A 45,668-nucleotide genomic window follows, 5' to 3' on the forward strand; every position below is an offset into this window, starting at 1 on the left:
ATTTGCACAACAGCTGTTTTATGCGGCCGTTTTTCTGTTGGAGGCATAATTTTATTGATGGTTGCTGTTGTTGGATTCGGAGATACAGGAAGTAATCTTTCTCCAATCAACGCATTAGCAAAAGATGACTTACCGGCACTGAATGCTCCGAATAAAGCTACGGTAAACGTTTGATTTGATAGCTTTTTACGTTTTTCTTGAAGCCTATTAATAAAGCGGTCTAATTTTCCAAATGAACGGAGCTGTTCGAGAACAGCTGATACATCTTGAAGAACCTTTTCTGTTCCTGTTTCATGCACAGCTTCCTCAGGCTGTGAAACTAACTGCTGCTCACTCGCAGCTTCATGCTTTTCTTCAGCTTTCATGATGCCCGTTTCATATTCTTCTTGTAACATATATGACAACTCGTTTGTATCTTCTAGCGTTAGGTCGTCATCAGTTTGCTGTAAAGATTGAAGCAACGCTTTTGTACGTGCCAGTTTTGCTTTCATTTCCTGAAGAGATGTATACGCTTCTTCAAATGCCTCACATTCCTGCAAGTGTTGAGAAATATTCTCACGCTTTACTTCATCTTGCTCCATTTTGCTCTGTTCGATTTGCGCATAGAGCTCGTATAACAATCGCGTGGCTTTTTTCTTAATGTGATCAGCTACATCTTTTGCGTACGTTAAAACATAATCACCATTAATCGTAGCTCCTGCTTTTACCGTTTCAATTAAGTCATGAGGTTCTAACGGAATTTCAAACTGCTGAACCTGGCGTATAAGATCCGGGTCAGTAAGATTTTGATTTTTCACCAGATCTTGCACATATTGCTGCAAGTGCCACTGCAGCTGAGAGGCTGTTCGTTCTTTCATATCGTCAAAAAATAACGTCAGCCGCTCTTTTTTTACTTCCTCGGTCTTTTTCTTAGCAAATAAAAGACCGACTTTGAAATCAGGCTTTGTCGTTTCTAAAAACAGCCTAGCTTTTTCTCTCATTTCATATGGTGTTAAATTGGCGTTGCTTAGTATCTTGCCTGTTTCTTGTTGGTACGTTTCTGCTAACTGCTTTTCAGCACGCTTTATTTCCGCTTCTTTTTCGAGAAGCTGCTCTTTTTGCTGCTTATTTATTTCATGGTTCTCAAGCGTCAGCTTATGGCGCAGCTCGTCATGAATCGTTAACTTTTCTTCTTCTTGGTCTTCAATAAAGGCAAGGTGATCGTCAATTAACATTTGCATCGCATATTGAATATGCTGATGTCGGTTTTCTTTTTCCGTCATCATAGCAAGTAATAGAGATTTTACGTACGAAAGGTCATTATGACGGTTGGCTGGCTCTTTTAACGACGTATAGAAGATTCCTTCTGGTCTAACATTCCACTTTAAAAATGACGTTTCTACAGATTCTTTAAATGCTTGAAATGTTAGCTGATCTTCTTGATGTTTATCGATTTGATTTACAATTAAATAAAGCGTTTTATTAGCTTCTTGCAGCTGTTTTGCAAATTGAAGATTTAATTCTGCCTGCACATGATTATAATCCATCACGTAGAAAATAACGTCCGCTAAGTGAAGAGCTGACTCGGTCGATACACGATGCGCATCATCTGTTGAATCAATCCCCGGTGTGTCCATCACCACAACATTTTTAGGAATAGCGTTTGTCTCGATTGATAAATGAATGGACTCTACTTCATCTCCGTCGACAGCAAACTGCTTAATTTGTTCATACTGATAAGGCGCTTCATAACGCACCGGCGGCTGTTTGCGGTAATAAACGGTTGCATGCTCATCCCCCGCCTTTACTGATACTAAGTTTGCGCTTGTCGGAATAGGACTTGCAGGCAAAATTGCTTGCCCCATTAATTCGTTAATCATACTCGATTTCCCCGCCGAAAAATGTCCGCAAAATGCTACAACAAATTCACCGTTCACCCACTTTTTTAACAGCTGTATTGCTTTTGCTGCCTGCTGTTCATCTCCAGCTGCTTGAAATTGCTTATGTAAATGAAAAAGAGATGCTTCCAATTGGAGATTTTCTTGATGTTTCACACTCACTTTACCCATTATTACTCTACCCCTTTTGCCTCATTCAAGACTGTATTTAAATGTTCTCTATCCATCTTTGTTTCTGCTTATTCTTTCTCTATTTTACTTGATTCACCTACGTTTTCCCATAAAAAACTGAATTTTTAGTTACAAAAACAATAAAAAAAGCTGTCAATAATTTGACAGCTTTGCATTGTATTTATTTACCGTGTATATATTACGCCTTTTGGGCTTTTTCAATATTTTTCATTACATACGTTGTGACGCCAACATATGTAGCAAGTGCTCCGATCACAAAAAGACTAACCATTACGTCCACCACCGTTTCTACTTGATGAAATTGATAATCTTTATCATTTGATTTCATCTTATCATGAAAGATAATCATTTTCAATTAGTTTTGAGATTTTTTTGCAGGAAAGAAACGTCCCGTATTTTGCATGACCTCGCCATAATTTGTTTCATTCGTTAGCGCTTGCTCTTCTAAAGGAATTCTAACGGCTAATATACACAAATTGAAAACAGAAAAAATAGCTAACGTCCAGTATGCCTGAAACATAAGCGGAACTAACACCAATTCTGCCGCTACAACTGTATAATTTGGGTGCTTCATAAACCGATAAGGACCTCTTAGCACAACCTTCGCGTTAGGCAAGACGATAATTTTTGTATTCCAATACTTTCCTAATGAAGAAATAGCCCATACTCTTGCAAGTTGCACAAGCACAAAAAAGCTAAACAACAAAAAAGAAAAGTGATACATTCCACCGTTTAACACATACACTTCCGTAAAAAGAGCAGCAAAAAAAGCGGCGTGCATGCTTACCATCCATTTGTAGTGACTTTGACCAGCTTCGTATGCTCCCTGCTTCTTCATCCAAGCTTCATTTCTTTTGGCAATCACCAATTCACATAGACGCTGTAAGATAATAAATACAAAAAAACTATAAAAAAACAATCGCTTTACCTCCACTCTAATAGAAGCATTTCAGAACTAAATCCAGGACCAAGAGCTGTTAATAAACCGTATTCTTTACTCGGAATTTCTTTCTTCATAAAGCGGTCTAGCACATATAAAACGGTTGCCGAAGACATGTTTCCATGGTTTTTAAGTACATCTAGTGAATCAGCAATCATATTTTCGTTTAGCGATAGCGTTGATACATATGCTTCAAGCACTTTTTTCCCTCCAGGATGAGCAACAAAATGTTTTAAATCCCGACTGGTCAAATTCTGAGTTTGTAAAAAAGACTCAACTTCTCCGCCTAACCACGAATCGATAATAGTGGGAATATCTTTTGAAAAGACAACAAATAACCCATCATTTTTAATCTCCCATCCCATTACGTCTTCGGAATTTGGCATAAGCGTCGATTGTGTATGTAAAATGTAAGGAAAGCTTTTTGAACGGGCAAAAGTGATATCTGCTTCGTCACCTGCGACTAAAGCAGCTGCTACTCCATCAGCAAATAAAGATGTACCGATTAAGTTGCTTTTTGAACGATCATTCCGCTGAAAAGTCAAACTGCACAGCTCAACGGATAATACAAGAACTTTAGCGCGCGGAAAGGCTTTGCAATATTCGTAAGCCCTTGAAAGTCCAGATGCTCCTCCGGCACACCCTAATCCCCATATAGGGATTCTTTTTGTATGGTCTGAAAACGCAAGCTTATTCATAATTCGCGCTTCAATGCTAGGCGTAGCTACACCGCTTGTTGAAACGTAAAAAATAGCATCAATTTCTCCACACGGCAAAGGGGTACTTACATAGTCTTTATTTGTTAAGCATTCTTCAATGGCTTTTGTACCTAATTCAACAGCACATTCTATAAAAGCATCATTTTTTTCTTCGAATGTATGATCTTCTTGAAACCAAGATAAGTCTTTGGCAAAATTACGTTTTTCAATTTGACCATTTTGAAAAACGGTCAGCAGACGATTAATATCTTTAAACGACTCGGAAAAAAGTTCTTTTGCAAATAGCAGCGTGTCTTGCTGAGTTAATTCATAGGGGGGAACTCCAAATCCAACTGAGATAATTTTTGGCATACACTTCACCTCTTTGATTGCGTTACATTTAACATTTGTAATAGCTGGGGATTTATTCAATTCTTTTTTAGTGGAATGGAGGTGAAACATAAAAAAACTTTCCTGTAACTCAGGAAAGTCTACGTTTTGAAGAAGTGTATGTTTGTTGTGCACTTTTATTATAGCGCAAATAATCTGAATGTACAGATACAATTTATGGATTGACGAAAATAAGTGCTTATTTTTTATGAAAAGAAAATGGACATATAGATTTCATCTACATATTCATTGTTGAAATAAGCTTGTTCTTTCATAACACCTTCTTGTTCAAATCCTACCTTTTTATACAATTCGTATGCCACTTTATTAGAAGCAAACACAGTTAAAGAAAGTTTATGAAGATTATTTTCTTTGCACCAGTTTAGCGTATAATTCATAAATTGTTTTCCTATTCCCATTCCCTGTGCTTTTGAAATAAGCCATGTACGGAAGAGCCCCGTGTGGCGCTTCATTTTAATTTCGCCTCTCAGAACACGTGCGATTCCAAGCACTTCACCTTCGACTTCAGCTACAACGTACATGTGATTGTTCTTTTCTACTGATGCAATAAAATCTTGCTCTTCTTGGACTGTGCGCGGCTCATCTTTTTGAATAAATTCCCCGGCCTCAATAATTTCTCTTACCGCTGTTGTAATATGCTCTGCATCACTTGCCTTTGCAGGGCGTATAGTGACTTCACGTCCGTCTTTTGCTTTAAATTTCACTATGTTTTTCTCTGCTGTAATCATCTATATCAACTCCTATATTTTTCACCATTCAGTACTACTATTTTGGTTCTAGCTTGCGTAATTTATCAGTGGTAAAGTTCTGCTTTTCATTTCATCTAACAAGCAATCATGTGCATTTGTTGTATTACCCACGCTTTAAACAAAGCTAAACCATTTTTGAAATATTTATTCTTGCACAGACATCCTAGAAATGCAATTAATTGCGTTAAAGAACTATTATTTCAAATTTTCTTTACAAAAGTGCATAAAAAAGGGGCTGGGACACAACGAAATCACTCCGACCTAAAGACGAACAAATGGGATTAATGAGCTAGAAGCAACGAAACGCATGAAAGCTACGTCCATCTTAACAATAAAAAAATACGAACTAACAACCAATAATTTTGATTATTAGTTGCTAGTTCGTATTTCACTTCGACTAAACTATTTTTGTCCTACTTTTTATTAAAGTCCCATTGAGATATATTTTACTTCTAAATAATCTTCAATGCCGTAATGACTTCCTTCACGTCCAAGACCACTTTCTTTAAAGCCGCCGAATGGAGCTTGAGCTGCAGATGGAGAGCCATCATTTACTCCTACAATGCCGTATTCTAATTCTTCAGATACAAACGTTGCTTCTTTGATGTTTTCTGTAAATACGTAAGCTGCTAAACCATAAGGGCTATTGTTTGCTCGTTCTACGGCTTCTTCTACTGTTTTGAATGTTGCTACAGGTGCCAATGGTCCAAACGTTTCTTCAAACATGCAATTCATGTCATCAGTTACATTTGTGATAATTGTCGGCTCCATAAAGAAACCGTTTTTAGTTGTTATAGCTTGTCCGCCAACTACAACTTTAGCTCCTTTACTTTTTGCATCCGCAATTTGTGCTTTTACTTTCTCAACCGCTTTGTCGTTAATTAGCGGTCCAACTTGTGTACCTTCTTCTAATCCGTTTCCTACTGTTAATTCCGCCGCTTTTGCTGCAAATTTTTTAACGAAAGCATCTGCAATGGATTCTTGTACGTATACACGGTTTGTGCAGATGCACGTTTGACCTGCGTTGACAAACTTAGAAGCAATTACGCCGTTTACAGCAGCGTCTAAATCTGCATTTTCTGTTACGATAAACGGTGCATGACCGCCTAATTCAAGCGATAATTTTTTCACAGTATCAGCAGCACCGCGCATTAGATGTTTACCAACCGCTGTTGAACCAGTAAATGTTAATTTTCGGATGCGTCCGTCTTTTTGCCATGTGTCGCCAATAGCTGCTGCATCTCCAGTAACAACATTGATCACACCTTTTGGAACGCCCGCTTCTTCTGCGAGTTCTACTAAACGAAATGCTGTAAATGGTGTTTCTTCAGATGGTTTTAAAACAATTGTACATCCTGCTGCAAGAGCTGGGGCCACTTTACGCGTAATCATGGCTGCAGGGAAGTTCCATGGCGTAATAGCTGCTACAACGCCAACAGGCTGTTTTTTAACCGTAATACGTTTATGCGTATGATGAGCTGGAATCGTTTCACCATATACACGCTTTCCTTCTTCAGCAAACCAAGCAATATAATCATTGCCATACTGCACTTCACCTTTTGCTTCTACAAATGGTTTGCCTTGTTCCGTTGTCATAATTTCTGCTAGTTGATCTTTATGATTTTCAATAAGTTGATGCCATCTCATTAAAATAGCACTGCGCTCTTGAGCGGTTCTTTTCGACCATGTTTTAAAAGCTGTCGCTGCTGCATCAGCGGCAAGTGCTGCTTCCTTTGAGCCTGCCTTGGGAATTTGTCCTATAACTTCTTTTGTTGCTGGATTAATCACATCAATTTTCTCTTCTGTTGTTGTCCATTCACCGTTAATATATAGTTTGTTCGGATACATCATTCATCCTCCTAGTTGTGTGAATTTCTTTGCGCTGTGTTAACTACACTATATACACTAGCATCTTCGTTGATTTATGAGAACTTCCCTTCTATACTATGGGTATAACAAAAGGTTATAGGTGATAAATATGAAAACAGAATGGCTTGAGTCTTTTATTGAAACAGCCAAAACAAAAAGCTTAAGCAAAGCAAGCGAACAGCTGCATATGACGCAGCCCGCGCTCAGTAAGCAAATGAGAAAACTAGAAGAAGATTTAGGAGTAACATTATTTATTCGCTCCGCTACAGGAGTAGAATTAACCTCAGCAGGTGAAATTCTTTTACAAGAAGGTGAATCCATACTATCAAGCGTTTATGCTCTTCAAAAAAAATTAGTGTCTACGCAAGAAGCTTGTGATTTAACTATCGGAACGTGGCAAAGTATGGCTGCTTTTTACTTACCTTATCAACTGGCTTCTGCTAAAGACCACAATCGCCATATTGATATAAAAACCTCGCATCACTATTATGATTTGTTAGAGCAGTTAGAAAGCAATCAAATTGATGGAGCTTTATTTGATGATCGAGAGATTCAACATACTTACTGGTCAAAATTATTATTCAAAGAAGACTTTTATTTATTTGTGAATGATCAGCACCCGTTAGCCGAAAAAGAAAGCGTATCATTTGAAGATTTCAAAGAAGAACCCATTGTAGTTCTCCCTCCAGGGTGCGATGTTCGGACACTAGTAGAAAAAGCGTACAATCGTCATAACTTAAAAATGTCCATTGCCAATGAAATTGAATTTGCTCAAAGTATTATGGGATTTATTTCAGCTAATTTAGGTATTTCAATTCTCCCTGAAATTTTTATGCGCCATTTACAAAGCTCAAACATTAAAGCATTGCCTATTACAGACTTCAAATTCAAAAGAGAAATTTCATTAGTGGCAAAAAATCCTGACGTGGGGAAAATGCTTTATACACTGTTTTTCAAAACACGATCTTAATAGGAAAGACGACCAAATTAGGCCTAAGTTCCCCATAACAATGAAAAGATCCGAACGATTAATCGTTCGGATCTTCTTCAACTAACATACTTTTGTGCCAGCCTCTTTTTATTTCGATATTGCTTCATTTGTTAACTTTGTTTCTGCAACTTGCGCACGTGGTGATTTCATCATATTAAAGACAATATTTAAAAAGATTGCTGTAAAACTCCCCATCACAATACCGCTTCCAGTGAGAACTTGAAGACTCTCTGGTAAGTTTTTGAAGAGTTCAGGTACAACCGTCACCCCTAGACCCATACCAACCGAACATGCAATTACAAGAAGGTTTTCTTGTTTTGCTAAATCAACTTGACTAAGGATTTTTATACCTGAAGAGATGACCATCCCAAACATGGCTACCATAGCTCCTCCAAGTACAGAGCTCGGGATAACTGTCGTCACGGCTGCGATTTTAGGTAGAAAGCCCAAAATGATTAAAATTCCACTCGCTGCAAATACAACATTTCTTGTGCGAACACCTGACAACTGTAAAAGTCCTACATTTTGAGAATACGCTGTATAAGGAAATGCGTTAAAAAATCCGCCTAATAAAATCGCCAATCCTTCTGCACGATAGCCTTTAGATAAATCTTTTTCATCCACTTCTTTTTTACAAATATCACTAACGGCAAAATAAACGCCTGTGGACTCGACAATGCCAACAAGTAAAACAAGGAACATTGTCAGGATGGCCGTAATATTAAACGTTGGCATCCCAAAGTAAAACACGTGCGGCATATGAATCCACGCTTCTTCTTTTACGCCGGAAAAATCGACTTTTCCCATAAAAGACGCTGCAATCGTTCCAACAACCAATCCTAATAACACAGAGACGGAGCGCATAAATCCTTTTGTAAATCGATACAGAACAATAATTAATAGCAAAACGCCAAAACCTAAACCTAAATTGCTCAAGCTGCCAAAATCTTTACTTCCTTCTCCTCCAGCTAAATCTTTAATCGCTACAGGAATTAACGTAATTCCAATAATCGTTACAACCGAACCCGTAACTAAAGGAGGGAAAAACTTAACCAATTTACCTAGAAAAGCAGAAAGAAGGACAATGAGTAAACCGGCGACGATAATAGAACCATATATGGAGGAAACGCCGTAAGAACCTCCAATTGAAATCATAGGTCCTACGGCAGTAAACGTACACCCTAATACAACTGGAAGACCAATACCGAAAAAACGATTTTTCCATACTTGCAGCAACGTTGCCACACCGCACATAAATAAGTCAATCGCCACTAAATACGTAAGCTGCTGCTGAGTCAAGCCAATGGCTCCTCCAACAATAAGCGGGACAACAATCGCACCTCCGTACATAGCTAAAACATGCTGTAAACCAAGTGAAAAGACTTTTCCTTTATTCATATTAAACCTCCACTGTTGGTTTATCTTCAGCAAATGTAACTTTACCATTTGATAAAGACTGAATGCGCGCTAATGATTCTACTTTAACGCCTGATTTACGAATTTGTTTTCCTCCATCTTGGAACGCTTTTTCAATAACAATACCAATGCCGCCTACTTTAGCACCTGCTTTTTGCACGATATCCATCAAGCCGAATGCAGCTTGGCCGTTTGCTAAAAAGTCATCAATAATTAAAATCACGTCATCTTCTCGAATAAATTTATCAGCAACTGAAATTTCATTTTCTTCTTTTTTTGTAAATGAATATACTTTTGATGTAATGAGTCCGTCTTGAAGTGTTAAAGATTTTCTTTTTCTGGCAAACACCATCTCAACGTTTAGCTTCAATGCGGTCATAATCGCTGGAGCAATTCCTGATGATTCAATCGTTAAAATCTTCGTAATTCCTGCATTTTCAAAGCGCGAAGCAAATTCTTCTCCAATTTCTTTCATCAGTACAGGATCCATTTGGTGGTTTAAAAATGTGTCTACTTTTAAAACCGTGTCCGATAATACGATTCCATCTGTTAAAATTTTGTTTTGCAAAGCTTTCATAGTTCGTTCCTCCAACGTTTGTATTAAAAAAGCTCAAAAACATAGCTGCACTCGTATATGAGTAGAGCAATGTTTTTGAGCTTTTACGCACAAAAGTGAAAAACAAACTTCATCGCTCACCCATAGTCAAACTATTTACGGTAGTTTGGTAGATACTTACGAGCCTTATTCTCGTCATTATATGAGTGCGTTATTGAGTTACTTGTATTATATCAGCAAATCTTTTATTTGAAAATATCTAAAAAAGATATTTTCGAACATTTACTTGCAATACAAAACATAATATTCGGTTATAGCACTTTTTATACGTGATAAATTTGTCCGTATTTCTCTTCTAGATATTGAATTAAATAATCTACATTTAGCCCTTCACCCGTCACATCGTTTAAAATTTCAAGAGGTTTTTTTATTTTTCCGTACTGGTGAATATGTTCTGTTAACCAATTTGTAATCGGCGAAATTTCTCCTTTTTCCAAGAGTTCATCATAATTAGGCAAGTCTTTTAACATGGTATGCTTAAACTGCGCTGCGTACATATAGCCCAGAGCATAGGAAGGGAAGTACCCAAAGCTTCCTCCGGCCCAGTGTACGTCCTGAAGCACGCCTTCTCCATCGTGACTTGGACGAACCCCTAAATATTCTTCGTATTTCTCATTCCAAATTTCCGGTAAATCCTCAACTTTATACTCCCCGTTTATTAATCCTTTTTCAATTTCGTAACGAATCATAATATGAAGAGGATACGTTAACTCATCTGCTTCAATACGAATAAGAGACGGTTTTGCTTCATTTACTCCTCGGTAAAAATCTTCTAAACCTACATCGTCAAATTGTTCCGGCGCATGCTTTTTTAGTACGTCGTAATGATGCTGCCAAAATGCTTTATTTTTCCCGACAAACTGCTCAAAAAACAGTGACTGTGATTCATGAATTCCCATTGAAGTACCTTCACATAGAACCGTGCCAACAAGATCCTTTGAAATATTCTGCTCATATAAAGCATGGCCACATTCGTGAATCGTGCCAAAAATAGCCGTTCGGAAATCGTTTTCGGCATATTTAGTTGTGATGCGCACATCTCCCGGATTTAAGCCAGTAGCAAAAGGATGGACGGTTTCATCAAGTCGCCCCGCTTCAAAATCATAGCCGAGTGTTTTTAACACGTCTAGACTAAATTGCTTTTGCGCTTCTTTTGGGAAAGTACGGAATAAAAATTCCGTATTGGGCTTTGTATTTGACCCGGCGATTCGCTGAACAAGAGGCACAATATGCTCCCGCAGCTTTCCAAATACCTCGTCTAAGATTTCAACCGTCATTCCCGGTTCAAAAAGGTCTAATAAACGGTTATATTTGTTTCCTTCATACCCCCAATACTCCACAAACTTCTGATTAAACGCTACAATTTTTTCAAGGTACGGTTGAAATAAAGCAAAATCTGCTTTTTCTTTTGCTTCTTCCCAAATTGACTCCGCTTTTGAAGTTAACGTAACGTATTCTTTATATTCGTGCGGAGGAATCTTTTTATTTAAGTCATATTCTTTTTTACACTCTTCCACTGCTTTTTTCGTAATATCGTTTATGTAAGGCTGTGACTCAGGGTTCGTTAATTTCTCAATAAAACCTGCCATTTCATTAGAAACGGAAAGATTGAACGCTTCTGATGACATCATGCCAATCACTTCAGAACGCTGATCCGCCCCTTTTTTTGGAGCGCCCGTTCTCAAATCCCAGTACATCACTCCGATTGCCTCGTGATAACTTTTGATTTTATTCATGTATTCATAAAACTGTTTCTCAATTTTCTGTATGTCTTCTCTCATTGTTTTTCCTCCTTACTTTCCTTATTTCACCATAAATTATTTTATCATAATAGTAACGGTGTGTATATAACTGAAAATTCAATCTATTGTGCACATAAAAAAGCGCGGCTGCCACCGCGCTTTTTTATACGTTTTCTATTTTCGTTGGAACATTTTGTTCAATGATTGAACGCACTTTTGAATCTGTGCTTTTTGGCATAAAGATCGTGATTAGACCCTTATCATTATGAGAGCGAATCAGCCTTCCAACTCCTTGCTTTAAGCGAAGAAGCATATACGGCATATCTGCATCCCAAAATGGATCGACTACTTGATTGCGCTTTGCTTCAAAGACCGGATCATTTGGCGGATACGGCAGAGACCAAATAATTACATTCGATAACGAAGGTCCAGGAATATCCAACCCTTCCCACAAATGAACAGCGCATAAAATCGTTTCTTCTTCCCTTTGGAACTGAGACACTAATTTACTGATTTCTTGATCGCCTTCAAATAAAAATGTGTACTGATTTAACTCTTTGGAAACTTCTTTGAACATCTCTAGTTCTTCTTTACTGTTAAACAATAAAAGTGCTCGTCCGTTCGTTTTTTCGAGCTGAGCAACAGCAAAGGCAAATTTTTCAGCAAACGCTTCTTCTTGATCATCCGAAACATTTTTCACCGCAATTTTCATTTGCTCATCATAATCAAATGGCGATTCAACGGAAAAAGAAAGCGGCTTTGCAATTCCTAAGCTATATGCTAAATAATCGAACGATTGGTTATCTGAAAGAGTGGCAGAAGTGAAAATGTATGGTATTTTCTTCGCAAATACTCGTTCTTTTAAGACGTCTTTTACTGCTTGCGGCATAATAACCAACGTCAGCTGCCAGTTGTTTTCTTCCACCCAGTAGATGGCATTTTCGTTGTCCATAAATAAGCGCAGCGAATAATCAATTTGATCTAGGTACTCATCTACAATTCGCAGCGTATATTCGTCTACTGTATAGGTCTCACTCTCAAACACAAGCTCGTTTCCGATATGTTCAAGCAGCGATAAAAGTTCTTTTCCTACACTTTGTAATCCGTTTGTTCGGGCTACTTCTTTACGGCTAGAACCAACGATTTCTGTGCTTGCTTCACTTAAACGGTCAAAGAACATTGCATACACATCGATAGCGTGCTCGATCTTCACAGCAAATTCTTCTCGCACGTCATTTTCTAATAGACGCGTTAACAAGTTTTCTAACGTATCTTCTTGAATGCGATACGTTAAAGCCTTTTGTGCAGCAAATTCCAGCAGGTGACCTTCATCAAATACAACACAGCTGCTTTCAGGAAGAAGCGGAAGCTGTCCTTCACGCTTGCGGGCTTCATATGTCCAAATGTGTTCCATGTAAAAATCGTGAGAGCAAATAATTAAGTCATGTGCTTTTCTATAGTGCTCGCGTGAAAGCGTTAAGCCACATCTATGACGCTGCTCACAGGAAGAGCAATCTTGAAACGTATCCCAGTTAATTTGATTCCATTCCTCATCCGTTAAATGAGGATATTCTTTACGGTCTCCGTAGTGATAGAACGACTGCATACCACTATGATCATGAACAAAATCAGGAAGCGTATCGTAAATTTCTTCAATGTTTTCATTATCTGTTCGTGCTGTCACAGCATCTAATTTCTTTAAACACAGATACTGATCTTGAGATTTTGCTAGGCGAACATCCATGTTAATATCTAAAATACCAGAGAGCTTGGCAATGTCTCCTTCGGCTTTTACTAACTGTTCAATTAGTGTTTCATCCGCACAGGCAATAATAGCCGGCTTGCCAATATACCTTGCATAACAAATAGCGTACAGTAAATACACAATGGTTTTCCCTGTTCCTACACCTGCTTCTGCAAAGATTACATTTTTTTCTTTAAAAGCTCGTTCGATTTGAAAAGCCATAAAAATTTGTTCATCCCGAAGTTCTAATCCTGCGTCTGGAAGATGATCATAAAAAACATCACCTATCCATTCATTTAATTTGTCAAAAAAGTTTTCATCCCGCTCAATTGTAAAAGGCAACCGCTCTCTCATCATCGATACTGACTCCTTTATTTATGTAAATATCTATCAATAAAAATTAGCTTCACTTCTTTTTATCTAGTAAATTTCTCATGTAAGCAAAACTTAATTATTGACTACTTTATCTAAAATGTCAATAAAAAGAGCTGAACATAAAAAAGTTCTGCCTGTAAGGACAGAACCTTTTTGTATAAAAGCTGGGTGTATAGAACGCAAACGGAATAAGTGCTATTAAAAAATTAATTACAGCGGAATTTGGAATCCGTGGACTGAGACAATAAAAAGGCCGCTTCATACTCGGCTTTTGCTTGTTCCAGCTGAGTAAGCGTCTCTCCGCTAACTTCTATTCCCTGCTGCATTAAATGATAGCTGTTTTCCAACGCTTGCCGAATCATAGTGAACTGCGTGTTTCTATCCATTTATAAACATCCTCTCTCTGTAGTGCTTACTATAAAAGTGAATACTATCATTCTATACACCAGCTGTTTATTTTATTCTCAAAACCAGCATCTCTGGCTTAATAAATGGATTCTTTCATTTAAGAAAATAATCGAACTTATTAAAATATTTTAATTCTCACTTGACATATAGGAATAATATATTTTAAAATTACTTACAGATTCAATCACTCAAAACTACATACTACAGGCTTACCGGTCAACCGATAGCCTCTAATTGCCAGATACACGTACAATCCGTCTGTGCAATTAGAGGCTTTTATTTTTTAAAAGTCTGCTGAGAGGAGAAAAAAATGGCAGAACTGCAGTTGCAGCATGTGTATAAAAAATACGGAAAAGATAGTCTTGCAGTTGATAATTTTAATCTTCATATTCAAGACAAAGAATTTATTGTATTTGTAGGACCTTCAGGGTGCGGCAAATCCACTACCCTTCGAATGATCGCCGGCCTTGAATCGATAACAGAAGGAGAATTGCTTATTAATGGAGATCGTGCAAACGATTTACCTTCTAAGGACCGGGATATTGCAATGGTGTTTCAAAACTACGCGCTTTACCCTCATTTAACGGTTTACGACAACATGGCATTTGGCTTGCAGCTCCGCAAAGTCCCAAAACAAGAAATTGATGAGCGCGTTCGTGAAGCGGCTCGTAGTTTGGACTTAGAACCCTATTTAAAACGCAAGCCAAAAGCATTATCAGGAGGTCAGCGTCAGCGAGTGGCTTTAGGAAGAGCCATTGTACGGAATGCCCAAATTTTTTTAATGGATGAGCCTTTGTCTAACCTTGATGCGAAGCTTCGCGTACAAATGCGTGCTGAAATCAGTAAGCTTCATCAGAGGCTGCAGACGACCATTATTTATGTAACCCACGATCAAACAGAAGCCATGACGATGGCAAGCAGAATCGTAGTTATGAAAGACGGAAAAATTCAGCAAATAGGTTCACCTATGCAAGTGTATAATGCTCCAGAGAATACGTTTGTAGCCAGTTTTATAGGCTCACCGGGAATGAACTTTTTCACAGGAAAAGTAGTGAACAGCAAACTGTACATCAGTGAACATGAGTTTCAACTGACAGAAAATCAAATGCATTCGTTACATGAAAAAGGCTACAATAATCAATTCATTACTGTAGGAATTCGACCCGAGCATATTACGCGTGCCTTTTCTGATGCTCCTCATATTTCATTACCGGTAGATGTGTCTGAGTTATTAGGAGCAGAGTACATACTATACAGCAGTTTAGGAGAGCAGCTCTTTGTGGCTAAAATCCCTGGGGATGAACATATTCAAGTTCATCAGCACTTTCCGTTTCATTTTCAAATGAATCATGCTCATTTCTTTGACCAAGCATCTACCAATCGTATCAAAATTGACCAATAACTATCTAAAAAGAATTCTATAAATGGGGGAACTAAAATGAAAAAATTATTAATTCTGTTAGCAATGCTCACCGTGATCATCGCCGGCTGCGGCAAAAACAGTTCAACAAGCGGCGACAGCAGCGATTCTTCAAAAAAAGTAACCATTAACTTTACGCATTGGCGAGGAGAAGATACGAAAGCCTTTGATTCTATCATTGAGCAATTTGAAAAGAAAAACCCAAATATTCATGTAGAGATGACCGTCTTTCCTTCGGATTCATATCAATCACAAATTCAAGGATCTCTACTATCTGGAGAAGGCATCGATGTATTTGCTAGTTTTCCAGGAAGTCAATTTGAAACGATTCGCAAAGCAAACGGTTTTGCAAAGCTGGACGACCAAAACTTACTCAGCAAATTTGACGAAAAGCTAATCCAAACGGGTAAAGCGGATAATACGCAATATGCTCTTCCTTATCAGCTAGTCTATAACATCCCTGTCTATAACAAAGGCATTTTTGAAAAACTAAATTTAGATGTTCCTAAAGACTGGAATAGCTTTTTAAAAACAGCTGAAACATTAAAGAAAAATGGTTACACGCCGATTTTATTTTCAGGAGACGTAAGTCCTTCTCAATTTATTAACCCAATGATTATGAATAACGAACCTACAAATAACGCCCTTCACGAAGTAGAAACGGGCAAGCGCAAGCTAACTGATGAATGGTTTATCAAAACCCTATCTCAAATTAAAGAATTAAATGATAAAGGTTACTTCCAAAAAGATGCTCTTGGTACGAAAAAAGAAAGTGCTGCAGCACTTTTTGCTCAGGAAAAAGGCGCAATGCTTGCTCAAGGTTCTTATATGATGGCTACAGTCAAACAGCAAAATCCAAAGATTGATCAAGGTTTGCTTGCACCGATTACAGTGGATCAAGATAAAGCCAAATACGAAGGTGTTCATACCACAACATTCTTATTAGGTGTTGCTGAAAAATCAAAACATAAAGAAGCTGCTAAGAAATTTTTAACTTTCCTTGCAGATCCAAAGATTTCTTCTGAGTATGCAAATGCTACTGGCCAGTTATTAACGGTCAAAGACGTGAAATATGATTCACCTGAACTCAAAGAAAGCGCAAAGTGGAAAGACAAAAAAACGGTCTTCCAACCTCGATTTACCATTTTAAATGAGCGCGTATCAAAAGCTGTTGAAACATCTGTACAGGACGTACTATCCGGTATGTCAGCGAAAAAAGCTGCTGAAAAAGCACAAGGAGAGGTAGAACGTGTCGCTAAAAACTAATACGTCTATTCAAGAGGAAGAAAAGAGAACCCCTTCGTTCTCTTTTCCTCTCTTTTCATTTAAAAATATCTCTAAAAGCAGGCATCTATGGTTGTTTTTGCTTCCTGGTTTTGTCATATATACGGTTTTCTTTGCATTGCCAACGCTTTCTGCTTTATTTTTAAGTACAACTGATTGGAATGGATTGTCTTCTCAGTTCTCATTTGTAGGGTTTCAAAACTTCAAAGAAATTTTAACAAACGATGCTATTTTTACACAGTCGCTTACAAACAACTTAAAGTTCACAATTGGCGTGCTGATCTTTCAAACGTTATTGAGCTTAGGCTTTGCACTCTTACTTTATAGAAATTCTGCATGGAATACATTTTATCGCTCACTCTTTTTTGTACCGACGATTATTTCGTCCGTGTCGATTGCGTTCACGTGGAACTTTATGTATGACCCCAACATTGGAGGAGTTAACCTATTTTTAAGTAAAATAGGCCTTGAGCATTGGACACAGTCTTGGATTGGAAATGGACATATCGCCATTTACAGCTTGGCTTTTGTACAATTTTGGGCACATACTGGTCAAATGCTTATTATTTTTGTAGCTGGAATTCAAGCTATTCCCAGTGAGTTATATGAAGCTGCTAGTATTGATGGAGCAACACGATGGCAAAAATTCAAGCGCATTACGTGGCCTCTTTTAGCTCCAGCTACGACAATGGTTGTGGCTTATACGACCATACAAAGCTTTAAAGCATTTGATTTAATCATTGCAATGACAAATGGAGGTCCCTCCAACTCAACTGAAATTCTTTCGACACTTCTTTATCACGAAGCTTTTATTAATTTTCGTTTTGGCTATGCCTCTGCCATTTCCGTTGTATTTATGATTGTGATTGCTCTTTTAACGTTTCTTCAATTTCGCGTACTTCGCCTGACCAAAATGTAAAAGGAGATTCTTTTATGAAACAAAATCCATTCAGACATCTGATTTTAGGGATATACGGTTTAATCATTCTGTTGCCCTTAAGCTTGGTTTTATTAACAACCTTTAAAACAACGCCTGAACTTTACAGCAACCCAATTGGATTACCAGCAGGCTGGAATATTGAAAATTATAAACAGCTGCTCGTCAATGAACCCATCTTTGGCTATATTAAAAACAGCGTGATTGTTACCGTCTTTAGCACGTTTTTTATTCTATGGTTTTCAAGCATGATTGCTTACGCTATTATTCAGCTACCTCAAAAGCTTGGATGGATTGTATACGGCTTTTTTGTTTGCGGAATGATTGTCCCTACTCAAGTCAATATGATTCCTGTCTTTTTGCTGATGAATAAGCTTGGACTGGTCAATACGCTAACAGGGGTCATTATCGTCTCCATAAGTTTTTTGCTTCCTATCGGTGTGTTTATTATAACGGGGTTTATGAAAACTTTGCCAAAGGAACTATTCGAAGCCGCTCGCATGGACGGGGCGTCAGAGTGGAAAATATATTCAAAAATCGCTCTTCGACTCTCCATACCTTCAATGGCTACAGTAGGAATTTTTTCGTTTGTGATCGTGTGGAATGATCTGTTATTCCCTTTGCTATTATTAAAATCTAAAGAAGTAAAAACGCTGCCTATTGCATTATTGGACTTTCAAGGGGAATTTCTAACCAATTACCCTATGCTGTTTTCAGCAGTCGTTCTTTCTTCTATTCCATTATTGATTGCGTACGTGTTTTTGCAAAAGCATTTCATTTCAGGAATGACCTCTGGGGCATTAAAATAGCAGGCAAGAAAATCACGCTTCCCTGCCTGCCCCTTTATTCTATAGGATTATTTTTCAAAGCACGCTGAGGTTTCGGTTTCTCTACTATTAGGTGTTGGTAAACGTACATTAAAGCAGCTTTTAACAGAAAGATACCTAGCAAATGGTACTCTTTAAATGTGCCTACCCTAAAAAGCTTTGCACGGCTCATAGCTCGTTGAAAAGGATAAACAAAAAATGTATCTACGATTGCATTTAATAACATATACCTTCCAAAATGGCCATATGTGAACTTTTTAATCCATAAAGAACCTGCTAAAAATGGACCTAAAAGTAAAGCAGCTTCACCTGTTAAATATGGATGAGGAGGATTAGGGAATATCCACCACTTCTTTTTTTCAGCAATATAGCTTTCAACCATAATTAAAAAGGAAATAAACATAGTAGATGATAAATAGCGCTTAATATGCTGTCGTCCTATAAAAGGGATGGTTAACCATGAAAGAAGCATCATCCCGCCAAAAACCCGTGCTGATCGATTTTTTCTCATTTTATCACCTCTTAGGTTTTAGTATGAGATTTCCCTTTCGTAAATATGTTAGAAATAAGCTAATCATTTCTCGTTTTAAGCCTGCTATTGAAAAGAAATGAATACATATATTGCCCTGCTACTCGCCCATACTATAAAAAAACATAATGGGGTGAGTACATGCATGATTATTATGACGGACTATATAAATACCTGCTTAATGCTACGTTCTGGTTTATTTTATTAATTGTCGTGCTCGGGATAGGCATGTTTGGAATGCTAGCTTATCGCGGTTTAAAAAAGAAATAACGTAAAAAAGCCAAGCTGTTTTTACACCGCTTGGCTTTTTGTATTTATTGATCGTTGCGTGGAGGACGAGGTCCCCAGTACTGATAGTAGTCTGTTTTAATAAATCCGTTAAATAATTTGCGTTTTTTCGTCGCTTTTTTACCGTAGTACTGTTCAAACTGTTCATGAGATGTAAGCATATAAATCGACCACGTATCAAGCTTAGAAAACGCTTCGCCCATTTCAGCGTACATTTTTTCAACAGAAGGACGATCGCTTAAACGTTCGCCGTACGGAGGGTTACCAATAATGATTCCATATTCTTTCGGCGTCGTAAAATCGCGCACTTGCATTTGCTTAAATTGAATTAAATCTCCAAGTCCAGCTTCAAATGCATTTTGCTCCGCTACTTTTACCATACGATGGTCAATATCATGACCAGCAATATCTAGCACTTGGTCGTAGTTCGCTAAGTCTTCTGCTTCTTCGCGCGCTTTGTCCCAAATGCTTGCTGACATCCACGGCCACTCTTCTGATAAGAAGTCACGATTAAATCCTGGTGCAATATTTTGACCGATAAGCGCTGCTTCGATAGCAATTGTACCAGAACCGCAGAAAACATCGACAAACGGACGATTCGCATTCCACGGCGTTAGCATAATTAAAGCAGCTGCCAGCGTTTCTTTTAAAGGAGCTTCCCCTTGTCCTACGCGGTAACCGCGCTTATGAAGTCCTGCACCGCTTGCGTCAATTGTTAATGTAGCAACATCTTTTAATAACGCTACTTCAATTTTAAACGTTGACCCCGTTTCTTCGAGCCAGCCTGTTGTTTTGTTATAATGTTTTTTCATGCTGTCAACAATTGCTTTTTTTACAATGCTTTGACAATCTGATACGCTGAACAATTTAGATTTAACTGATTTTCCCGATACAGGAAACTGTGCATCTACGGGCAAATAATCTCCCCAATTTAATGCTTTTGTTTGTTCAAAAAGCTCATCAAACGTACGAGCTTTGAACTGTCCAACCTGTACTTTAATTCGATCTGCTGTACGAAGCCATAAATTGCATCGAGCAATTGCAAGCTCGTCTCCTTCAAAGATAACCTTGCCATTATCTACTTCACATTCATATCCTAAAGCACGCACTTCTTTAGCGACTAGTGCTTCAATTCCCATTGCTGCTGTTGCAATAATTTTATATTTCGCCATTTTTCAACCTCATTTTGTTTCTAATTATCTACACTAAGTGTAAAAGTACCATATACATGCGCCGTAGTCAAAGCTTTCTCCGTCTTTTTATCAAAATGCAGAAACTGCTCGCTCTTGGTAGAGCCAGCAGTTTCTTTACATATGTCGCATATAGATTTGTTTTTAAAAGCTTTCCATTTTAAAATTGCGCAATCGGTTGCTCAACTTGTTTATGAAAGTAAGTATACACGTGTTTCATATGGGTGCAGCGTACATTGTTCAAGCGTTTCGTTTTTATCCAACGGATAATTATGAATCAGCACTTCTATGTTTGTAAATGAGCTCTCTGAAGGAAACTCGAACGTTTGATTATTCGGTGACATATTACAAATAACAACAGCGGTTTTACCTTCTAATGTTCGCGTATACGCGTAAATAGCGGAATCTTCTTCTGCCAACAGCTTATAAGTTCCATACACCAGCACATCATGCTGTTTTCTAATTTTAATGAGCTGTTTGTAAAAATTCAGTACCGAATTCTTATCACTTTTCTGCTCTTCTACGTTAATGTCTACGTAATTTGGGTTCACTTTCATCCAAGGGTTTCCGGTAGAAAATCCTGCATTTTTTTCTGTATTCCACTGCATTGGCGTCCTTGAGTTATCGCGGCCTGTTTCCCAAATAACTTTCATAATCTCGTCATGTGAATCGCCTTTTTCACGCTGAATACGGTAGTAGTTAATCATCCCAACATCATCATAATCATCAATAGAATCAAATTTAACATTGGTCATTCCAAGTTCTTGTCCTTGATAAATAAACGGTGTTCCTTTCATTAAAAAGTATAGTGCAGCTAAGCACTTTGCACTTTCCACTCGGTAAGCTGTGCTGCCGAATTTATTTACAGAACGAATTTGGTCATGATTTTCTAAATATAAAGCGTTCCAGCCGTTAATTTTTTCTAAACCATTTTGCCAATTAGTTAAAATTGTTTTTAACTCGATTAAATCAAGCGGTTTTTCTTCTCCTTTATCCCACAGTCCCATATGCTCGAACTGAAAAATCATATTGAAGTTTCCGCCATCTTCAGCTACCCACTCATCTGCGCTGTCCGATGTTACACCATTTGCCTCTCCAACCGTCATAATATCGTATTTGGCAAACGTTTTTTCTTTTAGCTCTTTTAAATGTTCTTGAATTCCCGGTCGATTCATATGCCCTTCAAACGATGGCACATAATCTAGCTTTTCAGGGTTCGGCAGATCTGGGAAGCCGGCCACTTTCTTAATATGCGAAATAGCATCTACACGAAAGCCGTCAATTCCTTTATCTAACCACCAGTTAACCATTTCATAAAGCTCATGACGTACTTTTTCGTTTTCCCAGTTTAAATCGGGCTGTTTTTTAGAAAATACGTGCATGTAATATTCTTTTGTCTTTTCGTCGAACTCCCAAGCTGATCCGCTAAAAATAGATTCCCAGTTGTTTGGCTCTTTTCCATCTTTACCTTCGTGCCAGATATAATAATCACGATATGGATTCTCTTTAGCAGACCTAGATTCTAAAAACCAAGGGTGTTCATCTGAAGTATGGTTAATAACTAAATCCATAATCAGCTTCATTCCGCGATGGTGAACTTCATCTAACAGCTCATCAAAGTCTTCCATTGTTCCAAAATCTTTCATAATATCTTTATAATCACTGATATCGTAGCCATTATCGTCGTTAGGAGACTGATAAATCGGGCAAATCCAAATGACATCAATTCCAAGATCAGATAAATAGTCTAATTTTGAAATAACCCCTTGAATGTCACCAATTCCGTCGCCGTTTGAATCCATGAAGCTTCGCGGATAGATTTGATACGCAACAGCTTCTTTCCACCATTTCTTTTCCATGTGCTCAACCCCTCAAAATAGTGCTTTTACGTAAGCGTTCGCCTTTACGCATATCGCTATTTTATAATGAATACATGCAAAAAAATAGGTTTTTCACAAAAAAAATCGTTATTCTCTTTTGAATAACGATTCTCACTGCGCTAATTTGTGTTTAAAGGCATAAATGACGGCTTGAGTTCGGTCCTGCACATCCAGCTTACTTAATAAATTGCTCACATGTGTTTTTACCGTCTTTAGCGCAATAAATAATTCGTCTGCAATCTCTTGATTTGTTTTACCCTGTGTCATTAAAAGTAAAATTTCCATTTCACGAGCTGTGAGTTCTTCATGAGGTAAAGACGGCTTTCTCATTTTAGACATCATTTTACCGGTTACTTCAGGCTCTAATACAGATTCCCCCTCATATGTACGGCGAATAGCAGCTGCAATTTCTCCTGCTTTAGACGTTTTTAATAAGTAGCTTGTTGCCCCTGCCTCTAGAGCGGGATATACTTTTTCGTCATCTAGAAAGCTAGTGACAATAATTACTTTTGCTTCCGGCCACTGCTTAATGAGCTGTTTTGTTGCTTCAATCCCGTCCATTTCTTCCATGACTAAATCCATTAAAATAATATCCGGGCGCATCTGAAGCCCTAATTCAACGGCCTGTTGGCCATTGGCTGCTTCAGCTATTACATGAATGTCTGTTTGAGCCGACAAATACGCTCCTACGCCAATACGAACCATTTCATGGTCATCTACTAACAGTACATTAATCATTTTGCTTCTCCTCTCTTTCTACTAACGGTACTTTTACTTCTAGCTTTGTTCCTTTGTCGGGCAAACTAATAATTTTTAATAGGCCTCCAATTTCAACTGCGCGTTCATACATATTTTGCAGACCGTACGATCCGACTTTCTCCTTTTCTACATCAAAACCAACTCCGTTATCCACAATACGTAAAATAATGGAAAAGTCACGTTTGATCAGCAGCACGTCTAAAGCTGTTGCATTTGCATGACGCAGCGTATTTGATACGGATTCTTGCAAAATTCTAAACAAGTGGTCTTCAATGCCTTTATCAAGTTCAAACCCTTCTATTTTCCAATTTAATTCAAGCGGTACTTTTTGAGCAAGCTCATTCATCAGTTCTTTCATTCCAGCCTGTAGCGATTTTCCTTTTAATGCTGCAGGACGAAGATGAAGAAGCAAAGCCCTCATTTCAAGCTGTGATTGATTAATCATTTTTTCAACCATCTTTAATTGCTTAGCTTCAGAGTCTTGTAGCGTAAGATTGGATTCCGTAATAGCAGACATAAGCATCGAAGCGGCAAATAGCTGCTGACTAACGGAGTCATGCAGTTCTCTAGCAAGCCGATTTCGTTCTTGAGAAACAATTTCTTGCACTTGCTTTTGCTGATTTTCCACTTTTTCCGTTGCCATCTTTTGAGATTGCTGCGCTTGAAGAATCATTTTATGATCTACTTTGTTTAAACGGCTTATAATTCGAGACGTTTCTTGAATAAGCGGTTCATTTGCCGGCATATGCCGGTGGCCATTTTCTATTTCATATAATCGGTTTTCAACATATGCCCACTGCTGTCTCCACATAAACCCCATGATTCCTCCAATCACACTTCCAATCGTAAGGCTTAAACTGAAGGAAAACAGCACAAAAGGCATGCCAAATACGCTCGTTTTCCATAAGTCGCTAAGTTGAAAAACAGGATATGCAAAAAACACGGTAAGGAGCACGGATACAAATACAAAAAAACTTAAGAAAATCCCCCACAATAACTGCCGTTGAAGAATACTCATATCCTTTGCACCTCTAAATCTCCAATCACAACAGTTGTAACAATCTTCACCCTATGAGCAGATTGATCAAATTCCTCTGTTTTGATAGACAAATTTTCATTGAACGAAAAGCCGCGCTGATGGCCAAAAACCGTTACGTTTCCTGCTAGTTTAGAATGATTCACAGATACTTCTGTTTCGTAAGGAATGAGCACTTTAATATTTCCAAACACTTGACGAATAAAGATAACCGCATCGCCTTTTGGCAGAACAGTATTGCTTAAATCAATCACAATGTCTCCCCATACGCTTTGAATATTAATATCATCCCATTCGTATACGGAGTCTTCGGTTCTTTGACTACCAAGAAGTTTATTTGTCAAAACCGGCCGGACCTGCACCAAACTTTGGTTTGGCTGCTGTGTCAACTCGTCAGTTGGTCTAAATTCAACCGGATGCTTTCGTAATTGAATAAATCTAAGTAAAAAGTACAGGAAAAGAGCAATAACTAAAAACTTAAAGGCAACCGTATTAAATATATTCAACACAAGCCCAATAACGCCAATCCAAAATAACATACGCCCTAATTTTCTTCTCATTTTTTTTCGCCCAATATACATGAACGCACCGGCAATTAATACAGAAAAGATCAAGCCGCTGTGAAAAAACATAATTTCAATAAACAGGACAAATAAGCTGCAAATAAAAATGAACATAAGAGATTCTGTTTTGTTTACGCTTTGCACAGCTCCCTCTCCTTTCTCCTCGTAGATGACATAGCGTTCTTTGGATGCTGCAGATATCTATTCTCTCACCTTAAAAAGACGCAGAAACCTACGCCTTTTTTAGAATACCATGTTTTATGCAGAAACACTGATTTTTTACGATGATTTTACTCTTTTTTCTAATTCAGCAATCTTGCTGTCTACCGTTTGTCTGTAGTAATTTGTATTAATTTGATTTTCAAGCTGGTCAATATAGGTTTCCATTTCGTCAAACTGACTGTAGGACGCATAAGATGCTTCCGTTTTCATTACTGAATTCATACGATGGTGCGCACGGGCAATATTTTCGCGCCCCATTAGTTCCATACGGCGAATATGCATATCTTTTACCTTATGCTTCATTTCTTCATACTTTTGTTCAAGCTCTTCTAACTGCTTGGATGCATCTTCATAAGATTCTTTTACACGCTTTGCTCTCTCTTCGTAGTGAGCATGCTCTTTTACAATAAATTCATGTAATTCTGCTTCTTCAGCTGCTTGCGCCACTTGTGCTTGCTCATGACGTTTTTTCATCATGTCAAGTGCCAGATGGTATTCGCGATTAAACTGCTCTTTTAACGTGTGCTGCCGCTCAACAAGCTGCCTTACCTTTTCAGTCTCCTGCTCGCATTGGCGCAAATAGTGATTTAACGCAGCAATTGGATTTTTTTGTTCTTTGTGATCAAGTAATTGATGAAGGTCTGCAGAAATCGTTTCTTTCATTCGAGTAAATAAGTTTCTCATTTTGTTCATCTCCTTAGATAATAAAGTGAAATTTTATTATTTTTGATTTAAGTCAGCCCACTGACGTTCAAAGTGCTTAAACGGATCTTCTTTTTCCATTTTTATAGGCCTGCTGCTGTTCCACTTTTTATATACAATGTAAAGTACTACTGCTGCGATGATACCAGCAAGAGCCGGAAGGTTTGAAACGGTTGTTAAGAGTACGACGACACCAATAAACCCCCAGAACCATTTTTTAAAGGGGGTCTCTGCTTTAACAAACCCTTTAAATGCTACGTACAAAATAACCAAGCCAAGCGCAAGTCCTACCATGGGGCCAGCATTTGCAAGAAGAACGATAGCAGCTACCGCTCCAATCAAAAACAAACCAACTTTTTTCATTTTGTTTCCTCCTTTCGCTTCTCTATATACTTAGTTTAAGGATGATAACGTTTTTTCAAAACGAGCTAGAGCTTTATTTTCTCCTAAGACCTGAGGCTGACAACAAGCTCAGCCTGATTGTACAAAAAAAATGACAGCTTATGATAAGCTGTCATTTTGACATAAAAAAAGCTCTTCCGTTATATGAAGAGCTGGGTTGGATTAAAATATAGTGTATAACAACTATTGTCGATTGCTTTTCAATAACGTTCTGTAAGCCATGTTTTGTACCATTGTACTGCAAGCGGCTAGCTACCTCGTACTCCGGTGGCAATTATCTATCTACAAAATGTAACCATTTTGTCCTTCCTTCCGTTCAGTTCCTTCCAGAAAGTTCCCCTACCATTATTTGGGTTTCTCGCTCGAGGGGTTTACCTCGTTCCACTCTTATCATTTCTGATAAGACTTCGTCACTGTGGCACTTTCAGAGTAGTCAAGCCATATCTTAAAAAGACTTAGGCTTTTTCCCCGCCGTTAGCTTTTAACAGCTACCCTAGCTTATGACTTCGCTAGGCACGAACACTACAGACATCGCAGTCTGTGCGAGCATGGACTTTCCTCTACATCCTCATATGTGATGCAGCAATTACCCGAACGTTATTGATAACGACTTTCCTTAGTATAATAAAAATAGGAGTTGAATGCAACTCCTATTTTTAGGTTATTCGTATAATTTACTTCCAAACACATGTTTTTCTAAGTTTGACAAACGTTTTAAAATATCAAAGTTTGTCGTACCCGCTTGCTGCTGCTGTTGAGCCGGCGGCGGGGTAAACGAAGGTTGTTGCGGCTTTTTAGATAACTCTTCTACTTGCTTTTTTAAGCGTAAATTTTCAGTTTGTAATGCTTCAATTTCTTCATGAAATGCTTCATAATCTTTAATAACAGAATCTAGATACTTATCTACTTCCTCTTGATTATAGCCTCTCATGCCTGTTTTGAATTCTTTTTCTAAAATTTCTTTGGCCGTTAAACGAATTTTATCAGCTAACATCTCTATCACCTCGAATACGATAAACCTTATCTTTATTATAATTCATTTTTTCAAAAATAGCTTCAAATGTCAATTTATCTTTTAAAATGTTTCGTCAAGTGGCGTTAAAAAGACGAAAATTTTTCTTCATCCACGATATCTTGTAAGTCGTGAGACGTCACCATTATAATAGGGTATTCTTCTCGTTCAGCACGCTTTTTAGCCGTTTCTAACATATATTTAGGACTTCCTTCGTGCTCTTCGTCGTAAACTAAACAAATACCTTCACTTTTTTCTACTAAAAATTGATTTTTCAACCGAAACTGTGCTGGACTTTCATATTTCTTTTTTGTGATGCTATCTACATAATCTGCTTGACTTAAGACGAATTCATACAATTCTTTATTGACGTCATTCCATTTTTCTTCCTGCTCCAAAAATGGTGTTAAAACAGCTAACTGAAGCTCGGGATAATCGAGCTGCAGATCAAATACCACTTCTGCTGCCCAAATCTCTACTCCTAGCTGGCCACTAATCAATACCCATTCTAATCCATCTTCTACTAATTCCTGTAATTTTTTATAGAGCGCTTTTTTTATGTATGTAATGCCTTGATGTTTTTCATTAAAAATTCCAAGTTCGAATGGCTTATAACCAGTAACCGTTAGCACCTTCATTATATAACTCCTTTGTAACAAAATAGAATAGGAACTGATGTAATCAGCTCCTATTAACGTACATTATCTAAAATACCCTGAATTAGGTCCTTGATGCGCGCCTTTTGTATGACAGCTTCCTTGGCCGCAACCTTTGTGTCCAGGATAACTAGCGCCTGCTACTTGACCTGGGTAACCTCCTTGGCCTGGAAAACCAGCTCCACCTACTTGACCTGGGTAGCCTCCTTGGCCTGGATAACCAGCACCTGCTACTTGACCTGGGTAGCCTCCCATTTGACCTGGATAGCCTGCTCCACCTACTTGAGTTGGATATTGCTGCGCACCGCCAAAAAACTGTTGATTTGAAGTTTCATTTACAACAGATTGTGTTTGCGGGAAGTAATGCACGTGCTTCACATTTGTATGATTCACCAATGTATTATGACTTGGATGAATGTGAGGTACAACTACCTCCTGAGAAGTAAACTGTGTGCAGCATTTTGTTGGATGCACAATTGGTGGCATACATTTTGTTGGTCTTGGATACATATCCTTTTTCCCCTTTCACTGTTTAGTTATTACACTATTACAATATGTGAAGGGTAATGTACATGTACTAAGACAAACACCTATTTTTGACCTACATAAAGGAGTTATACGAATTTTTCAAACTGCTTAAGACAATTACTGTTAAACAAATTAATGCGAAAAATGATACTAAAATCACATTTTTCATGAGGCCTCTCTCCATCTCACCAAAGTTCTGTTTTTAAGCTGTAAGAATCAGTCTTACATTGACTAATTTTATCAATGACTGAAAAATAGAACAATATAAAACGTCTACAAAAACAAAAGAATAATAATTCTGAATATTTTAAAATAAATCAGCTGAAGCCTATCCTTTAGCTGATTTATTTTTTAATCTAAGAAGTCTTTTTTCAAGCGCTTCCTTCGACGTTTTTTTCGTCATTCCCTTGAGTTGATTCCACTTCTCCGAGGCTAGCTCAGTATATAGAAGTGCTTGATGAACATCTTTGAGACGATGCTCATAAATTTTAGCTAACTCAACCAGTGCTTCTATAGCGACGTCACCTTCACATGTTTGAACCAAGGGTTCAAACATGTCCACTGCCTCTTTCCAACTCTTCTCTTTTTTATAATGATAAGCCATCGCTAGCTGAGCTTTTTTATGCTCTTCTTTTTCTTTTTCCGCTACGCCTTGATAAAGAGAGAAAGCGTGCTTGTTCTCCCCCAACTGCTCATACCACCTTGCCACTTCATATGTTTCTTTTTCTGTAAACTCCTCACTAGTAAGGAGATGTTTTGATAAATGAATGTATAAGGTAATAAGCGATAAAATATCATGTTCATTATGTTTCATAATGTCGAATAAGCCTCTTGGATTTTTCGTTTTAATAAAATCAAAATAAATCATGGGAGCTAAGAAACCGGGAATATCATCAACTCGTTCAATTCCAAGTATTTCTTTTTCGACATTCGCAAGCTTAACCGAACCCATTTTATGTTTCCACAGCCTTCTTGACGCATGCAGTAAATCAAAGTGACCGAACTTAGGCAGCTTGGGCAAATGATCTCTCAATAGCGTATGGCGAGTCTTGACGTGAGGCCAATCGAAAGATTTACCATTATAAGTCACAAGCGTCGTGTAGTCTACTTCTTTTAAAAAACTTTCATAAAATGCTACTTCTCCACTTGGCTCGGTTAATATATGCTGACGAAAAACGACGGAATCTTTTAACACCCTTGCGTATCCTAGCAAAAAGATAGTCGTTCCCGTACCTGTACTAAGCCCCGTCGTTTCCGTATCAAAGAAAAACAAATCTGAATATGTGTGGCCTTTTGATGAAAGCGGATGAGCAACTGTAGACTGATTCCATACTTCCACTACTTTTTTCAGCTCATTAAATTCATAATGTCCATGCTTGGAGTCGAGCGGATAAACCACTTCTCTGATCATACAGTAGCTGTCTTCGGCAAAGTAAGGCGCAGCATGATTTCCCTTCCATTCTTGCTCATAGGGAATAGACGCGCCCTTAGATCCCTGGGGGTTACTTTCAACCGGAGGCTTCGCTTCTGTAACATGAAGATGCTTTTTCATACGGTTTAATTTATTTTTAAAAGACACGAGTTCACCTACTTTGCAGTTGTTGTAGCAGTACGAGCGCATCGCTTTTCGCGTGTTCTCCCTGTGCTTCCATACCAATACAGGACGGACAGCCGCTTTCGCAAGAACAATTTACAATTAATTGATTAGTTTGACTTAGCACACCATTCATTTGTTCGTATACTTTATCGCTTAGGCCAATGCCTCCCGGGTATCGGTCATATAAGAAGATAGTGGGCTGTTCATTGTGCACCGCTTTTATCTGAGGCACTACATGTAAATCAGAAGGATCGCACATCACCATAAGCGGTGCAATTGACTGAATGGCATTTGCCACGGAAATAAGAGCTTGTTCCAATCGTTCTTCAGATTCGTGAAACTGTTCTTTTTCAAAGCTTAGCCACACGGCATTTGTATGAAGCTCTTCTTCCGGAAGTGAAATGGGCCCTGACCCTATGTTTTCATGCGTCTCAAACTTTATTTTTTTAAATATCGTCGCCATGGCGCTGACCATTACATCGCCATAACTGATTGAATATGTCCCTTCCAGTCGTTCTTTATCAGCTTCTAGAACCTTCAAGTTAACCGCCAAGTTTGCATCGGTAAAATAATCTACATCGACTTCACGAACATACGCTTTTTTCTCATCCCAGTCCAAGTATTCTACTTGATACTGAATGCCTTGATGCAAGTAAATCGCCTCATCATGAAGAAGCGTCATAGCACTAAAGCGATCCATTTCTCCAATTACTTTCACATTTGCAACGTCTGATTGATCAATGATGACAACATTTTCTTGGGATGCAGAGCGCAGACTGATATTATGAGCTGGGAAGGAATCATTCATCCAGTACCATTTATCTCCGCTAAAATGAATCACTCGTTCTTCTTGCAAAAACTCCAGCACGTCTTCAATTTCTACCCCATCAAATGTTTCTCCCTGCTTAAACGGCAGCTCATAGGACGCACATTTTAAATGATCGACTAAAATAACAAGATTATCAGGATTAATTCGAGCTGTTTCTGGATTTCTGCTAAAAAAGTAATCCGGATGCTGAATCATATACTGATCAAGCGGACTTGAACTTGCGACCATCACAATGACGGCTTCTCCATGACGTCTTCCTGCTCGTCCTGCTTGCTGCCAAGCGCTTGCAACCGTGCCTGGATAACCTGTCATTACACACACCTGCAGCTGCCCGATATCCACTCCTAGCTCTAAAGCATTCGTACTGACTACCCCGTAAATACTTCCCTCTCGAAGTCCTCTTTCTATTTCGCGTCGCTGCTTCGGCAAATATCCTCCTCGATACCCTTGAATAGACTTATGTTGAAGCTGGTTTTTTACGAGCTCCTGCAGATACGTTAAAATAATTTCCACTCGTACTCGGCTTCGTGCAAATACAATCGTTTGAATTTTATTTTTCAAAAACTCTCCTGCAATATTTCGCACTTCAAGCGTAGCACTTCTTCTAATGTTTAACGGTTTATTCACAATAGGCGGGTTATAAAAAATAAAATGTTTGCGGCCGCTAGGCGCTCCGTTGTTATCTACTAACGTAACATGAGCTCCCGTTAAATGTTCAGCGAGTTCTTTTGGATTAGCGATGGTCGCTGATGTACAAATAAAGATAGGATCGCTTCCATAGTAGCGGCAAATTCGTTTTAACCGGCGTATAACGTTGGCTACGTGGCTTCCAAAAACACCGCGGTACGTATGAAGTTCATCAATCACAATGTATTTCAGATTCTCAAACAGTGATACCCATTTTGTATGATGAGGTAAAATAGCTGAATGAAGCATATCCGGATTCGTAATAACGATATGCCCTGCTTTTCTCACCTTTTGGCGGATATTTGCCGGAGTATCTCCATCATACGTATAGCTATTGATTGGCACTTCCATTTCTTCAATGATTTCATTTAATTCACTTTTTTGATCTTGGGCAAGCGCTTTTGTTGGAAACAAATAAAGAGCTCTAGCTTGATCGTTCTCCATAATACTTTGCAGTACCGGCAAGTTGTAGCACAGTGTTTTCCCCGAGGCTGTTGGCGTAACGGCCACAACATTCTTCTTAGCTGTCGCCAAATCAAACGCTGTTTTTTGATGCGTATAAAGCGAACCAATTCCTCGTTTTTCAAGTGCTTCCCGCAGTTTCGTATGCAAAGAAGCTGGAAATGGCGCAGTTTTAGCTTCTTTCTCTTCGATTGTATGCCAATGAACAATATTTTGCTGATACGATGGATTCGTTTGCAAGATATCTATTACTTCTTGTAAGTTTTTTCGTATTCTCATTTTCATCACCTGCTTCTATTTTAACGAATGAACGTTCGATAGAAAACCATAAGTTTTTGTATGTTTTTGGTGGATTCGGACATGGTATTAATACAGTAAATTTTTCAAGGAGATGTTAAAAATGGGAAGCCCTTATCTTTGCCCCAGCTGCAAAACAAATCGAACGCGCTTTAATATCATTGAACAAAATGCAAAACCTGTAAAAATGGACCCAAGAAGCGGAGATGTCGTAGAAGAATACACAAACGATACGCTCGATGCCTTTCACGCTGCTTATAACGGACCCCAAAAACGCATTCAGTGCGGAGCTTGCGGCTTAGTAGAAGATGAAACCATGTTTGTACGGCATGCTGAATCAAATAAACTTCAATAAAAAAAGGTGGGGCCCTTTGGTCTCACCTTTACTCCTATAACTCTTAGTGCTTTTTCTTGATGGAAAAGCAGACATTTTCATCTAAAAAATTCATGTCTTTTCTTATACAAACATGCTAAAATACCTAAAAAAAGATATGGAGATGATGGTCATGTCATTTCTTCTTTCGCTTTTACCTTTCTCCTTTCTGAAGAAATTTCGTTTCCCTTCAGGAAGAGAAGTTAATGAAGATAAAATGTTCGATAAAACGAATACAGAAATGCTTCAACAAAGAGTCAAGCTAGTTTCACTTGCTCTTGTCATTTCCTACCCTCTTTATATTTATATAGGGTTTTCTTTACTTCAACATGCGGGGACATCTCAGTTTAGACATACACTAATTGGTATTCATTTCACTAGTTTCGCTCTCTCTTCTCTTTATTTATTCTTCTATTATTTTAGTAAAAGAAAAGAGCGATTTGCTAACTACTTAAGCACCATGGTATATGGCTATATATTTTATTACGTATTTGCTGCAGCACTTTCTACTATTAACAGCCAGCTTTTCACAGGTCGCGTAGACGTCTATATGATGCTTTTGATTTCCACAGCTGTTTTATGTCCTATGAAATTAAAACATCTGTGCATTATTTTTATTCCTAACCATCTTTTTTTACTATATGGCTTATCACGATATGTACCGGATTCTGTTTCTCTTATTTCAAAGCAGATCAATACAACTGCAGCAGTTGCTATCGCTTTGCTTATCTCATATATTCTCTATACATACCGTCACAAAGAATATATGAATCATTTAAAGCTAAAAGAAAGCGAACATAATTTTTTTACGCTGTTCAAAATTAATCCCTATCCTTTACTATTAACGAGATTATCCGACCACAAAGTGCTGCTCATTAACAATAAAGCTATTCATTTTTACAATCTTGCTTCTCAAGATCTTGATCAACTAGACGGATTTATAATCTACCCTACTGATGAAGATCGAGAGGAGATTTTAAAACGTCTTCAACAAAAAAAGCATGTAAAAAACTATATCCTAGAAGCACGTGAACATGGAGATTCTAAGTGGGTTATGATCAATTATGAATTACTAGAGTATAGAAGCGAAAGCTGCATACTCGCAGGTATTACCGATATAACCGATTTAAAAGCGGTTGAGCATGAATTGAGCTTGCACGCTTCAACTGATATGCTAACCGGAATTTTAAATCGAAGAAGCGGAATGGAAAAACTGCAGCTGGAACTGCTGAGAGCTAAAACCAATGATACATCTTTTGTATTATGTTTTATCGATATTAATTCCTTAAAACTAGTAAATGATCAATACGGTCATAGAGAAGGCGACTGGCTTATTAAAACAATAGCAGAATCAATTAGTGGTTATATTAGCAAGGATGATACGCTCTTTCGCTACGGAGGTGATGAGTTTTTATTAATTGCTCCTGAACAAACGGAAGAATACGTACACGAGCTATGGCAAAATATTAATAATCAGCTAGAAGATAAAAAGAAAGAATGTAAGAAGCCATATGCACTGTCTGCGAGTTACGGGTTTATTATATGTGCGCCTTCAGACGACACCAACCTAGATACATTAATTCAAAAAGCAGATGCTGCCATGTATAAGCAAAAACATACGCGCGTTTCTTCCATCTTTAAGTAAATCATCGAAGTCCTTGCGCCATCGCATCAAGTAGATTCGCTAAATAGAATGACCAAGGAATAAATCCGTGCATGAATTACGCATGCACTTTCTTTCTTTGCAAAGAAAAACTATAATAGATGATGCAAGTATTTTACTGATATATGGAAAGGACGTACATATGTTTACAATTAAAGAATATACAGCTGAACAATTGCAGGATCCATTTGGTCTCCTTCTAGGTGAACGCTATGAATTTCATTTATACATTGAGGTAGAAGAAGAGGATGAATTATATACCGGCAGCGACCTAGCACTACGCGTAGTATATATTAAAGGCGAAGATAACACTTCTATTGCCCAGACTCATTTCTACGAAGTTTCAACAAATAAAGTATTAGACTTCGACCTAGAAGAAGAGGAAGAAGCAGCTGTCAAAGAGTTTTGCGGGAAGCATTTACCTTCAGAGGAAGGGACAGATAAAGAGGAATAATTAAAAGCGGCTGGAACAAAAGTAGTTTAGTAAAAATCCGAACGATGAATTGAGATTCCTGATGGAGAATCCAACTCGTTCGGATTTTTTCGTAGTGATGGTGAACGTAGGTTTCATGTATGTAGGTGCTTATAGCTGTTGATTGGAGGGCAAGGCTCAGCGCCCGCCCGCGGAAAGCGCAGTCTTGCACGGAAACCAACAGCTATGTAACAAGCAATTCATACTAGAGAATCCATTCCATTTGTTCGTCTTTAGATGGGATCGATTTCGTTATGTATCAATATCTTTTTGATTTCGTTTTTCCATTAGCTTTTTAACTACTTCTTTTGGTTCCCAGCATGTAAACTGATAAGCAGGACGAGTTTCATAGCCTAGTCTCTTGCATTGATACTTCATTCCCTTATCCAATTTAATGCTTTGAAAATGTTGACATGTGGCACAGCAATGAAATGAACTCACGCCTTCCCTTCTCCCCTACTTTAATCTATTTTCTTAATCATACAAATAAAACAAATTCGCACAAAAAAAGCTGCCGATCGGCAGCTTTCATATGTAGCGTTGAATTATAATTTTACAACATTCTCCGCTTGAGGTCCACGTTGGCCTTCAACGATTTCAAATTCAACTTTTTGGCCTTCTTCTAATGTTTTGAAGCCTTCAGATTGGATAGCTGAAAAATGAACAAATACATCATTTTCGCCTGGTACTTCGATAAAACCGAAGCCTTTTTCACTGTTAAACCATTTTACTGTACCTGTAGTAGCCATGTAAAAAAACCTCCAAAAAATGTAAAAATTTTAATATGTTACTCTATATTTACATTTATACCGTAAATAAAAAATTCACATATTATAAAAGAGACCTACGCGAAGTAGATCTCCTTTATAACAAGTGAATTTTCACTAAATCTAATTCGAGTATATGGTCAAAACATAGTATTAATTATATTTGGTTGCGTTTACATTATACTATACCTATATGTAGAATGCAAATATTTGGCCACCTTTAACATATGGCTCATCTGTTTTACAAGATATTTACCTTCCTTACGTCAACATGTTATCAATATGGGCGTCGATAATTTCTTTTCGTTTATTTTGCAGAGTTTCAAATAATAGCTTAGCTTCTTCTGAAGTTAACGCAAACGTTGTTGTTTCTTCATGGTTTTCTTCTTTTGTATGAAGCACAAATATGCTTTGTCGGATTTCACTCATACATATTCCTCCTTTTTCGATAGTATAGGCTTTTTTATATTTTTCATGTATGCTTCACACGTTTTTAACAAATTATAAGAAAGGTTAAAACTTATAAGGAGTGATACTATCATGAAGAAATCGTTTTTGTTTGTTGTAGGCTGCATGACGACCCTTTCTTTATTCGGCTGCAGCACAGCAGATCAAGGTAAAGATGGCGTCATTGACGATAATACAGTCCGCAACGTCACATATGAAAATGGAAACAATAAAACGAAAATGAATGACGTAAATAATACGCAAGACGTACAGCGTAATGAGAAAGAACAGTACAATCAGTCCGGCGGAATGAGAGTAGCCGATGTGGCAGCTGATCGTATCGTAGCGTTAAAAAATGTAAAAGATGCTAACGTAATCGTAACCGACCATACAGCTTATGTAGCAGCTGTATTAGACGATAACAAAGAAGGCAATCTCACAAAAGATATGGAGCATAAGATCGCACACGAAGTACGAAAAGCCGACGGCAGTGTTCATCGAGTGTTTGTATCAACAAACCCCGACTTTGTAAACCGTATGAATGGATATGTAGACAAGCTTCAAACGGGTAAACCAGTCTCTGGACTGTTTGACGAGTTTTCAGAAGTTGTTCGCCGCGTGTTTCCAAATTCACGCTAATATACATGAATGTCAAAAGAGCATTTTATAAAATGCTCTTTTTATTTTACCCATTGCATAAAATATTGCATAAAAAATGCACTTATAAGTTTCTGAATATTTTTATTTTATTTTATTTTGAAAGCGTTTTCATTTCTTTATTATAGAGGGATAGGGGATTTTCGCCTCATGTATTTTACGGTTTTGTGGGTTGATAGTAAGGGAAAAGTTTGTTAGTTTTAGAAACCATAAGATGTTTGCATGGCGAGCAGTGCTCGTTTCATGCATAAAAAATGCATAAAGGGGAGATTTGGTGGATATTGGTGTTTATATTTCACTGGGCATTTATTTTGTAGGAATGCTCGGAATAGGATGGTATGCCTACACAAAAACAACTCAAGACGTATCGGGTTACATGCTAGGCGGACGCGGACTAGGTCCGGCTGTTACTGCGCTTTCAGCAGGTGCTTCAGATATGAGCGGATGGATGTTAATGGGCCTTCCTGGATCCATGTACGTGACAGGTCTTTCAAGTTTATGGCTTGCAGTAGGTTTATCTATTGGTGCTTATTTAAATTATTTAATCCTCGCTCCGCGTCTTCGCACTTATACGGAAGTAGCGAATGACTCCATTACAATTCCGGACTTTTTTGAAAATCGCTTTGGGGACCATGCCAAGGTTCTTCGAACAGTATCAGCGATTGTTATCTTTATTTTCTTCACTCTTTACACTTCAGCTGGTATGGTATCAGGCGGAAGATTGTTCGAATCGGCATTTGGTTTAAATTACCAAATAGGACTATTTGTAACGGCTGCTGTCGTTATTGCCTATACTCTGTTCGGCGGTTTCTTAGCCGTTAGTTTAACAGATTTTGTGCAAGGCGTTATTATGTTCATTGCCCTTGTTTTAGTGCCTATTGTAGCCTTTACTGACTTAGGCGGCGTTGGAACAACAATGGATATTGTAAAAAATATCGATCCAACTTACCTTGATTTATTTAAAGGTACAACCGTAGTAGGGATTATTTCTTTTTTAGCCTGGGGACTTGGCTATTTTGGTCAACCTCATATTATCGTTCGCTTTATGGCGATCTCTTCTATTAAAGAATTAAAGCCTGCCCGTCGTATCGGTATGAGCTGGATGATCCTATCAATCATTGGCGCTATGTTAACGGGTCTTGTTGGAATTGCTTATGTGGATCAAACTGGGATGAAACTTGGGGATCCTGAAACAATCTTTATTAAATTTGCTGATGTTTTATTTAATCCATTAATTACTGGATTTTTATATGCAGCTTTATTGGCAGCGATTATGAGTACTATTTCTTCTCAGCTGCTTGTAACGGCAAGCTCTGTTACAGAAGATTTTTATAAAACATTTTTCCGACGTAAAGCCTCTGACAAAGAGCTTGTAACAGTCGGAAGAGCTGCGGTTTTAGGTGTTGCAATTATTGGTATTTTGCTTTCTTTAAAGCCTAGTGATACGATTTTAGGACTTGTCGGATACGCATGGGCTGGATTTGGTTCTGCATTTGGCCCGGCCATTTTACTAAGTCTTTACTGGAAGCGTATGACTAGATGGGGAGCCCTTGCAGGAATGATTGTAGGTGCAGCTACAGTATTAATTTGGGTAAATACTCCATTGAAAGATGCCCTTTACGAAATGATTCCTGGATTTTTCTTAAGCTTGCTGGCTGTTATTGTAGTAAGTCTGTTAACAAAAAAGCCTTCAGAAGCTGTAGAAGATCAATTTAGAAACATGGAAAGCGTATTAGAACAGCATACAAAATAGTAAAAAAAGTACACAAGTTACGACTTGTGTACTTTTTGCTTTTAATGCAAGCCCTGCAGTCATATATATGTACTAAAGACGGATTAAGGAGGGTTTTTACATGCAACATTCTTATTTCCCTTATGAACCTACACAGCCACTGCGCGCAGATACACAAAATAGAGAAATTAAAGTAACTGGTGAAGGAAGTGCTTCAGCCATTCCAAATGAAATTTCCATGACGATTGGAACGCGCACGGAAAACCGAGACGTTCAAGAAGCCTTAAAAGAAAATTCAGCTGTTTCAAATACTCTGCTGCAAGAGATACAAAAACTTGGAATCAATGACCAGCAAATTGAAACAGCTTCATTCACTATAAATCCTAAATATGATTACAGCGATGGAAAATCGACTCTTACAGGATACGAAGTACAGCATTTGTTTAGAGTAAGAGTACAAGATGTAAAACAAGCTGGCGATGTTTATAACGCTACGTTTTCAAGCGGAGCCAACGTAGCGCAAGATCTTCAATTTCACGTTACAAATGATGATAAATATGAACAAGAAGCGATAAGTAAAGCTTTGCTTAACGCTAAAGAAAAGGCCTTTACCATTGCCAACACGCTGCAGCTCCCTATTAACCAAATCCCCATTTTAATCGAAGAAGGCCCCGTCTATCAGTCATCTGGCTCCTCGCCTAAGTTATTAGCAGCCTCTCCCCCTATCCAAGCTCAGTCCTTGACTGTATCCGCTTCTGTAAAAGTTACGTACACGTATTAATACTTATGATAAACTATAGATTATTATAATGAAGAAACTAATCTAAAGGAGCTCTTTGCACAATGACTTCTGAACATTTACTAGCAGCTTATCAGACCCTATGGTTGAACCGTTCTTTCGCTTCTAAACAAGCCCTGACAAGTGAAGATCAGCTTCACGAAGCCATTCTGAAAGATTTAAAAGATGAAATGACTCATCCACGCGTTCGGCAAACACCGTATGTAAAATATCATCTTGGCATAAAAAGAATTCTAAACAGCAGTCTTTCCTCTGATGAAAAAGTTGCGCTTACGTCCCTATACACAAACCTTTTAGATAGCTGTATATAACAAAAAAAGGACTTCCTTAATGGAAGTCCTTTTTTTATTTAATTAACGCTTTTTCTTCTAAGCTTTGAAAAACAGCGTTAAAGTCTTGCTTCAAATCCTCGAATTCCTCTAGCCCTACTGAAAGGCGAAGAAGTGAATCAGTAATTCCTTTTTCTTCACGTACTTCTTTTGGGATACTTGCATGAGACATTGTTGCAGGATGCGTGAGAATGGATTCAACTGCACCTAGACTAACTCCAATTGAAGCTAATTTGACTCCTTGTAAAATATGTCGTGCTACTTCTTCATCCTGCACTTGGAAAGAAATCATAGCTCCGTATCCATTTGCTTGTTCTGAAATGAGTTTGTGGTCCGGATGACTTTTTAAGCCTGGGTAGTATACACGGCTCACTAGAGATTGTTCTTCAAGCCACTTTGCAAACTGCAGCGCTGTTTTTAACTGCTGATCTAAACGAACTTTTAATGTCTTAATGCCTCGAAGCAGTAAAAAACAATCCTGTGGCCCCAAGATAGCACCAAAAGCATTTTGTACAAACTTTACTTCTTCCGCTAGCTTTTCATCGCTTACTACAACTAAACCGCCAATGACGTCACTGTGGCCGCTGATATATTTTGTAGCACTATGAATGACAATATTTACACCAAGGTCAATCGGCTGCTGTAGATAAGGTGTTAAAAACGTGTTATCCACAATTGTAAGGAGATTGTGCTCCTTCGCCAAACTTGCTACTGCTTTAATATCCGTTACCTGTAAAAATGGATTTGAAGGGCTTTCGATATAAATAGCCTTCGTATCTTTTGTGATAGCTTCTTCTACTTTCTCAACCTTCGTTGTATCAACAAAAGTTGTTTTGATACCAAACTTTGAAAATAGTCGTGTTAATACACGATATGTCCCGCCGTACGTATCGTGTGAAACTAAAATTTCATCTCCTGATTCAAAAATAGATAACACCGATGAAATAGCAGCCATACCTGATGAAAAAGCAAAACCAGCGTATCCATTTTCTAGCTGAGCAATAGTGTTTTCTAAAGCCTCACGCGTTGGGTTTCCTGAACGAGAATAGTCATAGCGGCCGTTGTTCGTCTCATCTTCTTGATTAAATGTAGATACCTGATAAATAGGTACGTTAACCGCTCCAAAATGACCGTCAATTCCTGTATTTGCATGAATTAAGTTCGTACCAAATCTATGTTTATTATTGTTGGTATGCATCAAATGCCTCCTTCAAATCTTTAATTAAATCATCTGCGTGCTCAATTCCAACTGATAATCGAAGTAAACAGTTTGTTACTCCGACACGATTTCGAATTTCCTCCGGAATATCAGCGTGTGTTTGACGAGCTGGGAATGTCATTAAACTTTCCACGCCTCCTAAGCTTTCTGCAAATGTAATAACTTTAACATTTTCTAAAAGTACTGACACGATGTTAGGGTGTGAGACAGCAAAAGAAATCATGCCTCCAAATCCAGTTGCTTGTTTCTTCATGATTTCATAGCCCGGATGTGTTTCAAGACCAGGGTAATACACTTTTTCCACGAGATCATGAGCAGTAAGCCAATTTGCAATTTTCAGTGCGTTTTCGTTATGTTTTTCCATACGAAGCGCTAGCGTCTTAATACCGCGCAATAACAGCCAGCTATCCTGTGGACCTAAGATTGCCCCAGCTGCATTTTGATAAAAACGAATTTTCTCTCCTAAGCTACTACATCGAGCGACTACAAGACCAGCAACTACATCATTATGACCCCCAATGTATTTGCTTGCACTATGTATCACAATATCTGCTCCGAGCTCTAAAGGACGCTGATAGTAAGGGGACATGAATGTATTGTCAACGATAGTAAGCAAATCATGCTGTTTAGCTAACGCAATTGCTTCTGGCAAATCAGTCACGTGCATCATTGGATTTGTAGGTGTTTCAATAAATAGAGCTTTCGTGTTGGGACGAAGCGCATCTTTTACTTGCTCGAGATGGGCTGTGTTGACGTACGAAACAGTAATTCCTTGCTCTGAAAAGATTTCATTTAGTACTCGGTACGTTCCTCCGTATAAATCCTCTGATACAATTAAATGATCTCCGTTTTTAAATAGTGCTAAAACTGCCATTACACCCGCCATTCCTGAAGCGAATGCTACTCCTACTTCGCCTTTTTCTAAAGCAGCAATTGCTTCTTCCAATGCTGTACGAGTAGGGTTTGCCGTACGTGCATAGTCAAATCCCGTACTTTGCCCTAAAGCAGGATGAGCAAATGTTGATGCTTGGTAAATGGGTGTTGTAATAGAACCTGTTGAAGGGTCACGACCTACTCCTGAACGAACTAATAAAGTTTCAATTTTCATCTATTTCTCTCCTTAACTCAAAATAAAAAACACTCTTCACAGATGGAAGAGTGTTCGTTTATACACGATTTCTCTCATCTGTTAGAACAATACTGATGTTCCACAGGAATTAGCACCGTTCAAATGAATGTTTCATTTGATGGTTGCCGGGCATCGCAGGGCCAGTCCCTCCGCCACTCTTGATAAGAGTTCTATATAATTGTTGGTGGTTAACGTTTGTTGTTACTAACTTTAATAAAGATTTTCTTTATTGTCAACATAATTTTCTAAAAAATTTAAATCATCTCATTTGTTTATTCAATATACTTGTCCTGATAAGCACATAAAAAAAGAGACGACACCAAGGTCTCTTTTTCTAAGGCAAGTGCACAGATTTTACGTGAGCTAACTTCCAGTACATACTTTCTCCATTTGCCGTAATTAGTTCAACAATATTATTAGAAACTTCTTTAAGTACGCCAATTTTTTCTGATTGATCCCCTAAATCTAATACGACCAGTTGATTTTCATATTTTTTAAGCTGCTCTTCAAAGTTTCTGACAAAAGGTGCAGAGGCAGGCCTTACTGGGAGCTCTTTGTCACTTAAAGAATAAGGGGTTAACTCATTACTATAAGGGGTAAGCCATTTCAAATGATGTAAAGAAACAAAGACATTTTTATATACTGGAGAATAAAACACAAGATAATCATTCAGCACGCTTGTAATATAGCCATGCAATGATTTTCCTCCTGTTACATAAATTTCAATAAATTTTCCTTTTGCCTGCTGTAAAATATTACGATAAGAAATCCGCTGACTTTCTTCTATTAAGTTCTCTTCTATGGTTCGTAAAGGTGTATAATCTTCTTCTGAAACCTCTCGCAAGCGATGTATGTGTAAAAGAGGAATATACAAATAATCATGTCCATTATATAAAACCATTACATCTAACCCGAGATCAACAAGTTTTCCTATAAACGTTGTTTTCCCTGATATATCGACTTCAACAATTTTATCAATATAATGATTCATACTCATTCTCATTCTCCTCCTTTTTCCTATATGATAGAAAAGGTGCTTTATAAGCACCTTTTACGTTCCAGTTCGTCATGCTTTCCAACGATAATTTTTCGTTTTAATAACTTTTTCACCTGGTGTTGAAGAGCGTGAACCCGTACGGCGTCCTCCCGAGCGATCGTCTGTGCGACCTCCTGTACGTCTTCCGGTACGTCTTCCGGTACGGTCTCCAGTACGGCCATCCGTGCGACCTCCGGTTCTATCTACTGTAGTTGACTCTTGCATAGAATCTTCTTCATTTGTATCTCCATTTTGCTCAGAATTTTCTTCATTTTGCTTGAAAGATCCTTTTGATCCTAAGGCAATGGTTTTTACGTGTCTTGGTTGTAAACGTAAAACTTGATTATTTTGTACAAGAGTAAAGTTTCCACTGCGGCTTTGAACTAATACACCTTCCACAGCCTCTGGGCCTCCACCGTTAATAGCTACCCATCTATGTGAAAACTCTTCAAACAGTTCATTAAAACTTTTCGCTTTGATATAATCAGGTGTTTCTTCAACTAATAATGGATTTTGCGGAACAACAGGTGTATTTTTGCTTACAACTTCACTTACACTCTTTATATGCTCTACATTGATATAAACGACGCCGTCATCTTCTGTTAATAATACGACATACGCAGATTCAAATGAGCCTAATACGTCAAGGATTTTACCCACTTTCTTCTCTGGACCACCTTGATTTATTTGCACCTGCTTATCTTTCATTAATAATAGAGTACCTGCAAATGTGTTAGCTCTGTGAAGTTCTACTTCACTATTAAATCCAGAAAATGTTTGTGCCGAATTAGACTTCGTATCCTCTGTAATGCTTTTAACATGGGCAAGCTGATAATAAATAAATGTATACTGCTGCTGTGGAATAAGCTGAGCCGGCTGATTATTTTGCTGGTTGTTATTTTGATTTGTTTCAAGAGCAAGTGTTAAATAATCTGATTGAACGTCAATTAAATATCCCGTTTTAGATTCAGGCCCCCCGCGATATACAGTCACTACTCTCCCTTTTAGTGGTTTAAAATGGGCAGAGTAGCCCGTGCTTTCAGCTTGTTGAACTTTGCGAGCGCGACTACGATTTGCATTTTGAGTTTGATCTTGATTTTGGTCGTAGTAATAGTTACTCATTGTTTTTCCTCCTTATTGATTATCCTTATTGGTCATTCATACTGTATATATACGTATCATGTACAGCTATTGATTTCCTGCATTTGCCTATTATTAACAAAATCCACTGTTGCCTATAAATTGCCTATAAATCTATCTCTTTTTAAAAAGTCAAAATGTTATTTTTAATATACGCTGTTCGTTCTTTTATAAAAGACAGCATAAATTCGGGTTCTTTATAAAATTGCTCCAAGTTATCTTTTACGTAAGGATCTTTTAATACATAAGGAGCAATATACTCATGCAGTTGATAAATGATTGGTTTCATGTATTCTATCGTAAATTGATTATTTAGAACATTGTTCATTTTTTGAATATATCGTTTTTTAATGCTGTTCACCGCCAGTAAGCGAGCTGTAAGCGTATTAAATCCTTGTGCGCGGACATAGTCTCCTTCCATTACTTTTCCATTTACATCTCTTCCCCAAGTTGCATCATAATCCCATGGAATCAGTTCAAAGCGCCCGCTTTCATGATTTAGATAGAAGGCATAGTTATGGACAAAACCGTCGTAATTCTGCATACAAATAATACCGACTAACCAAGATAAGTAGCGGTCGACGTTCAAGTACTTCTCAATATTCTGTTCGAATTCTGTATTTGTCCACGTATTAAGATTAAATATAAACTTTTCTAATTTTTCCGCATCCCCTTCTCTCACTGCTTTATTTTCATATCCAGATAACAAAGTTGTTTTCGGCCTTTTATCCAAATCGCTCATCAAAGAAAAATTAGCATCTCCGTCCACTGCATAAAATATGGATCCATCCGCTAAATTTCTTTTTTTCAAAAATAGTTCATCTACCGATTCGAGCTGAAGATATATTCCTTCATTTTTCCCATTAATTTTAAGAGTGACAAACTGAGAGTGAGGAGATAAAACGTCTAAAGAGGAGAAAAAATCGAGAGACAATTTGTTGCGCATAAGCGATGGATCTTTGTATTCGGCGTTTAGGTGTATTTCTTTGGCGCGCTGAAATATTTTTGGAGAATAAAATTCAATATAATATGACTTTTTCTTCATCTTCCGAATGTGGGAGCCTCTTAGCAGCAAATCAATATCGTAGCGTTTTTTGTTAAACTTCATCGTTGCCTGAACCGCTTCTTCTGACCAAATATCTTTTTGCATTTCCTTTAAATCTTTTACATTTACAAACAGAGCGTATTGAGGGATTTCTTTTTGATTCATGATTCGACCACCTTTCTTCAATTATTAAAGTATATGAAGGGTAAATTCTCCATGATACCCCGCAGCATCAACTATTTGCGCAAACTCCACTTTTGACTCATATCAAGGACAAGCATTAGCGCGTATTCTATTAATGCAAGACCTAGTCCAATTGACAAGGAGGTTTTTGTATTGCATATTACACCTGAAAAAATCAAAGAAGCTGCTGAAGCCCTAGAATGTACAGAACTGAAATCTTTTATGTTTCAAGAGCCAACTGCTGGTCCACTAACAAGAAAGCGTCGCTCTTCTCGTAGCACTGGCCGCAGTAGCCGCCGTTCTACTCGCGGTACTCGTCGCTCTTCTCGCGGCACTCGCCGTTCTACTCGTCGCTCTCGTCGTTCTACTCGTCGCTCTCGTCGTTCTACTCGCCGTTCTCGCCGTTCTACTCGCCGCTCTCGTCGTTCTACTCGCCGTTCTCGCCGTTCTACTCGCCGCTCTCGTCGTTCTACTCGCCGCTCTCGTCGTTCTACTCGCCGCTCTCGTCGTTCTACTCGCCGCTCTCGTCGTTCTACTCGCCG

The 45,668-nt window shown here is 38.1% G+C and carries 46 protein-coding genes, 1 other RNA gene and 2 riboswitches (1 of these 49 only partly in view); of the genes, 14 read left to right on the top strand and 33 right to left on the bottom strand.

Annotated features, from left to right (window positions below; genetic code table 11):
* The 6 genes from ACRPLY_RS06185 to ACRPLY_RS06210 form a co-directional block, all read right to left on the bottom strand.
* Positions 1–2,048: the 5' portion of a dynamin family protein gene (locus tag ACRPLY_RS06185; protein WP_432231673.1), read on the bottom strand. 1,570 nt of this gene lie to the left of the window's left edge; only the first 2,048 of its 3,618 coding nucleotides appear in the window; the start codon lies at positions 2,046–2,048; the stop codon falls past the left edge of the window.
* Between the two features lie 199 nt (positions 2,049–2,247).
* Positions 2,248–2,418: a hypothetical protein gene (locus ACRPLY_RS06190; RefSeq protein WP_155017140.1), complete on the bottom strand. Its 171-nt coding sequence runs from the start codon at positions 2,416–2,418 to the stop codon at positions 2,248–2,250.
* Positions 2,419–2,424: 6 nt separating this feature from the next.
* Positions 2,425–2,988, bottom strand: a complete 564-nt coding sequence (locus ACRPLY_RS06195) for an isoprenylcysteine carboxyl methyltransferase family protein (RefSeq protein ID WP_028414036.1) — start codon at positions 2,986–2,988, stop codon at positions 2,425–2,427.
* A 5-nt stretch (positions 2,989–2,993) separates the two neighbouring features.
* Positions 2,994–4,079, bottom strand: coding sequence for a type III polyketide synthase (locus ACRPLY_RS06200; RefSeq protein WP_098627144.1), 1,086 nt, complete (start codon positions 4,077–4,079; stop codon positions 2,994–2,996).
* Positions 4,080–4,303: 224 nt separating this feature from the next.
* Entirely contained in the window at positions 4,304–4,846 is a 543-nt protein-coding gene (locus ACRPLY_RS06205) for a GNAT family N-acetyltransferase (protein ID WP_028414038.1), read from the bottom strand.
* A 444-nt stretch (positions 4,847–5,290) separates the two neighbouring features.
* The gene (locus ACRPLY_RS06210) at positions 5,291–6,715 is read right to left on the bottom strand and encodes an NAD-dependent succinate-semialdehyde dehydrogenase (protein WP_335576924.1); all 1,425 of its coding nucleotides are present in this window, start codon (positions 6,713–6,715) and stop codon (positions 5,291–5,293) included.
* 130 nt (positions 6,716–6,845) lie between these two features.
* Between ACRPLY_RS06210 and ACRPLY_RS06215 the strand changes: the two genes are divergently transcribed.
* Positions 6,846–7,706, top strand: a complete 861-nt coding sequence (locus ACRPLY_RS06215; protein WP_335576925.1) for a LysR family transcriptional regulator — start codon at positions 6,846–6,848, stop codon at positions 7,704–7,706.
* 108 nt (positions 7,707–7,814) lie between these two features.
* Here the strand turns inward: ACRPLY_RS06215 and ACRPLY_RS06220 are convergent, their stop codons facing one another.
* The 5 genes from ACRPLY_RS06220 to ACRPLY_RS06240 all read right to left on the bottom strand — a co-directional run bounded on the left by ACRPLY_RS06220 (position 7,815) and on the right by ACRPLY_RS06240 (position 14,006).
* Positions 7,815–9,125 (bottom strand): nucleobase:cation symporter-2 family protein, encoded by a 1,311-nt coding sequence (locus ACRPLY_RS06220; RefSeq protein WP_274863533.1) that lies wholly within the window; start codon positions 9,123–9,125, stop codon positions 7,815–7,817.
* 1 nt (position 9,126) lies between these two features.
* On the bottom strand, positions 9,127–9,720 hold the full coding sequence (locus tag ACRPLY_RS06225; protein ID WP_028414042.1) for a xanthine phosphoribosyltransferase: 594 nt from the start codon (positions 9,718–9,720) through the stop codon (positions 9,127–9,129).
* A 103-nt stretch (positions 9,721–9,823) separates the two neighbouring features.
* Positions 9,824–9,925: riboswitch (purine riboswitch) on the bottom strand.
* Positions 9,926–10,022: 97 nt separating this feature from the next.
* On the bottom strand, positions 10,023–11,540 hold the full coding sequence (locus ACRPLY_RS06230; protein WP_432231674.1) for a carboxypeptidase M32: 1,518 nt from the start codon (positions 11,538–11,540) through the stop codon (positions 10,023–10,025).
* 124 nt (positions 11,541–11,664) lie between these two features.
* Entirely contained in the window at positions 11,665–13,602 is a 1,938-nt protein-coding gene (locus ACRPLY_RS06235; RefSeq protein WP_013056155.1) for an ATP-dependent DNA helicase, read from the bottom strand.
* A gap of 224 nt (positions 13,603–13,826) precedes the next feature.
* On the bottom strand, positions 13,827–14,006 hold the full coding sequence (locus tag ACRPLY_RS06240; protein WP_013056154.1) for a hypothetical protein: 180 nt from the start codon (positions 14,004–14,006) through the stop codon (positions 13,827–13,829).
* 332 nt (positions 14,007–14,338) lie between these two features.
* Here ACRPLY_RS06240 and ACRPLY_RS06245 point away from each other — a divergent pair, with 332 nt between their 5' ends.
* From ACRPLY_RS06245 to ACRPLY_RS06260, 4 genes are read left to right on the top strand one after another with little or no spacing between them, the layout of a single operon-like run.
* Positions 14,339–15,430: an ABC transporter ATP-binding protein gene (locus tag ACRPLY_RS06245; protein ID WP_432231675.1), complete on the top strand. Its 1,092-nt coding sequence runs from the start codon at positions 14,339–14,341 to the stop codon at positions 15,428–15,430.
* Between the two features lie 36 nt (positions 15,431–15,466).
* Complete coding sequence (locus ACRPLY_RS06250) at positions 15,467–16,714, top strand: ABC transporter substrate-binding protein (protein ID WP_432231676.1); 1,248 nt, start codon at positions 15,467–15,469, stop codon at positions 16,712–16,714.
* Positions 16,698–17,651: a carbohydrate ABC transporter permease gene (locus ACRPLY_RS06255; protein ID WP_028414047.1), complete on the top strand. Its 954-nt coding sequence runs from the start codon at positions 16,698–16,700 to the stop codon at positions 17,649–17,651. Before ACRPLY_RS06250 ends, ACRPLY_RS06255 begins: the two co-directional genes overlap by 17 nt.
* A 14-nt stretch (positions 17,652–17,665) precedes the next feature.
* Positions 17,666–18,478 (top strand): carbohydrate ABC transporter permease, encoded by an 813-nt coding sequence (locus tag ACRPLY_RS06260; protein WP_033578442.1) that lies wholly within the window; start codon positions 17,666–17,668, stop codon positions 18,476–18,478.
* A gap of 34 nt (positions 18,479–18,512) precedes the next feature.
* Here ACRPLY_RS06260 and ACRPLY_RS06265 read toward each other — a convergent pair whose 3' ends face one another.
* On the bottom strand, positions 18,513–19,007 hold the full coding sequence (locus ACRPLY_RS06265) for a hypothetical protein (RefSeq protein WP_028414049.1): 495 nt from the start codon (positions 19,005–19,007) through the stop codon (positions 18,513–18,515).
* A 159-nt stretch (positions 19,008–19,166) separates the two neighbouring features.
* On the opposite strand from ACRPLY_RS06265, the gene ACRPLY_RS06270 reads away from it, so the two are divergent.
* Entirely contained in the window at positions 19,167–19,295 is a 129-nt protein-coding gene (locus tag ACRPLY_RS06270; RefSeq protein WP_013056148.1) for a hypothetical protein, read from the top strand.
* A 44-nt stretch (positions 19,296–19,339) separates the two neighbouring features.
* On the opposite strand, the gene ACRPLY_RS06275 is transcribed toward ACRPLY_RS06270, so the two are convergent.
* The 13 genes from ACRPLY_RS06275 to ACRPLY_RS06335 form a co-directional block, all read right to left on the bottom strand.
* The gene (locus ACRPLY_RS06275; RefSeq protein WP_028414050.1) at positions 19,340–20,485 is read right to left on the bottom strand and encodes a THUMP domain-containing class I SAM-dependent RNA methyltransferase; all 1,146 of its coding nucleotides are present in this window, start codon (positions 20,483–20,485) and stop codon (positions 19,340–19,342) included.
* A 209-nt stretch (positions 20,486–20,694) separates the two neighbouring features.
* Positions 20,695–22,362, bottom strand: a complete 1,668-nt coding sequence (locus tag ACRPLY_RS06280; protein WP_028414051.1) for a glycoside hydrolase family 13 protein — start codon at positions 22,360–22,362, stop codon at positions 20,695–20,697.
* Between the two features lie 132 nt (positions 22,363–22,494).
* Positions 22,495–23,121 (bottom strand): response regulator, encoded by a 627-nt coding sequence (locus ACRPLY_RS06285; protein ID WP_432231677.1) that lies wholly within the window; start codon positions 23,119–23,121, stop codon positions 22,495–22,497.
* Positions 23,114–24,160 carry a sensor histidine kinase gene (locus ACRPLY_RS06290; RefSeq protein WP_154972725.1) on the bottom strand — a complete coding sequence of 349 codons (1,047 nt, stop codon included), beginning with the start codon at positions 24,158–24,160 and terminating at the stop codon, positions 23,114–23,116. The genes ACRPLY_RS06285 and ACRPLY_RS06290 overlap by 8 nt, the downstream gene beginning before the upstream one ends.
* Positions 24,157–24,885, bottom strand: coding sequence for a cell wall-active antibiotics response protein LiaF (gene liaF, locus ACRPLY_RS06295; protein WP_028414054.1), 729 nt, complete (start codon positions 24,883–24,885; stop codon positions 24,157–24,159). Before liaF ends, ACRPLY_RS06290 begins: the two co-directional genes overlap by 4 nt.
* A 135-nt stretch (positions 24,886–25,020) precedes the next feature.
* Positions 25,021–25,647 carry a PspA/IM30 family protein gene (locus ACRPLY_RS06300; RefSeq protein WP_048018491.1) on the bottom strand — a complete coding sequence of 209 codons (627 nt, stop codon included), beginning with the start codon at positions 25,645–25,647 and terminating at the stop codon, positions 25,021–25,023.
* A 36-nt stretch (positions 25,648–25,683) separates the two neighbouring features.
* On the bottom strand, positions 25,684–26,028 hold the full coding sequence (locus ACRPLY_RS06305; RefSeq protein ID WP_028414056.1) for a hypothetical protein: 345 nt from the start codon (positions 26,026–26,028) through the stop codon (positions 25,684–25,686).
* Between the two features lie 248 nt (positions 26,029–26,276).
* Positions 26,277–26,665: RNase P RNA component class B (gene rnpB / locus ACRPLY_RS06310), an RNA gene on the bottom strand.
* Between the two features lie 63 nt (positions 26,666–26,728).
* Positions 26,729–27,061, bottom strand: a complete 333-nt coding sequence (gpsB, locus tag ACRPLY_RS06315; protein WP_013056140.1) for a cell division regulator GpsB — start codon at positions 27,059–27,061, stop codon at positions 26,729–26,731.
* A 104-nt stretch (positions 27,062–27,165) separates the two neighbouring features.
* Positions 27,166–27,717: a DUF1273 domain-containing protein gene (locus ACRPLY_RS06320; RefSeq protein ID WP_028414057.1), complete on the bottom strand. Its 552-nt coding sequence runs from the start codon at positions 27,715–27,717 to the stop codon at positions 27,166–27,168.
* 63 nt (positions 27,718–27,780) lie between these two features.
* The gene (locus ACRPLY_RS06325; RefSeq protein WP_016763481.1) at positions 27,781–28,245 is read right to left on the bottom strand and encodes a spore coat protein; all 465 of its coding nucleotides are present in this window, start codon (positions 28,243–28,245) and stop codon (positions 27,781–27,783) included.
* A 346-nt stretch (positions 28,246–28,591) separates the two neighbouring features.
* Positions 28,592–29,842: a ribonuclease H-like domain-containing protein gene (locus ACRPLY_RS06330; protein ID WP_432231678.1), complete on the bottom strand. Its 1,251-nt coding sequence runs from the start codon at positions 29,840–29,842 to the stop codon at positions 28,592–28,594.
* Positions 29,843–29,846: 4 nt separating this feature from the next.
* Positions 29,847–32,117, bottom strand: a complete 2,271-nt coding sequence (locus ACRPLY_RS06335; protein ID WP_432231679.1) for a DEAD/DEAH box helicase — start codon at positions 32,115–32,117, stop codon at positions 29,847–29,849.
* Between the two features lie 121 nt (positions 32,118–32,238).
* Between ACRPLY_RS06335 and ACRPLY_RS06340 the strand changes: the two genes are divergently transcribed.
* The 3 genes from ACRPLY_RS06340 to ACRPLY_RS06350 all read left to right on the top strand — a co-directional run bounded on the left by ACRPLY_RS06340 (position 32,239) and on the right by ACRPLY_RS06350 (position 34,625).
* Positions 32,239–32,490: a hypothetical protein gene (locus tag ACRPLY_RS06340; RefSeq protein ID WP_013056134.1), complete on the top strand. Its 252-nt coding sequence runs from the start codon at positions 32,239–32,241 to the stop codon at positions 32,488–32,490.
* 151 nt (positions 32,491–32,641) lie between these two features.
* Entirely contained in the window at positions 32,642–34,153 is a 1,512-nt protein-coding gene (locus ACRPLY_RS06345; protein WP_432231680.1) for a diguanylate cyclase domain-containing protein, read from the top strand.
* A 160-nt stretch (positions 34,154–34,313) separates the two neighbouring features.
* Positions 34,314–34,625, top strand: a complete 312-nt coding sequence (locus tag ACRPLY_RS06350) for a DUF6509 family protein (RefSeq protein WP_028414061.1) — start codon at positions 34,314–34,316, stop codon at positions 34,623–34,625.
* 270 nt (positions 34,626–34,895) lie between these two features.
* Here the strand turns inward: ACRPLY_RS06350 and ACRPLY_RS06355 are convergent, their stop codons facing one another.
* The 3 genes from ACRPLY_RS06355 to ACRPLY_RS06365 all read right to left on the bottom strand — a co-directional run bounded on the left by ACRPLY_RS06355 (position 34,896) and on the right by ACRPLY_RS06365 (position 35,839).
* The gene (locus ACRPLY_RS06355; RefSeq protein ID WP_028414062.1) at positions 34,896–35,084 is read right to left on the bottom strand and encodes a hypothetical protein; all 189 of its coding nucleotides are present in this window, start codon (positions 35,082–35,084) and stop codon (positions 34,896–34,898) included.
* A 104-nt stretch (positions 35,085–35,188) separates the two neighbouring features.
* Positions 35,189–35,392, bottom strand: a complete 204-nt coding sequence (locus ACRPLY_RS06360) for a cold-shock protein (RefSeq protein ID WP_013056130.1) — start codon at positions 35,390–35,392, stop codon at positions 35,189–35,191.
* Between the two features lie 279 nt (positions 35,393–35,671).
* A complete protein-coding gene (locus ACRPLY_RS06365) occupies positions 35,672–35,839 on the bottom strand; it encodes a hypothetical protein (protein WP_165573336.1) in 168 nt (55 codons plus the stop codon).
* Positions 35,840–35,950: 111 nt separating this feature from the next.
* Between ACRPLY_RS06365 and ACRPLY_RS06370 the strand changes: the two genes are divergently transcribed.
* The 4 genes from ACRPLY_RS06370 (at position 35,951) to ACRPLY_RS06385 (ending at position 39,356) form a co-directional block, all read left to right on the top strand.
* Positions 35,951–36,496 (top strand): YhcN/YlaJ family sporulation lipoprotein, encoded by a 546-nt coding sequence (locus tag ACRPLY_RS06370; RefSeq protein ID WP_033578433.1) that lies wholly within the window; start codon positions 35,951–35,953, stop codon positions 36,494–36,496.
* 292 nt (positions 36,497–36,788) lie between these two features.
* Positions 36,789–38,267, top strand: a complete 1,479-nt coding sequence (putP, locus tag ACRPLY_RS06375; RefSeq protein WP_028414064.1) for a sodium/proline symporter PutP — start codon at positions 36,789–36,791, stop codon at positions 38,265–38,267.
* A gap of 100 nt (positions 38,268–38,367) precedes the next feature.
* Positions 38,368–39,027, top strand: coding sequence for an SIMPL domain-containing protein (locus ACRPLY_RS06380; protein ID WP_099330771.1), 660 nt, complete (start codon positions 38,368–38,370; stop codon positions 39,025–39,027).
* Positions 39,028–39,089: 62 nt separating this feature from the next.
* Positions 39,090–39,356 carry a hypothetical protein gene (locus tag ACRPLY_RS06385; protein WP_028414066.1) on the top strand — a complete coding sequence of 89 codons (267 nt, stop codon included), beginning with the start codon at positions 39,090–39,092 and terminating at the stop codon, positions 39,354–39,356.
* A 34-nt stretch (positions 39,357–39,390) separates the two neighbouring features.
* Here the strand turns inward: ACRPLY_RS06385 and ACRPLY_RS06390 are convergent, their stop codons facing one another.
* The 5 genes from ACRPLY_RS06390 to ACRPLY_RS06410 form a co-directional block, all read right to left on the bottom strand.
* Complete coding sequence (locus ACRPLY_RS06390; RefSeq protein ID WP_048018481.1) at positions 39,391–40,572, bottom strand: trans-sulfuration enzyme family protein; 1,182 nt, start codon at positions 40,570–40,572, stop codon at positions 39,391–39,393.
* Positions 40,556–41,701: a trans-sulfuration enzyme family protein gene (locus ACRPLY_RS06395; RefSeq protein WP_099330770.1), complete on the bottom strand. Its 1,146-nt coding sequence runs from the start codon at positions 41,699–41,701 to the stop codon at positions 40,556–40,558. The genes ACRPLY_RS06390 and ACRPLY_RS06395 overlap by 17 nt, the downstream gene beginning before the upstream one ends.
* Positions 41,702–41,772: 71 nt before the next feature.
* Positions 41,773–41,890: riboswitch (SAM riboswitch) on the bottom strand.
* Between the two features lie 166 nt (positions 41,891–42,056).
* Complete coding sequence (locus ACRPLY_RS06400; RefSeq protein WP_028414069.1) at positions 42,057–42,719, bottom strand: hypothetical protein; 663 nt, start codon at positions 42,717–42,719, stop codon at positions 42,057–42,059.
* Between the two features lie 69 nt (positions 42,720–42,788).
* Positions 42,789–43,880, bottom strand: coding sequence for a hypothetical protein (locus ACRPLY_RS06405; RefSeq protein WP_028414070.1), 1,092 nt, complete (start codon positions 43,878–43,880; stop codon positions 42,789–42,791).
* A gap of 142 nt (positions 43,881–44,022) precedes the next feature.
* Positions 44,023–45,111 carry a CotH kinase family protein gene (locus tag ACRPLY_RS06410; RefSeq protein WP_028414071.1) on the bottom strand — a complete coding sequence of 363 codons (1,089 nt, stop codon included), beginning with the start codon at positions 45,109–45,111 and terminating at the stop codon, positions 44,023–44,025.
* A 168-nt stretch (positions 45,112–45,279) separates the two neighbouring features.
* Between ACRPLY_RS06410 and ACRPLY_RS06415 the strand changes: the two genes are divergently transcribed.
* The coding region (locus tag ACRPLY_RS06415) for a CotG/ExsB N-terminal domain-containing protein (protein ID WP_432231681.1) at positions 45,280–45,668 on the top strand (389 nt) is incomplete at its 3' end.

It is taken from the genome of Priestia sp. TGN 0903 (assembly GCF_050846855.1).
Lineage (GTDB): Bacteria > Bacillota > Bacilli > Bacillales > Bacillaceae_H > Priestia > Priestia zanthoxyli.

Coding starts and splice junctions, on each gene's coding strand:
- ACRPLY_RS06190 (WP_155017140.1), bottom strand. CDS start 2,418: ATGATTATCTTTCATGATAAGATGAAATCAAATGATAAAGATTATCAA.
- ACRPLY_RS06200 (WP_098627144.1), bottom strand. CDS start 4,079: ATGCCAAAAATTATCTCAGTTGGATTTGGAGTTCCCCCCTATGAATTA.
- ACRPLY_RS06205 (WP_028414038.1), bottom strand. CDS start 4,846: ATGATTACAGCAGAGAAAAACATAGTGAAATTTAAAGCAAAAGACGGA.
- ACRPLY_RS06210 (WP_335576924.1), bottom strand. CDS start 6,715: ATGTATCCGAACAAACTATATATTAACGGTGAATGGACAACAACAGAA.
- ACRPLY_RS06215 (WP_335576925.1), top strand. CDS start 6,846: ATGAAAACAGAATGGCTTGAGTCTTTTATTGAAACAGCCAAAACAAAA.
- ACRPLY_RS06220 (WP_274863533.1), bottom strand. CDS start 9,125: ATGAATAAAGGAAAAGTCTTTTCACTTGGTTTACAGCATGTTTTAGCT.
- ACRPLY_RS06225 (WP_028414042.1), bottom strand. CDS start 9,720: ATGAAAGCTTTGCAAAACAAAATTTTAACAGATGGAATCGTATTATCG.
- ACRPLY_RS06230 (WP_432231674.1), bottom strand. CDS start 11,540: ATGAGAGAAGACATACAGAAAATTGAGAAACAGTTTTATGAATACATG.
- ACRPLY_RS06235 (WP_013056155.1), bottom strand. CDS start 13,602: ATGATGAGAGAGCGGTTGCCTTTTACAATTGAGCGGGATGAAAACTTT.
- ACRPLY_RS06240 (WP_013056154.1), bottom strand. CDS start 14,006: ATGGATAGAAACACGCAGTTCACTATGATTCGGCAAGCGTTGGAAAAC.
- ACRPLY_RS06245 (WP_432231675.1), top strand. CDS start 14,339: ATGGCAGAACTGCAGTTGCAGCATGTGTATAAAAAATACGGAAAAGAT.
- ACRPLY_RS06250 (WP_432231676.1), top strand. CDS start 15,467: ATGAAAAAATTATTAATTCTGTTAGCAATGCTCACCGTGATCATCGCC.
- ACRPLY_RS06260 (WP_033578442.1), top strand. CDS start 17,666: ATGAAACAAAATCCATTCAGACATCTGATTTTAGGGATATACGGTTTA.
- ACRPLY_RS06265 (WP_028414049.1), bottom strand. CDS start 19,007: ATGAGAAAAAATCGATCAGCACGGGTTTTTGGCGGGATGATGCTTCTT.
- ACRPLY_RS06270 (WP_013056148.1), top strand. CDS start 19,167: ATGCATGATTATTATGACGGACTATATAAATACCTGCTTAATGCTACG.
- ACRPLY_RS06275 (WP_028414050.1), bottom strand. CDS start 20,485: ATGGCGAAATATAAAATTATTGCAACAGCAGCAATGGGAATTGAAGCA.
- ACRPLY_RS06280 (WP_028414051.1), bottom strand. CDS start 22,362: ATGGAAAAGAAATGGTGGAAAGAAGCTGTTGCGTATCAAATCTATCCG.
- ACRPLY_RS06285 (WP_432231677.1), bottom strand. CDS start 23,121: ATGATTAATGTACTGTTAGTAGATGACCATGAAATGGTTCGTATTGGC.
- ACRPLY_RS06290 (WP_154972725.1), bottom strand. CDS start 24,160: ATGAGTATTCTTCAACGGCAGTTATTGTGGGGGATTTTCTTAAGTTTT.
- ACRPLY_RS06300 (WP_048018491.1), bottom strand. CDS start 25,647: ATGAGAAACTTATTTACTCGAATGAAAGAAACGATTTCTGCAGACCTT.
- ACRPLY_RS06305 (WP_028414056.1), bottom strand. CDS start 26,028: ATGAAAAAAGTTGGTTTGTTTTTGATTGGAGCGGTAGCTGCTATCGTT.
- gpsB (WP_013056140.1), bottom strand. CDS start 27,061: ATGTTAGCTGATAAAATTCGTTTAACGGCCAAAGAAATTTTAGAAAAA.
- ACRPLY_RS06320 (WP_028414057.1), bottom strand. CDS start 27,717: ATGAAGGTGCTAACGGTTACTGGTTATAAGCCATTCGAACTTGGAATT.
- ACRPLY_RS06325 (WP_016763481.1), bottom strand. CDS start 28,245: ATGTATCCAAGACCAACAAAATGTATGCCACCAATTGTGCATCCAACA.
- ACRPLY_RS06335 (WP_432231679.1), bottom strand. CDS start 32,117: ATGAGAATACGAAAAAACTTACAAGAAGTAATAGATATCTTGCAAACG.
- ACRPLY_RS06340 (WP_013056134.1), top strand. CDS start 32,239: ATGGGAAGCCCTTATCTTTGCCCCAGCTGCAAAACAAATCGAACGCGC.
- ACRPLY_RS06345 (WP_432231680.1), top strand. CDS start 32,642: ATGTCATTTCTTCTTTCGCTTTTACCTTTCTCCTTTCTGAAGAAATTT.
- ACRPLY_RS06350 (WP_028414061.1), top strand. CDS start 34,314: ATGTTTACAATTAAAGAATATACAGCTGAACAATTGCAGGATCCATTT.
- ACRPLY_RS06360 (WP_013056130.1), bottom strand. CDS start 35,392: ATGGCTACTACAGGTACAGTAAAATGGTTTAACAGTGAAAAAGGCTTC.
- ACRPLY_RS06365 (WP_165573336.1), bottom strand. CDS start 35,839: ATGAGTGAAATCCGACAAAGCATATTTGTGCTTCATACAAAAGAAGAA.
- ACRPLY_RS06370 (WP_033578433.1), top strand. CDS start 35,951: ATGAAGAAATCGTTTTTGTTTGTTGTAGGCTGCATGACGACCCTTTCT.
- ACRPLY_RS06380 (WP_099330771.1), top strand. CDS start 38,368: ATGCAACATTCTTATTTCCCTTATGAACCTACACAGCCACTGCGCGCA.
- ACRPLY_RS06385 (WP_028414066.1), top strand. CDS start 39,090: ATGACTTCTGAACATTTACTAGCAGCTTATCAGACCCTATGGTTGAAC.
- ACRPLY_RS06390 (WP_048018481.1), bottom strand. CDS start 40,572: ATGCATACCAACAATAATAAACATAGATTTGGTACGAACTTAATTCAT.
- ACRPLY_RS06395 (WP_099330770.1), bottom strand. CDS start 41,701: ATGAAAATTGAAACTTTATTAGTTCGTTCAGGAGTAGGTCGTGACCCT.
- ACRPLY_RS06400 (WP_028414069.1), bottom strand. CDS start 42,719: ATGAGTATGAATCATTATATTGATAAAATTGTTGAAGTCGATATATCA.
- ACRPLY_RS06405 (WP_028414070.1), bottom strand. CDS start 43,880: ATGAGTAACTATTACTACGACCAAAATCAAGATCAAACTCAAAATGCA.